Genomic DNA, 55,887 nt, shown 5'->3' with positions numbered 1-55,887 from the left:
GGGCGGGACCTGGGACAAGGGCAAGAACTGCGAGACGTTCAACCCCCTGGGGCCGTGGCTGGTGACGGCCGACGAGGTACCGGACCCGCAGGGTCTCTCCCTGAAGCTGTGGGTCAACGGGGAGCTGAAGCAGGACGGGGCGACCGCCCAGCAGATCTTCCCCGTGGGGGAAGTGGTGCGGTACGTCAGCCACTTCATGACGCTGTATCCCGGGGACGTCATCAACACCGGTACCCCGGCGGGGGTGGCGATGGGGCAGCCCGAGCCGAAGCCGTATCTACGGGCCGGGGATGTGGTCGAGCTGGAGATTCCGGGGCTCGGCCGGCAGCGGCAGGAGCTGAAGGACGCCTGAGGGGCGGGGGCGCGGGGTGGGGCGCGCGTGCCGGTCCGTCGTGGCCGGTCGCGCACTTGCCCAGCGCCCCTGTTCGTCGGCTACGCCTCCAGGAATTGCTCCAGGGCCTCGACCACGAACCTGTGGTCCTGCAGCTGGGGCAGGCCGGAGACCGTGACCGAGCCGATGACGCCCACGTTCTCGACGTTGATCGGGAACGAGCCGCCGTGGGCCGCGTAGGCGTCGGGGTCGAGGCGGGAGGAGTCCTCGAACGTCGTGCCCCTGGCCCGGAAGCGGGCGCCGACCAGGTAGGAGGAGACGCCGTAGCGCTCCACCACCCGGCGCTTGCGGACGATCCAGGCGTCGTTGTCCGGGGTGGAGCCCGGCAGGGCCGCGTGGAAGAGCTGCTGGCCGGCGCGGTGGATGTCGACGGCGACCGGCGCCTGGCGCTCCCGGGCCAGCTCCACCAGCAGGGAACCGAGGGCCCACGCGTCGTCGTAGGTGAACTGCCGGAAGACCAGGCGGCGTTCCTGCGCCTCCAGCTCCTCCACGCTCGGGGTGATCTCCGGGGCGAACTTCGGGGTGATCTGCCGGTGGGACATCAGAGGGTCACCGTCACCTTGTCCCGGGCCGACGTGCGGGCCGCTTCCAGTACGTCGAGGGCGGCGGCCGCCTCCAGCGCGGTCACCGGGTTGGGGCCGGTGCCGGCCAGGGCGTCGGCGACGGCCGCGTAGTAGGCGGGGTAGGCGCCCGGCAGGGTCGGCACGGGGGTGCCGCCGCCGGTCAGCGGGGACTCGCCGGAGCCGATACGGCCCCACAGGGACTGGTCCTCCACGCCCCAGTCGGGGGTGGTGCCGGGGCGGCTGCCCTCGCGCAGGGCCGCCTCCTGCGGGTCGAGACCGTGCTTCACATAGCCCGCGCGCGAGCCCAGCACCCGGAACCGCGGACCGAGCTGGGCGGTCGTCGCGGAGACGTAGAGGTGGGAGCGGACGCCGTTCGCGTGGGTGAGCGCGATGAAGGTGTCGTCGTCGGTCTCGGCGCCGGGGCGGCGGATGTCCGTCTCGGCGTACACCTCGGTGACCGGGCCGAAGAGGACCAGGGCCTGGTCGACGACGTGGCTGCCGAGGTCGTAGAGCAGACCTCCGATCTCTGCCGGGTCACCGGACTCGCGCCAGCCGCCCTTGGGCTCCGGGCGCCAGCGCTCGAAGCGGGACTCGAAGCGCCAGGTCTCGCCGAGCGTGCCGTCCGCGAGGAGCCCGCGGAGGGTCAGGAAGTCGTTGTCCCAACGGCGGTTCTGGAAGACCGACAGCAGCAGGCCGCGCTCGTCGGCGAGGGCGGCGAGGCCGCGTGCCTCGGCCGCGGTGCCGGCGACCGGCTTGTCCACGACCACCGGCAGGCCCGCCTTGAGGGCGGCCGTGGCCAGCGGCACATGCGTCTTGTTCGGGGAGGCGATCACCACCAGGTCCAGCTCGTCCGCGCGGCCGAACAGCTCCTCGGGGGTGGCGGCGAGCGTCACGTCCGGGAACTCGGCGCGGGCCTGCTGCTGCCGGTCCGGGTTGGAGGTGACCACGGTGTCCAGGACGAGGCCCTCGGTGGCGGCGATCAGCGGGGCGTGGAAGACGGAGCCCGCGAGACCGTAGCCGATCAGGCCGACGCGGAGGGGAGTAGCAGTCATGCGTCCTACTTTCGCAACGCTGTTGCCAAAGTGCAAGCGGTGGGGAGAATGGGTGGCGTGAACAGGACGAGGAGCGGCGGGTCGACGGGTGCGAATCTGGGCGTGGTGCGCAGCCACAACACCGCCCTGGTGCTGGGGCTGCTGCGCGGCGCCGGGGGCGAGGGCATCAGCCGCCTGGAGCTGGCCGAGCGCACCGGGCTGACCCCGCAGGCCGTCAGCAAGATCACCGCGCGGCTGCGGGAGGAGGGTCTCGCGGCCGAGGCCGGGCGGCGGGCGTCCACCGGGGGCAAGCCCCGGACCGTGCTGCGGCTGGTGCCGGAGGCGGGGCACGCGGTGGGGGTGCACCTCGACCGGGACGAACTGCGGGCGGTCCTCGTCGACCTGGACGGCGCCGTGGTGGGGGAGCGGCGCGCTGAACTGGACCTGGGCGCGGGGGCGGAGGCCGTGCTCGCGGTGGTGGGAGAGGTCGTCGAGGGCCTGGCACGGGACACCCTGGGACCGGCCGCCGGCCGGGGGGCCGCGGGCACGGGTGGGCTCGGCGGTGCTGGGAGGCCGGCGGGTGCTGGTGCCACTGCTGGGCCGGTTGGTGCTGGTGGGGTCGATGGCCGAGTAACCCCTGGTGGTGTCAGGGGGCCGGTCGGCGGGCCTGTCAGTGCTGGTGGGCTCGGTGATGGCCGAGGGACCTCTGATGGCCATGGGCCCGCCGGTGCTGACGAGGGGCTCGGCGCTGGCCGGGGGCTCGGCGGTGGCCGCGAGGTCGGCGGCGGTGGCGGGGGTCTTGCCGGTGTCCGCTCGCTGCTGGGTGTGGGGGTGGCGCTTCCGGGGCCGCTGGATCACGAACGGGGGGTGCTGCACCGGGTCACCGGGTTTCCCGAGTGGGACGGCTTCCCCCTGCGGGACGCGCTCGCGGAGCGGTTGGGGGTGCCGGTCGTGGTGGACAAGGACACGAACGCCGCCGCTCTCGGGCTGTCGGTCGCGGGTGAGGAGGGCGAGGGCGGGTCCTTCGCGTATCTCCATCTCGGTACGGGCCTCGGGGCCGGGCTGGTGATCGGCGGGAGCGTGCACCGGGGGACGCGGACCGGGGCCGGGGAGTTCGGGCACCAGGTTCTCCAGCTGGACGGGCCGGCCTGTGAGTGCGGCGACCGGGGATGCGTGGAGGTGTTGTGCCTGGGAGCCGTGGAGCGGGGCGAAGTGGGCGAGGCCGCGCGGGTGCTGGGGGTGGCGGCCGGGAACCTGGTGGGGCTGCTGGACATCGATCTGGTGCTGCTCGGGGGGCGGACGGTCGCAGCGGCACCGGAGATCTACGTGAACGGGGTGGCCGGGATCCTTGCCGCCAGAGCGCTGCGGGAGGGGGCGCCCGGCGGGAGCGTGCCGGTCCGGGTGGCTCCCGGTGGTGAGCGGGTGGTGGCGGAGGGGGCGGCGCAGTTGCTGCTGGCACCGCTCTTCGGACGCGCGGAGGCTGAGGTCGCCTGACGCCGGGCGGCCGAACCCCCGACCGGCCGTGACCGCACCCGGGCACGACCCGGAAGGCCTCCAGGACCCGGAGGTGGAGTGAGCATGTCGAGCACGGGGAAGGCTGGGTACCCGGCATCCCCGGCTTCCCTCCTCGCCGGGGTTCGAACGTCACCGTCCGTCGTCGCCGCAAAGGAAGGCATGCGATGCATTCGAGCAAGCGGGGAATGGCCGTCGGCCTGCTCGGGGCCGCCGCGCTGTGCCTCTGGTCCCCGGCCCACGCGTTCGCCGGCACCGGGGCTGCCCCGGATCCGGGCAGGTACTGCGGAACGGACCGGGCGACGGGGCTCGCGGTATGGGCCGGCCGGACCGAGTCCTGCGCCACCGCCCTGCGGGTGGCGAGCGCCTATACCAAGGCCGCGTCCGGCGCCGGAAAGGCGCCCGTCACGGTGCGCGCCGGCGGAGCCGCCTGGACGTGCCGGGAGCGGCAGGGCGACCCGAACCCCTACCAGGAATGCGTCGACTCGAGCGACGGCAGCCGCCGGGTCACCCTCTCGTCCTGACCCGGCCCCTTCTCCCACCGGAGGCCGAACATGGTGTTCACACGTCCGCCGGCGATCGCGGTCGGTGCCGCGCTGTTCCTCGCTCTCCCCGCGACGGCCCACGCCGCGCCCGTCACCACCGACGACGCGTGCGGCAGGGCCGTGGCGGCCGCCGAGCAGGCGGAGCAGGACTACGAGGTCTGCAAGAAGGAGCTGCGGGACAGGATCGCGGACGGCGGGCACCCGGACCGTTCCGAGACGCAAGCGCTCGCGGAGGCCGAGGCGAAGCGCGACACAACGGCCTCCCAGACCCAGCGCGTCTGCGGACCCTGACCAGCCGGCTGACCGAGTGGACCTGACCGGCCGGCTGACCGAGCGGACTTGACCGTCGGCTGATCGAGCGGACTTCCCGCCGCCTGCGGAGTGGCGCCCCCGCCCCCGTGTCCGGCCCGGCATGATCATGTGTTCATGCGACTGTGCCCGTCCCTGTCCCTCTGCCTAGCCGCAGCCGCCGCTCTCGTGCCCGTGTCCTCGCCCGCCGCCCACGCGGACGCGGCCTCCTTCTGCGCGGGAGGATCCGGCGACCGCGGGTTCCCGCTGACCACCCGCATTCACGGCGGTCCCGGCTCCTACGAGGCGGGCGGCGGCTACGGCACCTGGTACATCGACCTGACCAACACCACGGGCCGCACCTGCACCGACATCCACCCGGTCGTCGTCCTCACCGACGAGAAGCGCACCCTGAAGCCGGACCAGCCGAAGCTGGAGTTCTACGACGGACCCCGCACCCGCCCCGTGGCGTTCGAGAGCACCGACGAGCAGGAACTGGTCGGTGTGCTCGACGGGGCCGGGTTCGGCGGGTTCACCGTGCCGCCCGGCAGGACCGTCAGCGTCAAGGTCAGGCTCGCGGTCACCTCCGACGCCGTACCCGACCAGGTCACCGCCAACACCGCCGTCGTCCAGCGCAGGGGCCGGGACGGGGACTGGGTGGGCGAGTCCAACGCCTACCGGTTCGGGATCGACGAGGACGCACCGGACGCGTACGCGACACCCGGCGCGGAGGAGACACCGGGCGCGGACAGGACCCCCGGCGCGCAGGAGACACCCGGTTCGGACGGAACGCAGGACGCCGACGGGACGCAGACCACCCCGTCCGGCAGCCCGGGGGCCACGCCCGGCACCGCCACTCCGGCCACCTCCCCGCCCTTCGCGCAGGAGGTGCAGGAGGCGCAAGATGCGCAGGACGCCGGGGAACGGGCCGGCGAGGCGGGGCGTACCGGCCCCGGACCGGCCCACGAGCTGGCGCGTACCGGCCCACGGCCGGCCCACGGCCTGCTCGCGGCCGTCGCCGCCCTGCTCGCCGTGGGCGGTGTCGCGTTCCTGCTGACCCGCAGACGCCACTGAGGCGCGGACCGCGGTACCACAGGCGTCACCCGCCTGCGACGATCCGTGCGTGGACCAACGGGTCCAGCCCGAACGTCGCCCCGGCCGGAACCGGAGCCCCAAGGCCGACAAGGGCGAGATACGGCGGCGGGTCGCCGAGGCGCTGGAGATCACCTACTACCGCCAGGAGTCCCGTACTACCGCCAGGAGTCCCGCAGCGGGGCGAGGTCCTCGTCTCCTACGACGGCGGCAACCCGGTGAGTGTGCGGACGTACACCGCCGGCGTGCCCTCCCGCACCGAGACCGTCACCGTCCAGGTCCCGGCCGGGGCGACCAGCGTCCGCGTCCGCGTCCGCTGCACCGGCGGCAACTACTGGTACTGGGTGATCGACGGGGTACGGATCACACAGTCCTGACTACGCTGGGGGCGTCGGTACGCCGTGGTTCCGGCGCCCCCGCTTGTCGACCGTACATACGCCAGGAGACGCACAACATGGCAGACCGCAAGCCCATCGAGTCATGGCTCACCGACATGGACGGCGTCCTGATCCACGAGGGCGTGCCGATCCCGGGCGCCGACGCCTTCCTGAAGAAACTGCGCGAGTCCGGACGGCCCTTCCTGGTGCTCACCAACAATTCCATCTACACCGCCCGTGATCTGCACGCCCGGCTGCGCCGGATGGGCCTGGACGTGCCGGTGGACAACATCTGGACCTCAGCCCTGGCCACCGCCCAGTTCCTGGACGACCAGCGGCCCGGCGGCAGTGCCTACGTCATCGGCGAGGCGGGCCTGACCACCGCGCTGCACGACATCGGCTACGTCCTCACCGACCACGAGCCCGACTTCGTGATCCTCGGCGAGACCCGCACCTACTCCTTCGAGGCCCTGACCAAGGCCGTCCGCCTGATCAACAACGGGGCCCGGTTCATCGCCACCAACCCCGACAACGTCGGCCCGTCCATCGAGGGCGACCTGCCCGCCACCGGCTCGGTCGCCGCCCTGATCACGGCCGCGACCGGCAAGAAGCCGTACTTCGTCGGCAAGCCGAACCCGCTGATGATGCGGGCCGGCCTGAACGCGATCGGGGCCCACTCCGAGACCTCCGCGATGATCGGCGACCGCATGGACACCGACGTGCTCGCGGGCCTGGAGGCCGGGATGCGCACCTTCCTGGTGCTCAGCGGCGTCACACAGCCGGACGACGTCGACCGGTACCCCTTCCGCCCCTCGGAGGTCGTCGACTCCATCGCGGACCTGGTCGACCTGGTCTGAGCCACCGGGCCGGGCCGCGCCCGCGCACCCGACCGAAACCCGGTCACCCGTTCGGAGCAGCGGAGCGGCCCCCGAGGATGCGGGGGCGCTCCGGCGGGGGGAACCTCCTGGTACTGGAGGTTCACGATGGGCTCTGTACGCCTCACTCTCTGTACCGGAATCCTGGCCGTGGCCGCGCTCGCCCCGCCGGCCCACGCGGCGGACGGCGGTTCGGTCACCGTGACCCCCGCGTCCCCGGCGCCGGGCGCGGATGTCACCCTGCGGGTCAGCGGCTGCACCGGCGTGCGGGGCACCGCCGCCTCGGCCGCCTTCGTCGCCGACGCCCCCCTGACCGGCGGCCAGGGCACGCTGGCCGGTGAGACCCGGGTCCGCTCCTCCCTCCAGCCGGGCACCTACGAGGTGAAGATCACCTGCTCCGAGTATGTGATCACCGGCCGGATCACGGTCGTGGACCAGGGAGCCGGGCAGTCCGACCAGTTCATCCGGCCGCCCTCCGGCTCCGCGTCGCCCGTCGCCCCGGTCGCCGCGGGCGGCGGTGGCACCGCGCACTTCGCCACGGTGGCCACCACCGGCTCCGGTCCGGGCAGCCTCCAGGCGGTGACCGGTCTCGCGCTCGCCGGGATCGCCGCGGTCGCCGTCGGCTTCCGCACCCGCCGGAGCCGTGGTACGCGCTGACACCCGCCATGACCGACGACCGCGAGCGCGCCACCGGCACCGGGCGGCTCATCACCGGCCTGGCCTGGGCTGTCCTGCTGCTCGGGCTGTGGCTGTGGGGGCGCGGCGTGACCGGCGTACCGCCGAGCCCGGAGGGACCCACCACGGGTGACGTGCTCGCCATCGGCCGCCCCGCCGGCCCCGAGGGGCTGCCGCGCCCGGCGCGGCCGCTGGGCGCCGCGCGGCCCCAGCGCATCGACATCCCCCAGCTCGGCGTCACGGCTCCGGTGGTGGCCCGCGGACTGGACGTCCAGGGCGCCGTCGACCCGCCGCCCTTCGACCAGCCGGGCGTGGTCGGCTGGTACGGCTCCGGCACCGCGCCCGGCGCCGCGGGGGCGGCCCTGATGGTCGGACACGTCGACACCGAGACCCGGCCCGCCGTCTTCTACAAGCTCAGCACCCTCGAACCCGGCGAGACGGTCCGGGTGATCCGCTCGGACGGGCGGATCGCCGTGTTCACCATCGACGACGTCCGTGTCCTGCCCCGCGACGACTTCGACGCCCGGCAGGCCTACGGCCCCCACGAGCCGGGCCGCGCCGAACTGCGCCTGATCACCTGCGGCGGCACCTTCGACCGCGCCAGCCGCACCTACACGGCGAACGTGGTGGTCTCCGCCTACCTCACCGGCACCGGCCGCTGACCCTCGTCCCCCCTCCCGCGCGGCCTCGTGACGGCCGCGGTGGATATGCCAGGATTGGCACCCGGACCAGTGCGCGCCCAGGGGGGAATCGCATGTACGACAGCAGGTGGGCCCGGTCTTCGGCAGGGGCACGGACACGGGCGACCGCGGCGGTGCTGGGGGCGGCACTCCTGGTCGCCGGATGCTCCTCTCCGGGCGGGGACGGGGACCCGGAACCGGCGGCCCGGATCACCCAGCAGCCCAAGTCCGCCGACCCGTTCTGGGTCAACCCGGACGGCAACGCGGCCCGCCAGGTCGCCGCCTCGGTGAAGGCAGGCAGGGAGGCGGAGGCCGAGCAGATCCGGAAGATCGCCGAACAGCCGGTGGGGGAGTGGATCGGCCCGGAGAACCCGGAGCAGGAGGCCCGCGGCTTCACCGAGGCCGCCCAGAAGTCCGACCGCACGGCCCTGCTCGTCCTCTACAACATCCCGCACCGCGACTGCGGCCAGTACTCGCGGGGCGGCGCCGCGGACGGCAACGCCTACCGTGCCTGGCTCGACGGGGTCGCCCGGGGCATCGGCGACCGCTCCGCCACGGTCGTCCTCGAGCCCGACGCCGTCCTGCACCTCGTGGACGGCTGCACCCCGGACGAGTTCCACGAGGAGCGCTACGACCTCCTCAACGGCGCGATCGCCAAGCTCAAGTCGCTGAAGAACACCAAGGTCTACCTGGACGCCGGAAACGCCGGCTGGGGCCACCCCGACCAGATCTTCCAGCCCCTTCAGCGGGCCGGCGTCGCCCAGGCCGACGGCTTCTCCGTCAACGTCTCCAACTTCTATTCCACCGAGGACTCCATCGCCTACGGCAAGCAGCTGTCGGCGAAGGTGGGTGGCAAGCACTTCGTCATCGACACGAGCCGCAACGGCAACGGGCCCTACACGGGCGGCGACGCGGCCCGGCGCTGGTGCAATCCGCCCGGCCGGGCCCTGGGGGACACGCCGACGACGAAGACCGCGGACCCGCGGGCGGACGCCTACCTGTGGGTGAAGCGGCCGGGAGAGTCCGACGGGCAGTGCAAGGGCGGGCCGAAGGCCGGTCAGTGGTGGGCGAGTTACGCGCTCGCGCTGGCCAGGGCGAGCAAGTGATCCGGCGAGTCCTCGTCCCACCCGTCGTGCTCGGGTCGTGAGCCGTCTACGGGGGGTCGCTCGGGACGGCCGCCGGCGCTGCCGGGCGCGGTCCGGACCCGTGGTGCGAGGCCAGGACGTCGAGTGCGGCGCGCAGCAGCGTGCTCGACGTGTGCAGGGTGCAGGGGAAGTAGACGACTTCCACACCGATCTCCGCGAACCGGCGCTCGAGGGCTGCCCCTTCTCCGTGCCGCGCCAGTCGAAGGTCCGGCTGGCGCGCCGGTGGCTGCCGGTGCAGCAACGCGCCCTGCGAGACGCACACATCGCTGCCGATCGTGATCGGCTCCAGGTTCAGCAGCCAGGCACCCTCGCCGATCCACACGTCGTCGCCGATCTCCAGCCGCCACGGCCAGTGCACCCGCACACCGTGCCGGACCAGCACCCGTCGCCCGACCCGCGCGCCGAAGGCCCGCAGCACGGCCGGCCGCCGGCGGGCCGGGAACCACCACTTGACGAGGACCGAGATGGAGAACGGCGAACCAGGCCAGCCGCACCAGCAGGGGGCGTCCCTTGTCGTATCCGGCTCCGGTGACTTCATGGCTGATGGTCATACTTTGACTAGGGGACCTTCACCCACTGCGCCTTCGACGGCGTCCCCCGAGCGTCATCGGCGAACAGCATGTACCACCCGGACTGCACCAGGTTCCGGCTCTTCGGCACGGTCACCGTGAGCTTGTCACCGGACGTCGTGAAGTCCAGGGCGACGGACCGCTGATCCACATCCGTCACATGGGTCGAGGCACTCGGCCGGATCAACCGCACCTTCCTGATACCGGCCGCGTGCTTCGAGGTGAACGTCCCCGAGGCGCCACGGGCGATCGTCTGCGGACCGCCACTGAGCGTCGGCCGGGAGGCGCGGTACAGATACGGCGGCGTATACATCTCGATCCGCTGCTCGAACTTCCCCGGCTTCGTGTCCGCCTTGTCCGCGTACAGCGAGTCGGACCCGAAGAACATCACCCGCCCGTCCGGCAGCAGGATCGACCCGGAGTGGTAGTTCCGCCCCACCAGCGGATCGGCGACCTGGGTGAAGCGGTTGCTGTCCGGGTGGTACAGCCGCGCCTGCAGGATGTCGGAGGCGCCCCGCCCCCGGTAGTCCTCCGAGCCCCCGGACACCAGCACGGTGTCATCGGGAAGGATCGAGGTCTGCGGATACCGCGTCCCCTTCTCCAGTTCGGGGCCGTCCACGAACGAGGGATTCCCGGCCTTCAGATCGATCAGCCGCGTCTTCCTGCTCGACAGCTTCGACTCACCGACCCCGCCGCCACCGATCACCATGAACTTCTCGTCCTGGGCGGGAGGCAGCAGCACCGTCCCGGACGTCTCCATCAGGTCGGGGTCACCGAGCCCCGGCAGCCTGGTGAACTTGTTGCTGCCGACGTCCCAGATCCCCGGCTCCCGGCCCACGTCGTCCGGCCCGTACCCCGCGTTCGAACCCGAGTAGAACACCTTCCCGTTCTGCATCAGGAACAGCGCCGGATACGTCGGGAACTGCCGGGTCTTCCTGGTGTACGTCCACTTCCTGGTCTCGGGGTCGAAGATCTCGTTCTTGCCCGGCACCAGCTGACCGATGTCGTCCAGCCCGGAGACGCTGAGGACCTTGCCGTCCGACAGGGTCGTGAGCGTCGGGTACCAGCGGGCCTCGTTCATCGGGTCGACCTTGATGTACCGCTCGGCGACCGGATCGAACTCATAGGCGTCCCGGATGCCCTGGAAATCCTTCTTGTCGAGGGCGAGCTTCTGCGCGATGCCGTAGGTGTTGCGGGCGTCCACGCCGGTCAGGCCCTGGATCCGGTAGTTGTCCTGGGTACCGGTCTCGTACTTGGTGCCGCTCCGCTGCGCCTCGACGTAGATCCGGCCCAGGCCCGGGTCGTTGCGCAGGAACGCGCCGGTCCCCGGGTCGAAGACCTTCTTCGCGCGCGGGACGAGTACCGGGTCCTTCGACACGAACGTCTTGCCGTTGCTCTTGCCGGTGAACTTCGTGCCCGCCGGCAGCGTGATCGGCTTGTCCGGGTTCTCGTTGTGGACGATCACCAGGCCGCCGGCCTTCGTGACGTCACCCTTGAGCTTCTCGTACCGCCTGGTGCCGCCAGCGATCAGCAGATTGCCGTTGGCCAGCTGGGTGTGCCCGGTGCAGAACAGGTCGGTGGGCGTGGGGATCTTCTTGATCGTGCCCTTGACCGGGTCCCAGATCCGGGTGTCGAATTTCTTCGCGTCGAAGTTGGCCTGGTTGTTGCCCGAGCCCGCGACCAGCAGCACCTTGCCGGTGTGCAGCAGCGCCGCGTGGATGGTGTCCTGGCGGTACTCCTCGGGGAACTCGACGATGTCCCAGTGGCCGTTCCCGGCCTTGTACTCGGGTCTGTTGATCTTGTACTGGTGGTAGTGCTCGGTCCCGAAGCGGTAGAGCCACGGCCCGTTCATCCCGGCCAGCGCGATGACCACCGCCGTGCCTGTCGCGAGTCGACGGGCGCGGCGGCGGCCGGCCTGGTCCTTCATTCCTTACGTCCCCCAAGTCCACCAAGGGCTATCTGCATGGTCTGCTCGCTCTCCTCGCTCGGGCCCCCGCCCGGCCCACCGGGCGGGGCGGCCCAGCTCGGCCGCTGCTGCGGGGCGTGCGGCGCGCGGGCCGCGTACTGCGCGGGCACCGCGTCCTGCGGTTCCGCCACCGCCGGGGCGGGCGCGGGTGCGCCCGGGCCCGCCGTGAGCCGGGGTTTCTTCTTCGCCTGCCGCATCTCGTGGCGCCAGACGAAGATCGGGAACGCCGTGATGAGCATGGCGAACGCGGCCCAGGTCACCATCGCCGGGTGGGAATGCCCGAAGACGAGTCCGGCGGCGACGGACGCGCCGAAGATCGCGATGAAGTACCAGTGGTAGCGGAAGGTGGCGAACCAGGTGTCCGGGCTCGCCGAATCGCCCTTCGGGGTGACCACGAACTTGCTCTTGCGGCGCAGCAGGGCGTCGATCAGCGCCTTCGCGTAGAGGGGTGCGGACAGGGCCGACATCACCATGCCGGCCACGCCGCCGGAGCCCTCCGGCTCGTGCGGGGAGACGTTGTGGCGGCGGTTCCAGACGTACAGGCCGATCTGCAGCGCGGAGGCGTTGCCGTACAGCATCAGCCACACGGTCGGGTCGATGTTCACGCCCGATGCGCCGACGCCCAGGAACAGCGCGCAACTCAGCGCCGCGAGGATCCAGTTGAGGGCGGACATCGGGTAGAAGATGATCATCATCGTGTAGTTGAAGAGCTTGCCCGGCGGCAGCGAGTACCAGCCCCTCCAGTACTGCTTGAGGATCGTCTCGTACGTCCCCCGCGACCACCGCATCTGCTGGGTGAAGAAGTCCGTCCAGGCGGCGGGGCCCTCACCGACCGCGAGCACGTCCGGGGTGTACACCGACTTCCACTTGCGGCCGGTGACCGGGTTCTTCGCCCGGTGCATCTCGAACCCGGTGGCCATGTCCTCGGTGATCGAGTCGTACAGGCCGCCGATCTGCTGGAGCGCCCTGATCCGCACGGCGTTGGAGGTGCCGACGAACATCGGGGCGCCGTAGCGGTTGCCGGCGCGCTGGATCAGGGCGTGGAAGAGGAACTGCTGGGACTCGGCCGCCTTGGTGACGAACGTGTCGTAGTTGCCGTAGACCTGCGGGCCGATGACGAAGCCGACGTCCGGGTCGCGGAAGTAACCGAGCATCCGCTCCAGGTAGTTGGGCAGCGGCACATGGTCGGTGTCCACGGAGGCGAAGACGTCGTACTGGTCGCCGTGCGCCTCGAGCCAGGCGTTGTAGTTGCCGTGCTTGGTCCTGGCGCGGTGCGGGCCCTTGACCTGGTTCCACTTGGCGATGCCCTTGCGGGAGAAGTGGTGAACGCCGAGCCGGGCACAGACCTCCTTGACGGCCGGGTCGTCGCCCTCGTCCAGCAGCCATACGTGCATCAGGCCCCGGTGGCGCAGCTTCACGGCCGCCTCCAGGGTCTTCGTCACCATCTCCAGCGGCTCCTTGCCGGGCACGAAGGAGGTGAGGAAGGCGACGCGGGTGCCGGCCTCGGGCACCACCGGCACCGGGTCACGGGCGACGAGCGTGGCGTGCGCGTTGGACAGGACGTTCATGCAGCGGAAGAACTCGATCAGGCCGATCGAGACGAGCATGACGATGTCCAGCGCCGGCAGGAAGTCGTAGGCCGGGTAGTCCCGTTCGGTCCAGTGCTCCGGCTGCAGCAGCCAGAACAGCAGCACCAGGGAGAGCACCGGGGCCGCGCCCAGCATGAGCGCGGCGCGTATCCGGTGCGGTTCCTGCGAGAGCAGGGACCGGTACTGCACCGTGTACGGCTTGGTCGGGTCCGGCTGGGTGAGCGGGCCCGCGAGCCGGCTGTAGTGCTCGTAGTCGTATCTCGGCAGGCTCTTCCTGATCCGGCGGAACTGGCCCGTCCGGTGGCTGACCGCCCTGGGCTGTGTGGTCGGTGACGGGTTGTCGTGCACGTGGCTCGGTGCGGCGCCCGGCGGCGTCGACGTCATGAGTCATTCCCCCCACACGCAGGTCAACGCGTGTTTCGTCGGTCCTTCCCGCTTGGCCGGCTCCCCTTGGCCCGCACGTGCGGAGTCAGTGGTGGATCGCGGTCACCACGTCTTGCCCACCCTCAGACACGGGACGACGATCTTCCGGTTGCATGATGCCCCCCCTCGGCATCGGTTCATGAGCGGGGCCCCTCTCCCCGCCGGTGAGCAACCGGTTCATTCCCCCCGACCGCCGCCGATCGGCGGCAGCACGGACAACCAGGGTTCTACGGTGTTCAGCATGATCACAAGACGCGAAAGGCGATGTTTACCGGTCAAACCCGTTCATTGTGGCGCGCGTGGGGCTCAGGAGGCTGGCGTGCGCCGGTGATCGGAGAGGCGGGTGCGGATGTTGCCGAAGTGGTCTCTTATGGCCTCCTCCGCCCGCAGGGAATCCCCGGACCGGACCGCGTCCAGGATCTCCCGGTGCTGGCGGCAGGTGACCCGTGGGTCCTGCGGCACGTCCACCAGGTCCCGCTGCACCCGGTGGAAGGCGTCCCAGAACGCCTCCAGCACCTCGCTCAGCAACACGTTGTCCAGTCCCCGGTAGAGGGTGGCGTGAAAGGCGCGGTCGGTCTCGGCGAGGCCGGCTCCTTCCGCGGCCTCCTGTTCCATACGGACCACGAGCGCGTTCAGTTCAACGAGGTCCGCCTCCGGCAGCCGGCCGGCCAGCCGCGACACCAGCCCGGTCTCCACGGCCTCGCGCAACTCCAGCAACTGCAGCAGGGAGTCCTCGCCGCGGTAGTGCCCCACGACGGTGCGGAAGGCGAGACCCTCGATCATCGGTGCGAACGACATCGAGCCGACGTAGGTCCCGAAGCCGTGCCGGATCTCCACGATCCCCATCGCCTGCAACGCCTTCAGCGCCTCCCGGACCGAGTTCCGGCTGGCCCCGAGCAGCTCCATCAGTTCGGGCTCCGTCGGCAGCGGGGCGCCCGAGGGCAGCCGCCGGTCGGCGATCAGCTTCTTGATCCGCTCCTGGAGGTCCCGGGCTGCCATGGCGAGAGCGTATCCGGCCAAACGGGGGGAGGGCCCTGTTCATGCCCGGGGAGATCCCGGGCATGCGGAAGGCCCCCCGCTTCCGCGAGGGGCCTTCCGGTCGGTGCGCCGCCAGGGACTCGAACCCCGGACCCGCTGATTAAGAGTCAGCTGCTCTAACCAACTGAGCTAGCGGCGCCTGCTGACGAGGAAAACTCTACCTGACCTCCACGGGTGCTGATGACCGCCCCCGGGCGGCCCGCGGGTGCCCGGACGGGCCGGGTACATCATTCGGACCGTCAACATGCGCGTGCCGAGGACAGTTGGGAAACTGATCAACGTGCACACACGCGGACAAATTCACCCTGAATGTGAGGCAGATCGCATGACCGCTCCGGTGTTCGAGGAATTCGACCCCGCGAGCGACTGCGGCTGCCCCGGCTGCGTCCACTGGCGTCGGGTGGGCCCCCGCCTGCCACCCGGCCGCCTCGGCGGCCACCCGGCCGCCTGCGGGGTCGCGATCGTGGCCGCCGCCTCCGCCGCCCTCGGCGTGGCCTCCCCGGCCGCGGCCCTCACCGCCGGCCACTCACCGCACCGCGAGGCCGTGCCCGGGGACGGTGAGCCCGCCACCCCCCAGGGCGCCAAGGCCCCGCTGCACGGCCCGGCGGGCAAGCCCGTCGAGCCCGGCACGGCACCGATCCCCGCCACCACCCGGACCGAGATCATCAACCGGGCCAAGATCTGGGTGGCCGCGCGGGTGCCGTACAGCATGACCGACTACTGGTCCGACGGATACCGGCAGGACTGCTCGGGATATGTCTCCATGGCCTGGGGCCTGCCGGGCAACGAGTGGACGGGCAGCCTCGGCCAGTTCGGGGTGAAGATCACCAAGGAGGAGCTGCAGCCCGGCGACATCCTGCTCTACCACAACCCCGACAACCCCGAGAGCGGCTCACACGTGGTGATCTTCGGCGGCTGGACGGACTACACGCACACCTACTACACGGTCTACGAGCAGACGCCCCCGAGCACCCGCCGCCAGACCACCCCCTACCCCTACTGGAGCAACACCGACAAGTACGTTCCGTACCGCTACAAGGGCGTGGCCGCCGGCACGGCGGGCGCGGAAGCGGCCGACAGCAGGGCGCGGGTGCCCTTCCCGGGTGCGGCCTACTTCGGCCCCGGCGCCGACAACAAGTACGTCACCCGGCTCGGCGAGATGCTGATCGCCAGAGGTGCCCGCGCGTACTACGCCCAGGGCGCGGGCCCGGCCTGGGACGAGGCGGACCGGCGCGCGACCCGGGCGTTCCAGCTGGCCCAGGGCTGGACGGGGGCGGACGCCGACGGGCTGCCCGGCCCGCGCACCTGGGAGCTGCTCGTCGCGGGCCGGGGCAAGGACATCACTGCGAGCGCGGCCGGTCCGGGCGGGCCCGCCTCGCACGGGGTGCCCGGCTACCCCGGCCGGAACTTCTTCCGCCCGGGGGCGACCAACGACTACATCACCCAGCTGGGTGTTCAGCTGGCGAAGAAAGGATTCGGCAAGTTCTACCCCACGGGTCCGGGTCCGCACTGGGGCGAAGCGGACCGGCGCGCCGTGGAGGCCTTCCAGCGCACCCAGGGCTGGCGGGGCGGCGCGGCGGACGGCTACCCCGGACCGGAGACCTGGCGGCGGCTGTTCGCCTAACCGGCCCGATCACCCGGGCCGGCCACCTGCATCCCATCCCCCTGTTCATGACGCATCTGGCGCGGAGGCTGGAGGCACGCATGAGAACCACCACGTCACACATCCCACCCGAATCCGAGGGGCAGCCGGAGGGCGCCGCGGCGGCGGGCACCCGTCCGGTCCGGCTGATCCAGAACGAGGCGACCACCGAGATCCCCGTCCATCTGCTCTTCCGTGACGACCTCGACCCGGTGAAGGTGCCGCTCAAGCCCGCCGTGGTGGGCCGCCGGCAGGGCACCGGTGAGCAACCCCGCCTCAGGCGCCCGGTGCCGGTGCGCGGAAGGCCCCTTCCGCAGGCCGACCCGGAGCTGGTGGAGCGCCCGGCACGGGTGCTGCCGGGGGCGGCCGGGCTGCTCGCCGGGGCCTGCGGGCTCACCGGATGCCTGGCCACCACCTGGTGGGCGGGGCTGCTCCCGCCGTTCGCGGTGGAGGCGCTGCGGCTGCCGGCGTACGCGGGCGCCGGCCTCGGTCCGGCGCAGTGGGCGGCGTACGCCGGGGCCGGTGCGTTCGGCGTGCTCGGCCTCGGCGGGCTGACCCGGGGGCGGACCGGTCGGGCCTGGGTGCTCGGCCTGTTCGGCCGCTACCGGGGGACGGTCCGGCGCACCGGGCTGCTGTGGGTGAACCCACTGGTGCTGCGCCGCCGGGTGGACGTACGGCTGCGGCACTGGCGCAGCGGGTCGATGGCCGCGACGGACCCCGACGGTATGGCGCTGCGGGTGGTCGTGCTGGTGGTGTGGCGGGTGCGGGACACCGCACGGGCCGTGCTCGGTGTCGAGGACCACGAGACGTACCTGCGCGCGTGTGTGGAGGCGGCGCTGGCCCGGGTGCCGGTGGAGCCGGCGGGCGGGACGCGGGGCGGGGTGACGGCGGCCGGTGACGCGCTGACCCGGCTGGTGGCGACGGAGGCCGCGGGCATCGGTGTGGAGGTGTTCTCGGTGCAGCCGGTCCGGGTGGAGTACGCCCCCGAGGTCGCCGCCGCGATGCACCGGCGCCGGATCGCCGCGCTGGACGCCCGGCAGCGGGCCAGCATGCTCACTTCGGTGGTGGACTCGGTGGAGGACACGGTGACCCGGCTGACCATGCGCGGGCTGGTCGAACTGGACGACTACGAGCGCAAGGTGCTGGTCCGGGACCTGACGGTGGCGTTCTGCTCGGGGCGGAGCGAGCCGGTGTAGCCGGCCGCGCGATTGGTATGGACATGTTCAACTAGCGGTAATAATCTGAGACTTGGTCTAGACCTACCCTGCACGGCTCACTGAACTCCCCACGTTCTCCAGGAGCGGCAGCATGCGCACCAAGACCAAGTTGTCCGCAGTCGTGCTCGGAGTGGTGACCGCCGGAGCCTTCGCGCTCTCCACCGGCGGCGCCAGCGGGCACGGCTACACCGACCTCCCCATCAGCAGGCAGAAGCTCTGCCAGAACGGCACCGTGACGAACTGCGGCCAGATCCAGTGGGAGCCGCAGAGCGTCGAGGGCCCCAAGGGCTTCCCGGCCGCCGGGCCCGCCGACGGCCAGCTCTGCAACGGCGGGCTGAGCCAGTTCGCCCAGCTCAGCTCGCCGCAGACCCCGTCCGGCGGGGCCTGGCCGACCACCAAGGTGACGGGCGGTCAGTCGTACACCTTCCGGTGGCAGTTCACGGCCATGCACGCCACGACGGACTTCAAGTACTACGTCACCAAGCCGGGCTGGAACCAGAATCACGCCCTCGCCCGCTCGGACCTCAACCTCACCCCGTTCCTGACGGTGCCGTACAACGGCCAGCGCCCGCCGGCCACGCTCAGCCACAGCGGCACCCTGCCGTCCGGCCTGAGCGGGCACCACGTCATCCTCGCGGTGTGGACGATCGCCGACACGGGCAACGCGTTCTACGCCTGCTCCGACGTCACCTTCTGAGCGGCGTCAGGTCAGGGTCCGCGTGCGCCGGCGCCGGGGGTCCCGGTCCCCGGCGCACGTGTCCCGGTTCTGATACTGAGCTTTCCTTGAGGCAGGCCACCCCGCTGACCGGGTACGTTCCTCGCACGCCGGCCGAGCGAGACCGGCGTACCGACCTCGGGGGACCTCATGGAGCTGTTCTTCTACGCCATACCCACTCTGATGATCGCGGGCTGCGGGTTCGCCGCGTATCTGCTGGTCCGCCGCGCCCGGCGGCTCACCAGGACATGGGCGAACGGCCTGACGGCCGAGGCGCGCTGCCTGCGGATGTACACCACGACCAGCGGGGGCGGCGGGGACACGTCCGTGCGGACCACCCTGCACCACGTCTACGAGTTCACCACCCATGAGGGACGCGCCATCCGGTTCGAGGAGGAGGACGGTCCGGCGACCATCATCGAGGGCGACTTCGTCACCGTGCGATACCTCCCGGGGCAGCCCGAGCGGGCCACCGCGCTCCCGCCGTCCCGCGGCAAGCTCGCCTTCACCACCGGCTTCGGGCTGACCTTCCTCGGGGTGGTCATCACGTTCTGCGCCGGCTTCATCACCGTCGCCCACATGATGTTCTCGGAGTCGGCCGGCCTGGTCCCGTAAACCCTCAGGGGCGCGGCGGGGGCTTACGAGGGAGGACGCCGAGAACGCCGAAGGGCCCCTCGCTTCCGCGAAAGGCCCTTCAACCGGTGCGCCGCCAGGGACTCGAACCCCGGACCCGCTGATTAAGAGTCAGCTGCTCTAACCAACTGAGCTAGCGGCGCATGACTCTCGCCTTCCGCTCTCCGCGGCCGGCGACGAAGAAAATACTACCCGGTCCCGGGCGATGCTGGTGACCACCGCGGGCGCTCCTGGGGCCTCTCGTTTGGATCATGCCGGGCTCGCGGGGCTGATCCGGCATGATCCAAACGAAAGGGCCTAGATCGTCAGCGAGAGCAGGACCGGTGCCGCGCTGCGGTTGAGGGTCTCGGCCGCCCGCTTCAGCCGATGCGCGTGCTCCACCGGAAGGGACACGGCGAGACATCCGACGGCCGAGCCGGCGGTGATCGGGACGGCCGCGCAGACCGTGCCGACCGCGTACTCCTGAAGGTCGAGGACCGGCACCGTCGGCGGCTGGGACGCCAGGCGGGACAGCAGCAGTTTGTCGCTGGTGATGGTGCGCGAGGTGAGGCGGGCCATCTTGTACCGGGAGAGGTGGTCGCGGCGGGCGTTGTGGTCCAGCTGGGTCAGCAGGCTCTTGCCGACAGCGGTGGCGTGGGCGGAGCAGCGGAAGTCCACCCATTCGTTGACCGCCGGGGTGCCGGGCCCGGCGGCGTACTGGGTGACCTTCACCTCGCCGTCGATGTACCGGCTGATGTAGACGGCCGCGCCGACCGAGTCCCGCAGCCGGTCCAGGGTGTGCTGGAGCTTGTCACGCAGGGCTCGCTCGCGGTCGTGCGCCGAGGTGAGGCGGCGCAGGGTGTCGCCGGTGACGTACGCCCCGTCGCTGATCTGCTCGACGTAGCCCTCGCGGCGCAGCATGCGCAGCAGGGTGGTGAGCCGCTCGGAGCCGAGGCCGGTGCGGCGGGCCAGCTCGGTGTCGGTGACGCCGGCGGAGTGGCGCGCCACGGTCTCCAGCACGCGCAGGGCGTCCTGGGCGGAGTGGTACGGGGCGGTCGGCTCGTGCATCAGCGCCACGGTGTTTCCCCCTGCGCTCGCTCTCTGGGCCGCGAAGCCGCGAAATCCGGTCGGCGGATCGTCTCCACGATAGCCGCCAAAGGCCCGCCGAGGAGAGGGGGTTGGCGAGATTATGCGGGTGCGCCCTCCCTCCCAACTGCGGCGCAGCCTCTCTGGCACATGCCAGTGGCATCACCCAGTGACCGGACCTCGACTGTTCCCCTCTTCACGCCTCGTAGTCACAGAACCGCGCTGAGGAATTCCCGGGTGCGGTCCCGCTCCGGATCGCTGAAGATCTTCTCCGGTGGACCCGCCTCGATGACCCGCCCCGAGTCGAACATCAGTACCTGGTCGGAGATGTCCCTGGCGAAACCCATCTCGTGGGTCACGCACAGCATCGTGATGTCCGTGCTGCCGGCGATGTCCCTGAGCAGATCGAGCACTCCCGCGACCAGTTCCGGGTCGAGCGCCGAGGTCACCTCGTCCAGCAGCAGCACCCGCGGCCGCATCGCCAGCGCCCGGGCGATCGCCACCCGCTGCTGCTGGCCGCCGGAGAGCCGGGTGGGCTTCGCGTCGCACTTGCCGGCGAGCCCCACCAGGTCCAGCAGCTCCCGGGCCCGCGCCTCGGCCTCGTCCTTGGACATGCCGAGCACCCGCACCGGGGCCTCCGTGACGTTCCGCAGCACCGACATGTTCGGGAACAGGTTGAACTGCTGGAACACCATCCCGATCTTCTTGCGGACCTCCCGGATCTGCTTCTCCGGCGCCGGGAACAGCCGTCGGCCGTCGACGGTGATCGTGCCCTCGTCCGGCTGGGTGAGGGTCATCAGCAGTCTGAGGATCGTGGTCTTGCCGGAGCCGGAGGGCCCGATCAGGGTGACGTGCCGGCCCGTGTCCACGGACAGGTCGAGGCCGTCGAGGACGGTGTGGTCCCCGAACCGCTTGGTCACGCCCTCCAGGCGGATCAGCTCGGTCGGCGGGGTGCCGGTCGTGGCCGGCTGCTTGCTGGTCTCAACGGACAAGGCGTCGCTCCAGGGTGCGCAGAAGAAGGGAGGCCAGGTACGAGACGACGATGAAGGCCACCCCGATCACCGTCAGTGGCTCGGTGAACTGGAAGTGCTGCTGGGAGACGAGCCGGGCGCGGCCCAGCATCTCCAGCACGCCGATCGTCATCAGCATCGGCGTGTCCTTCAGCATCGAGATGACGTAGTTGCCGAGCGGCGGCACCACCCGGCGGACCGCCTGCGGCAGGATCACCGCCGTCCAGGTGCGGTGCGCCGGCAGACTCAGCGCCGTCGCGGCCTCCCACTGGCCCGCCGGCACGGCCTCGATACCGGCCCGGTAGACCTGCATCGTGTACGTCGAGTAGTGCAGCCCGATGCCGAGTACTCCAGTGGTCAGCGGGGACAGGGTCAGGCCCGCCTCGGGCAGTACGTAGAAGAGGAAGAACAGCTGCACCAGCAGGGGGGTGTCCCGCACGAACTCGGTGAGGATCCCCACCGGCCAGCGCACCCACCGGGTGGGCGCCCGCATCAGCAGCGTCCACACCAGCCCCAGCGCGAACGAGATCAGCGACCCCAGGGCGAGCGCCTCCAGCGTGACGAGCAGGCCCTGCCAGAACTGCGGCATGAAGTCGGATACGGCTCCCCAGTCCCACCTCATCGGGCCACCCCCGCCTTCAGCCGGCGTTCCAGCACCCGCATGCCACGGGTGAGCAGGAACGCGATCATGAAATAGATCAGCAGCAGATAGGTGTAGATCTCACCGCTCCTCTGCAGCGCGAGGCGCACCAGGTTGCCGCTGAAGGCCAGGTCGCCCATGCCGGTGATGGACACCAGCGCGGTGCCCTTCAGCAGCTCCACCAGCAGGTTGCAGAAGGACGGCATCATCTCCGGCACCGCCTGCGGCAGCAGGATCAGCCGCAGCCGCTGCGCGGGTGAGAAGCCGAGCGCGATGCCGCCCTCCCGCTGCGCGGGGTCGACCGCCTGCAGGGCGCCGCGCACGATCTCCGAGCCGTACGCGCCGTAGGTCAGCCCCAGCGCGAGCGTGCCTGCCCACATCGGCACCAGCTGCCAGCCGAAGGCGACCGGCAGCACGAAGAACACCCAGAAGACCATCACCAGCGCCGAGGTGCCGCGGAACACCTCGGTGTAGAACCCGGCCAGGAGGCGGACGATCCGCAGCCGGTGGATGCGCGCGGTGCCGGCGACGAAGGAGACCGCGGTGGCCAGCAACGCGCTGTAGAGGAGCAGTTGGAGCGTGGTGCCGGTGCCCTTGAGTACGAGGTGCCAGAGTCCCGGGGTCATCCGCGGCACAGCTCCTTCGCGGTGAGGTCGGTCATCTCGGCGCGGGTGAAGCCGAACGGCCGCAGGATCCGGAACAGTTCGCCGCTCTTCTTCAGTCTGCGCAGCTCGACGTCGAAGGCGTCCCGCAGCCGCGTCTCGGTCGGCCGGAACGCGAACGCGCCGCCGTCGACGTGCGGTCTGCCGTCGACCAGCGGGGCGAAGGGCTTGGTGGCCTCCGCCCTGGCGGACTTCTTCACCACCTCGCGGGCGGTCAGGGCCGTCCCCGCGAACACGTCGACGCGGCCGGTCTCCACGGCGTTCAGCCCGGCGACCTGGTCCGGCACGATGACGATGTCGCTCTGCCTCAGCCCGGCGTCCACCGCGTACTGGATCTCCGCGTACCCGGTGCCGGTGGCGAACCTCGCCTTCTTCTCCACCACGTCCCGGTAGGAGTGCAACCCCTTCGGGTTCCCCTTGCGGACGATGAACGCATCCAGCATCTGGTAATCCGGATCAGCGAAGATCACCTGCTCGCAGCGCTCGCGATTGACGTACATCCCGGCGGCCACGACGTCGAACTGCTGCGAGTTCAGTCCCGGGATCAGCGAGCCGAACTCCGTCGGCACCGGCTGCACCCGGCCCACCCCCAGCCGTTGGAAGATCACTTTCGCCAGCTCGGGCGCCTCACCGGTGAGATGGCCGTCCGTGTCGATGTACCCGAACGGGATCTCACCGGCGATCCCGAGCCGTACGACACCCTGCGCGCGCAGCCGGTCGAGCAGGTCACCGCCGTTCTTGCCGGACGCCGACGCCACCCGGGTGCAGCCCGCGGCACCCAGCGCGCCGAGCGCGGTGATGCCCGCGAGCACCGAGCGGCGGCTGTGTCCGTGTCCCGGCCGGAATATGTGTACGTCGTTCCCAAGTGGTGGAGCCATGGCGGCGCGGCTACCCGAGCGGGCCCGCGCCATGCACCCTGACTTTCATGGCCGAACGATTCGTCACGGTCTCGCTGAACAAGCGGGACGTGCACTGCACGGCACGACTGCTGGCCGACCGCGCGCCTGTGACCTGCGCGGCAGTGGGGGAGGCACTGCCGCCGGCGGGTGGACGTCCACCACGCCAAGTACGCGCGCAACGAGATCTACGCCCTCTTCCCGCCGTTCGCCTCCACCGAACCCCCACTGGAGAACCCGACGGTCACCCCGATTCCCGGCGATCTCTGTTACTTCTCCTTCGCCGGCACCGAACTGGGCACGAGTCCTACGGCGACGACCGCGAGGTCCGCCCCGGCACCACCGTGGTCGACCTGGCCCTGTTCTACGAGCGCAACAACCCGCTGCTCAACGGGGACGGCGGCTGGGTGCCCGGGATCGTCTGGGGCCGGGTGGTCGACGGGCTCGACGGCATGGCCGAGGCCTGCAACGACCTGTGGCGGACGGGGGCGGCGGGGGAGACGCTCAGTTTCCGGCGGGCGTGACGTTTCCGGGAAGCGCGAGGCCGGCCTCGTACAGCGCATGCGCGACCCGCAGCACCAGGTCGTCGCGGTGCCGGGCGGCGACGATCTGCATCCCCACCGGCAGCCCGTCCCCGTCCGTCCCGACCGGGACACTCGCGGCGGGCTGCTGCGTCAGATTGAACGGGTAGGTGAACGGCGTCCACCCCGTCCAGCGCCGGTGAGCGGAGCCCTTCGGCACCTCCACTCCCGCCTCGAACGCCGTCACCGGCAGCGTCGGCGTGACCAGCAGGTCGTACGTCTCGTGGAAGCGCCCCATGCGCCGTCCGAGGTCCATGCGGACGTCGACCGCGGCCAGATAGTCCAGCGCGCCGTACCGGGCGCCCGCGGCGCAGATCTCCCGCAGGCCGGAGTCGAGGAGCTGCCGCCGGTGCGGGGAGAACCGCTGGGTGAGCCGGGCCGCGCCGCTGAGCCACAGGGTGTGGAACGCCTCCACCGGGTCGCTGAGGTCGGGGTCGGTCTCCTCGACGTACGCGCCGAGGTCCGCGAGCCCGGCCACCGCCCGCCGCACCGCCGCCGCGACCCCCGGCCGGACCGCCACCTGCCCGCCCAGGGACGGCGAGTACGCCACCCGCAGCCCCCGCACGCCGCCCTTCAGCCGCTGCGTGAAGGAGCCCGGCGCGGGCGGCAGCGCCGACCAGTCGCGCGGGTCCGGGGCGCCGATGACGTCGAGCAGCAGGGCCGCGTCGGCCGCGTCCCGGGTCATCGGGCCCGTGTGCGACAGCGTGCCGAAGGCGCTCGCCGGATACAGCGGCACCCTGCCGTAGGTCGGCTTCAGCCCGAAGATCCCGCAGAACGCGGCCGGAATGCGGATGCTGCCGCCGCCGTCCGTGCCCAGCGACAGCGCACCCGCGCCGAGCGCGACGGCCGCCGCGCTGCCGCCGCTGGAGCCGCCCGCGGTGCGCGCCGGGTCGTACGGATTGCGGGTCACCCCGGACAACGGGGAGTCCGTGACCCCCTTCCAGCCGTACTCGGGGGTCGTCGTCTTGCCGAGGAACACCGCACCGTGCTCGCGCAGCCTGGCCACCGGGGGTGCGTCCTCGTCCCAGCGGCCCCGCTCGGCAATGGTCGTGGAGCCGCGCAGGGTCGGGTGGCCGCGCAGCAGCAGGATGTCCTTCACCGTCACCGGCACCCCGTCCAGCAGCCCGGCCGGTTCACCGCGCCGCCAGCGCTCCTGCGACTCCCGGGCCCGGGCCAGCGCGTCCTCCTCGGTGAGCCGGACGAACGCGTTCACCTCCGGCTGGATCCGCCGTGCCCGCTCCAGGGCCTGAACGGTCGCCTCCACGGGACTGAACTCGCCCGTGCGGTAACCGTCGAGAAGCTGGACGGCGGTCAGGTCGGTGAGCTGCATGCACCCTCCATCGGGTCAGTGGCCGGGCACGTAACCACGCTTCTTGTCGACCACGTTCACCAGTGGTCTGCCCGCGGCCCACCGCTCGTACAACTCCACGAACTGCTCGCCCAGTCGGTCCCGCCAGCCGACCGTGTCCCCACTCATGTGCGGGGAGAGGATCAGCTCCGGCAGCCCCCACAACGGGCTGTCCCCGGGCACCGGTTCGGTGGCGAACACGTCCAGCGCGGCGCCCGCGATCCAGCGCCGGGTCAGCGCCTCGGCGAGGGCGTCCTCGTCGACCAGCTGTCCGCGGCCGACGTTGACGAAGAACGCCGAGGGCTGCATGACGCCGAAGCGGTGGGCGTCGAACATGCGGTACGTCTGCTCGGTCAGCGGAGCCGCCGCGACCACCCAGTCCGCGCGGGCGATCAGCCGGTCCAGGTCGGCCGGACCGTGGATGCCGGTCCGCGGCACCCGTCCGACCAGCGCCGTGGTCACGTCCAGGGCCTTCAGCGTGCGGACGATCGCCCGGCCGATCGGGCCCGAGCCGACCACGCACGCGCGCGTGCCCGCCACCCGCCGGCTCTCCCGGTGCCGCCAGGTGCGCTCCCGCTGGTACTCCAGCGTGCGCGGCAGATCCTTGGCGACCGCCAGGACGAGGGCCGCCACATACTCGGCGATCGGCTGGTCGAAGATCCCGCGCGCGTTGGTGACCACCGTGTCGGACGCGGCCAGTTCCGGGCACATCAGATGGTCCACGCCCGCGCTCGCGGTGTGCACCCAGCGCGGCCGGGGCCCGTCCCCCGGCCAGGCATCGCGCACGGCCCGCGAGGTGAAGTCCCACACCAGCAGGGCGTCCGCCTCGGGCAGCCGCTCGGCCAGGTGCGCTGCATCCGTGTGCACGATCCGGGCGCGGCCGGTGAGGCGGCCGAGCCGGGGCGGCGGATCGGCGTCGAGGACGACAAGGGTGGGCGGCGTCGGCGTCATGCGGGGCGGCTCCCGGCGTCTGACATGCACGGATTGACCACGCTCGCACCCGAACACACCGTCGTCAACACGGGCGTACCCGCGATCCGTTGCCCACTCGTCTCCCAGCGTGAGGCCGGTGCCGGCCATGGACGTCTCCTTTCTCGGCGGCCCCAGCCCCCAGCGCGGTGTGGCAGTCGTCGCCCCGTTCGACTTCGCCCTCGACCGCGAGCTGTGGCGCTGGGTGCCCGACGAGGTGTCACTGCGTCTGACCCGGACCCCGTTCGTGCCGGTCGAGGTGAGCCTTGACCTGGCCCGGCTGGTCAGCGAGCACGAGACCCTCGGCGAAGCGGTCCGCGCGCTGACCGCGGTCGTCCCCGAGGTCGTCGCCTACGCCTGTACCTCCGGCAGCTTCGTCGGCGGGATCGCCGGGGAACGGGCGATGTGCGCGGCGATGACCGGGCGGGCGCCCTGCCCTCGGTGACCACCTCCGGGGCGCTGCTGGAGGCGCTCGCGGAGCTGGGGACACGAGGGGTCGCGCTCGTCACGCCGTACACGGTGTCCGTGACCCGGGCGCTCGAGGAGTACGTCGCCGAGGCCGGCGTACGGGTCACCGGCTGCGCCTTCATGGGGCTGACCCGGCACTTCTGGCGGGTGCCCTACCGGGACGTCGTCGCCATGGCCCGGCGCGCGATCCGGCCCGGCGCCTCGGACGCGCTCTTCATCTCCTGCACCAACCTCCCGACGTACGGCGTCATCCCACAATTGGAGGCCGAACTGCGCATGCCGGTCCTGTCGGCCAACCAGGTCACGATGTGGGCTGCGCTGCGCCGAATGGGTACCCGAGCCGTGGGGCCGTATCAGGCGCTGCTGAACGTGGCCGCGCGCGACAGGCCCGTACTGCCCGAAGAGACGCAGGAAGGCTGGACATGACCGCACTCGGTTTCCTCTACCCGGGCCACTCCGCCGAGGACGACTATCCACGCGTCGAACAGCTCCTCGGCAGCGACATCCGGCTGGACCTCGCCCACACGGACATCGGCGAGGACGCGCACCGGGTGGACGCCCTGCGGGAGATGGGCTCCGCCGAGCGGCTCGCCGCGGGTACGGAGGGGCTGCGGCTGGCCGGGGCCGAGACGGTGGTGTGGGCGTGCACCAGCGGCAGCTTCGTGCACGGCTGGCAGGGCGCCCAGGACCAGGTACGCACGCTGGCCCGGCTGGCCGGGATGCCGGCCTCCTCGACGTCCTTCGCCTTCGTGCACGCGGCCCGGGAGATCGGCGTACGACGGGTCGCCGTCGGGGCGACCTACCCGGAGGACGTGGCGGCCCTGTTCGCGGAGTTCCTGCGGGCCGGGGGGCTGGAGGTGACCGGGGTGCGGTCCTCCGGGATCGTCACGGCGGCGGAGGTCGGCACGTGGGAGGAGGAGGACGTGCTCACGCTGGCGCGGGCGGCGGACGCCGCCGACGCGGAGGCCGTGCTGCTCCCGGACACGGCGTTGCACACGGCCGCGCACATCGGTGTGCTGGAGAAGTCCCTGTCCAAGCCGGTGCTCACGGCGAATCTGGTGACGGTGTGGGAGGGGCTGCGGCTCGCCGACCGGCGGGTGAACGCTCCGGTCCTCGGGACCCTGTTCACCCGGGAGCCACTGGTGCAGGCGTAGCACCGGGGACCCGCCCCGGACCCCACGGAATAACCGGAGACCGCCTCCTGTTAAGGCAGCGCAGGACTGCACACGCCACAAACAGGAGGCCCACACCGTGTCGGCAGACGAGATCCGGGGCACGACGCACGGGACCGCCCCCGTCCCCCTCTCCGTACTGGACCTGGTGACCGTCGGCGCGGGCAGTACCGCCACCGACGCCCTGCGCACCAGCGTCGAGCTGTCCCGGCTGACGGAGTCCCGCGGCTTCCACCGGTACTGGGTCGCCGAGCACCACTCCATGCCCGGCGTCGCCTCCTCCTCGCCCGCCGTGATCCTCGCCCACCTCGCCGCCCACACCGACCGCATCCGGCTCGGCTCGGGCGGTGTCATGCTGCCCAACCACGCCCCGCTGGTGATCGCCGAGCAGTTCGGCACGCTGGAGGCCATGGCACCGGGCCGCGTCGACCTCGGCCTCGGGCGGGCCCCCGGCACCGACGGCGCCACGGCCGCGGCCCTGCGCCGCACCGACACCCTCAACGAGGGCGCCGACGACTTCCCGCAGCAGCTCGCGGAGCTGATCCGGTTCCTGGACGACGACTTCCCCGACGGCCACCCCTACGGCCGTATCCACGCGATCCCGGGCCCGGTCCAGGCCACCGCCCCCGGTGGCGTGCAGTCACCGCACCGCCCGCCGGTCTGGCTGCTCGGCTCCTCCGGCTTCAGCGCTCGCCTGGCCGGGACGCTCGGCCTGCCGTTCGCCTTCGCGCACCACTTCTCCGCGCAGAACACCATCCCGGCCCTCGACCTGTACCGGCAGACCTTCCGCCCCTCCGCGGTCCTCGACGAGCCGTACGCCCTCATCGGCGTCTCCACCCTCGCCACGGACGACGAACGGGAGGCCCGCCGCCAGACCCGGGCGATGGCGCTGAACATGCTCCGGCTGCGCACCGGCCGTCCCGGCCTGTTCCCGGACCCGGAGGAGGCCGAGCGGCACGAGTTCAGCCCGATGGAGGAGGAGTTCATCGGCTCCTGGACGGCCAACATCGTGCACGGCACGGCCGACGAGGTCCGCGCCGGCCTGGACGACCTGCACAAGCGCACCGGCGCCGACGAGCTGATGCTCACCTCCCACGCCCACCGGGGGGAACTCCGCCTGCGCTCCTATGAGTTGATCGCGGACGCCTACGGGTTGCCGACCGCGTAGGTCTGCGCTCCCAGCAGCTCGGAAATACGATCCGGCGACACCGGGCGGGAGTACAGCCAGCCCTGTCCGGTGTCACAGCCGATCCGGCGCAGCCGGGTGGCCTGGGCCGAGGTCTCCACGCACTCCGCGGTGACGGTCAGGCCGAGGCGGTGTGCCAGCTGGATCATCGCCTCCACGATCACCTCGTCGGCCGGGTTGGGGGCGATCTCCTTCTTGTCGCCCTCGTACTGGAACCCGCGCACGAAGGAGCCGTCCAGTTTCAGGACCGACACCGGCAGACGGCTGAGGTAGGCGAGGTTGGAGTAGCCGGTGCCGAAGTCGTCGATGGCGATGCGCACGCCCATGTCGCTGAGGGCCTGCAGTGCCTGCAGCGGGCGGCCCGCCGAGCCCATCACGGCGGACTCGGTCAGCTCCAGCTGGAGCAGATGCGGGGCGAGCCCGGTCTCGGCGAGGGTCTGCGCCACGTCGGCCACCAGGTCGGAGTCCCACACCTGGCGCACGGCCACGTTCACGCTGACGAAGATGGGCGGCTCACCGGGGTGGTCCACCTGCCAGCGCCGGGCCTGCCGGCAGGCGGTGTTCAGCGCCCAGCGGCCGAGCTGCACGATCGAACCGTCCTCCTCGGCCAGTCCGATGAACCGATTCGGCGTCAGTGTGCCGAACTGAGGATGATTCCAGCGGATCAACGCCTCGACCCCGCTGAGCCGTCCGTCCCCCATGCCCACCAACGGCTGGTACTCCAGGGCGAACTCACCGCGCTCGATGGCGGGGCGCAGGGTGGAGGACAGGGCCTGGCGGGTCATCCGGTGCGCGTTGCGCTCGGGGTCGAACAGCGTCCAGCGGCCCTTGCCGTCCGCCTTCGCCCAGTACAGGGTCGTATCGGCCGCCTGCATCAGGCCCGTGGCCGTCGTGCCGGCCGCGTGGCGTTCGACCACACCGATGGACGCGGTCAACGACAGCCGCTGTCCGGCCAGGTCGAAGGGTTCCCCCAGGGCCTTCAGCGCCGACTCGGCGAGGTCGGCGAGCTGTTCGGTGCCGGTGGAGTCCTCGACGAGCAGCGCGAACTCGTCGCCGCCGAGCCGCGCCACGAGGGGAGTCGCGGCGCGCGCGTATCCGGCCTCGTCGGCGACCCGGGTGAGGCGTTCGGCGACGGCCGCGAGCAGCCGGTCGCCGACGCGATGGCCGAGGGTGTCGTTGACCGCCTTGAACCCGTCGAGGTCCAGGTAGCACAGACCGATCCGGCCGGTGCCGCTCTGCTCGTAGGACTCCGCCTCCAGCGCGGCCGAAAGCCGTTCGAAGAACAGGGTGCGGTTGGGCAGCCGGGTCACCGGGTCGTGCATCTGCAAGTGCCGCAGCCGGGCCTGGAGTTCGCGGCGGGCGCTGATGTCGGCGACCGAGAGGAGGACGCCGGGACCGCCGTCGGCCAGCGGGGCGACGGTGACCTGCACCCACACCGAGTGCCCGTCGGGGTGTTTCAGCCGGCGGCTGCAGCGCAGCCTCGCCTGCCGGCCGCGCAGGACCTCGCGGTAGGCGTGCCAGGTGCGGGCGTCCGACGCCAGGCCCACCAGATCGGCGGCGACCCGCCCGGTGAGCGCCTCCGGTCCGGTGCCGAGCAGCTCACCGAAGGCGGGGTTGGCGCTGACGACGACGCCCTCGGCGTCCACGACCGCCATGGAGAGCGGGGCGGCCGCGAAGGCACGGTGGTAGGTGGTGTGGTCACTGTCTGTGACGGCTGACCGGTCGAGGTCTGCCGCGGGCGTCGGCCCTTCGGACGTTCCGCTCACCGCTCGCTCCCGCAGTGCACTCGATCTCTGTCCGTGCCGGAAAGTGTGCCGATCATAGAGGCTGGCCCCGGGCCCTTCCAGCCACTGTCCAGTCTTCCGGATGGTGCACGGCTTCCGACAGATCGTTTCTGCCCGCACCTGGACGGGTTCTTCAGGCCTCCGACCAGTTGTGACGTTCCGTGAATGGTTCGGGGTGTCGGGCGCCGGAGCGTACCGGCGTACGGGCGGGGCGCACTCACCCTTCTGGTGCAGGCAAACAGGGCATATCCGAAGAAAGCGCAGCAATCTGGGTGCTGGTCCCGTGAACCGCATCCGGAGGTCATGTCCGTGCCCAAGCTGCGCAGCACCGCCGCCGTGTGCACCACGCTGTCGGCGCTCGCCGCGACCTCGATCCTCACCGGCCCGTCGGTCGCCGAGCCCTTCTCGACGGCACCCTGTGCCCTGCACCGGACCGAGGCCCACCACTCGGAGGGCGTGGACACCTGGAACGCCGCCTACACCCACCCGGCCGGCGCGCTCGACGCGGTGCTGATCTACCTCTCCTTCCCGGACGCCGTCCCGCACACCACCCCCGCCGAGCTGACCGCCGACCACTTCCCGGCCACCAGCCGCTTCTTCGAACAGGCCTCCTACGGCAGGTTCACGCTGCGCCCACACCCCCTGAAGCACTGGCTGCGCATGCCGCGCCCGTCCACGTCGTACGCCATAAGGCGGGACTGGAGCGCCGAGGACCGGGCCGCCTATCTGCGGGACGCGTTCGCCGTGGCCGACAGGGAGGTCGACTTCTCGCACTACCCGGTCGTGTACTTCGTCGCCGACCCGGACGCGCCCGGCGTGGACTCGGACGCCACGAAGGTCGTGAACCTCGACACGCCCCTGCGCGTGGACGGCACGGACGTCCGCCGGGTCGTCACCGTCTTCGAGAAGCACCCGCCGGACCGGCTGGTCCTCGCCCATGAGACCGGCCATGTGTTCGACCTGCCCGACCTCTACCACCGGCCGGTCGACGGCAAGGGCGACTGGGACACCTACGTCGGCGACTGGGACCTGATGGGCAGCCAGTTCGGGCTCTCGCCGGACCTGTTCGCCTGGCACAAGTGGAAACTCGGCTGGCTGGATCCCCGCCAGGTGGCGTGCGTCCGCGGCGCCGAGCCGACCCGCCTCACCCTGGAACCCCTCCCCGCCGGTCCGGGCGTCCAGGTGCGGGGCACGGGCGGCGCGCCCGCCTTCGGCCTCGGCAACGGAGTGAAGCTGGCCATCGTGCGCACCGGTGCGGACAGTGCCCTCGCCTTCGAGGCGCGCGGCACCGCCGGGAACGACCGCGCCTCCTGCCGGCAGGGCGTGCTGGTCTACCGGGTCCGCGGCGGCGCCGAGTCCGGCGGGGGCCCGGTCGAGGTGGTGGACGCCCACCCGCACACCGAGGCCTGCTGGGAGAACTCGGTCTATCCGCCCCTCGCCGACGCCCCGGTCGCCCTGGGGGAGAGCTTCACCGTTCCCAGCGAGGGCGTGAAGGTGGAGGTGGAGGACCGGACGGCGTCAGGGGCCTGGACGGTGAAGATCACGCCGGGGATGAGCGACTGACGGAAACAACGATGGCGAGTCCCGACCGCGCTTTCCACGGTCATGACTCGCCATCGCCAACGTGCGCCGCCAGGGACTCGAACCCCGGACCCGCTGATTAAGAGTCAGCTGCTCTAACCAACTGAGCTAGCGGCGCCTGCTGACGTCGTAGACCTTAGCATCCTGATCGGCGGGAGGAAAAATCGATATCCGTACGGCAGCCCGGGCGGCTCGTACGGCCGCCCAGAGCATGATCTCGGGGCCGGGCAGCCAGGGATGCCGGGCGTCGGGGGCGACCAGCCAGCGGGAGGTGCCCGGGGCATCGCCGCCGGTCAGCGCCGGGACGGTCACCGCGTCTCCGGTGCCGTGGCACAGCAGGGGCGGCACCGATTCCGCCCGGTGGGAACCCCACTCCTCCCAGGCCAGCAGCGAGGGCAGCCGCTGGGCCGTGCCCGGGGCGGCGAACAGCAGCACGCGGCCCCGGAACACCGCGACGGGGCCCGCGCCCGGACCCTCGTCCCCCAGGCGGTCCAGCATCCGGCGCCCGAAGATCGCCGGGGCGCTCACCACGTCGAAGGCCGTGCCGCAGGGCAGGACGACCGGGGCGTCCGGGCGCTCCTCCCAGAAGGCCAGCGTGCTCCGTGGATACGTTCCTGCCGACGCGAGCCAGGCGAGGCCGTCGGAGGTGGCGCAGGTGACGTTCGGTGCACTGCTCATGACGACTACATGTACCGGCTGTGAGCGCACGATTTCCGTGGGTTGCCGAAAACCGGGACGGGGGCGTACGGGGAGGAGTATCTTGCCCGCCCGGCATATGCCAGGAGGGATGGCGCCGGCCGAGACCGGGACGCGGGCCGGGGACTACACGGGATCCGCGGACGTCCGTCCCTCGCTGTTCCCCCGCATCAGGTCCCGCCCGAACTCGACCATCTTCTTCGCGTAGTCCTCGGTCCACTCCGCCCGGTCGGCGATGTCCGCCGGGGTCAGCCGGTCGAACCGGCGCGGGTCGGCGAGCTGGGCCGCCGCGACCGCCTGGAACTCCACGGCCCGGTCGGCGGCCGCGCGGAACGCCTGGGCCAGCTCCGTCGCGCGCGTCAGCAGCGCCCGCGGGTCCTCGATCGACTCCAGGTCGAAGAAGTGCTCGGGGTCGGAGGCCGCCTCCGCGGGCTCGAAGAGCAGGGGCGCGGGGCGTAGCCGCGGTTCGTTACGACGCGGCGTGGGCTCCGCCATGTCTTGTCTCCTCCTCGTACGGTCGGCTGGGCGCCGCCTTCAGGTGGGCCACCGTCCATTGTCCCGCGCCCGCGCAAGGGGCTGTCATGGCCGCCAGCTCACCCTGTGCTCCCCCAGGTGGGCCAGGACGGCGTGATTCGCCTCCCAGCCGTCGGGAAACTTCACCAAGGTGCCCAGCTGGACCGGTTCCGTGGACGGATAGTCGTCCAGCAGATCGCCCACCCCTGCCCGGCAGACCACGATGCAGGCGTGGCGGTGGCGGGAGGCCAGGACGCACAGCCGGCCGGTCTCCAGGTGGAAGGCGGTGGCGTCGGGGCGGCCGGAGAGCGGGTGCAGGACGACCGTGACGTCGTACTCGCGGCCCTGGAGACGGTTCGCGGTGTCGACCGTCACGTCGGACACGCCGAGGCCGGTCAGGGCCGCGCGGACCGCCGCCGCCTGGTCGCGGTGGGCCGTGCCGACGGCGATGCGGTCGGCGGTGAGGGGGGCCGGGTCCGGTGAGCGTTCCGAGACGGCCGCCCCACCCCGGTCCAGCAGGCGTCGTACGACGGCGGCCACCGCCCGTACCGCCTCCGGGTCCGTGCGCGGGGTGTGCCGGGCGGGCAGTTCCAGCAGACCCCAACCGGACTCCGCCGCCTCGTCGATCACCCGGTCCGGGCCGGAGCCGTCGGAGGCGACGGCGAAGGCGAGGCGGCGGTCGCCGTGGCCGGTGCCGCTGCGGAACGGGGTGTACGGGTAGAAGGCCGCCGAGACCAGGGGCGCCGCCGAGGCCGGCAGGCGCCAGGAGACCGGGAGGCGGTGCTGGGGGAGGCCCGGGTTGTGGGCCAGAAGGGTGGTGACCGCGGAGGCCGACGGGTCGTACGACAGACCCGCCCACTGCTCGCTGCCGACGATCGCGAACGGGTCGAGCTGCCCGGGGTCGCCCACGAACAGCGCCCGCTCGAACAGACCGGCCACGGCGAGCAGGGAGTCCGAGCGCATCTGGTACGCCTCGTCGACGATCGCGTGCCGCCAGGGTTCGTCCACCTTCACGTGCGCCCACTTCGCGGCCGTGGAGAGCACGACCGGCAGGCCGTTCAGATCGGCCGCCTTCGCCGACGTCCGCACCTGCGGCAGATCGTCCAGCGCCTTGTCGTACGCGTCGGCGTCGCTGCTGTGCAGGCGGCCCACCGGCAGGTCCGGATCCTTCTCCGCCAGCCGCAGGACCAGGTCGTCCACCTGGGCGTTCGTCTGTGCCACCACCATCAGCGGGCGGCCCGCGCCGGCCAGCTCCAGGGCCGCGCGGACCACCAGGGTGGACTTGCCGGCGCCCGGCGGGGAGTCGACCACCACGCCCCGCTCGGTGCCGTGCAGGGTGTCGTGCAGGATCGCGTCGGTGGCGCGGGCGGCCGCGGCTCCGGGGTCGAAGTCGACGGTCGTCACAGCGTGTCCTCCTCGGTGACGGTGTCGGGAGCTTCCGCCGCGGGCTCGCCCGGCGGGCCGCCGTGCGTCCACGGGGTCTCCTCCGGGTCGGGCAGCTTCGCCCCGCCGCGCTGCTCGTGCTCGAAGAGGGTGAAACAGATCCGGTCGCCCTTCTCCGGCACCGAACCGGGCTCCGGCTCCCTGCCCCGGCCCATCTTGTCCACGATCCGCAGCACCAGCACGCCCCCGTCCGCCGCGGCCTCGTGACCGACGAACTCCGCCGACTGGGGCTTGCCGCCCAGCGAGCGGTACACCTTCGCACGCTCCGCTAGCTGCGGCCGGTCGTCCGTGCGGACCGTCACCAGAGGGCGCGGGCTCGGCCGCCTGCCCTCGCTGTACGCCATCACGACGTCGGTCACCTCGCCCACGAAGGCCTCACCGGCCAGCCGCCGCCCCGCCATCACCAGCGGGTCGTCCTGCGCCTCCTGCGCCTCCAGGCGGGCCTGCTCACGCTCACGCGTGGCCAGTTTGTTCGCCGCCGTCACCGCGTCGTCCCGGCGTGGCTGCGGCGGCTCGCCGGCCAGCACCCGGTCGCGGTGACCGGTGAACGACCAGCGGTCCCGGGTCCAGCGCTCTTCGACGCGCGCGCCCTCCGGCAGCGCCCGCAGCAGGTCCAGGCCCCGCCACACCGCATCCCAGGTCGGCCGCGTGTGGCCGGCCACCAGGTCGCGGATCTCCCGCTCGGCCCTGGTGAGAGCGGCCAGCCGGTCGTCGGCGTCCAGCGGGTCCTCGGCGGCGGCGAGGGCGGTACGCGCGCGGTCGTAGCGCTCGATGGCCGGGGCCAGCAGCTTGTTGTCGAACGCCGGGTCGGTGGCCGGACCGGCAGGCGGGAACAGCAACTGCCCGGCCGCGTCCCGCTCCAGCTCGGCCCGGCGCGCGGCCTCCGCGCCGGTGACGTCCTGCGGCGGGTCGATCCAGGCGAGCAGAGCGCCCAGGTGCTGGTCCTCCAGGCTGGACTGGCCGGTCGCCCAGTGACGGGACAGCAGGTCGGTGAGGGCGAGGAGCAGCGAGGATCCGGGGACCCGGGCCCGCTCGCCGTAATGGGTCAGCCACCGGCCCAGCAGCGGCACCCGGGGCGGCGCCGGAAAAGGCGCCTCCGGGTCCTGCTCGGCGGTGCGGCGGAACCGCATCGAACGGCCGAGCAGCCGTACGAAGTCCAGGCCCGCGCGGCTCGGCACGATCAGCTGGGGCGCGTCCGCGCACAGCTCCACCTCGACCTTGACCCGCTTGCCGGTCTCCGGGTCGGTCTCCGTGCGTTCGGCCGCCTCCACGGACTCCGCGTGGGAGTCGATGTACGGCAGGACGACGTCGGCCAGTTCGGCGAGGAAAGCGAAGCGCAGGTCGCGGTCGCGGGGCTGCGGTACGACCAGCAGGCGGGGCGCGTCCCGGTCGGTGCCGACCAGCGCGCCGAGCGGGGCGCCCGCCTCGCCGGCGGTGGTGAGCGGCACGAACACCAGCGGGCGGTCGGACAGATGCCGGTGGCGGACGGTCGCGACCGGCTGGGCCCGGCCGCTGCTGACGGCCTCGAGGCGGGCGAGGGTGGTGATCAGGGACACGGGGCCACCTCCGGGCAGGGCGCGTCCGCCAGGGCCTCGGCGTGCGCGGCCGCCGCCTGGTCCGCCGTCCGGAGCGCCTCCGCGCGCAGTTCCGCCGCCCGGCGCAGTGCCGCCACCGCCGGGTCGTCGGGGTCACCGCTCTCACCGCGCGCCGCGGCGAGGACGTCCTCGACCGTGGCCAGGCCGCCCAGTTCGGCACGCAGGGGCCGGCCGAGGCGGGTGACCGCGCCGGCCGCGCGGGAGCGTTCCCGGCAGTGGAAGGCCAGTTCGCAGGCGGACAGGCACTCGGGCGCGTACGTCGCCGGTACCGCCGCCACGGCGGCCGTCAGCTCCTCCGCGGGCCGGTCGGGTGCGAAGCACGTGCCCTCGGGCAGCGAGTCGGCGATCTCCTCGATCCGGGTGAGCCGGGCGAGCTGGCGCGCGGTGACCGCGCGCTGCTTGCGGATGTCGACGGCGGAGCCCGCGGGCAGGTTGGTGAAGTCCTTGGGGCACACCAGCAGCACCCGGTGATGCACGCGCGGACCGGGAGCGCTGTCGTCCGCGAGGCGCGCGGCGACCTCCTCCAGCGCGAGCACGTACACCGCCGCCTGCCGGGCGGCCGCGCCCACCTTCCCCGGATCCGCCGAACCGTCCACCATCGGGAAGGACTTGATCTCCACCACCGACCAGCTGCCGTCCGGGTGGACCACCACCGCGTCGGGCTCCAGGAAGGCGAGCGAACCCGCCACGTCCAGGGCCAGCATCGGGTGATCCAGCAGCGTCCAGCCGCCCGCGCGCGTGGCCTCGCGCAGCGCCAGCGCCGTACGGGCCGTGCGTCCCTCGGGGCCTTGCGCGGCCAGGTCGGGTACTGCGGCCGCCTCCGGCGGTACGGCGCCCGGGTCGAGGCGGGCGTGCACCAGCCGCAGCAGCTCCGCGCCGCCGTCCGCCTTCACCTTCGCCTCGAACGCGTTGCCCCGGGTCAGCGCGAACTGCGACTGCCCGAAGCCGGACGGCGCGCCCAGCGCGCTCGCCAGCCGGGCCTTGTCCACCCCGGCGCCGTCCAGGATCGCCCGCCTGCGGCACCCGGGGTTCGCGGCGAGCGCCGCGAGGGCGCGCGCGTCCAGGGCCTTGGCCGGTACGTCCGGACCGCGCAGCTCAGCGAGCCGGTGCCGGAGCCTCTTCTCCGGCGTCCGTGGGGGAGGCGTCCGGTTCGCCTCCGGCGTTGAGCCGCGACTCGCGCTGCCGTGGAATTCGCTCACCCGCGGAAGTCTGGCATCCGGCACTGACAATCGGGGAACCCATGTCGCCCGTGACCGGTGCGGTGCGCCGGAACAGGCGGGTCCGGAGCAGATCCGCGGCACTCATCACGCGCGGCGCCAGCAGCAGGCCGACGCCCATCACGGCGACGCCCGCGGCGGCGTCCAGGAAGTAGTGGTTGGCGGTGCCCATGACGACGAGCGCGGTCAGCAGCGGGTAGGCGACGCCGAAGATCCTCGCCGGGCGCGTGCCGCCGTAGCGCCACAGCAGCACGCCGCACCACAGCGCCCAGCCGACGTGCAGGCTGGGCATGGCCGCGTACTGGTTGGTCATGCCGCCCATGCCGCGTGGCGCGCTGGCCTCCCCGCCCCACCAGCCGTACGAGCTGTACTGGGCCATCGTGTCCACGAAGCCGTGGCCGGCCGTGAGCAGGCGGGGCGGGCAGGTCGGCAGCAGTGTGAAGCCGATCAGCCCGAGGAATGTGGACGTCATCAGCCAGGTGCGGGCCGCCCGGTAGTACGGGGCGCGGGCCCGGAAGAGCCAGACCAGGACGGCGGGCGTGACCAGGTAGTGCAGCGAGGCGTACCAGAAGTCGGCCGGCACGCCGAGCCACGGCTCGCGCGTGAACAGCCGGTTCAGCGGGTGCTCGGCGTTCAGGTGCAGCAGCTTCTCGATGCGCAGGATCGCCAGGCCGTGATCGACGGCGTTGGTGACGTCACCGCGCGCGAGGAGGCGGCCGGCCGAGTAGCAGCCGTAGACCAGGAGGATCAGCGGCAGCTCGGTCCACCAGCGCAACCGGGGATGGGCGGCCACCTCGGTGCCCGGTGTCTCGGTCTGCGGCATCCGATCGCCCTCCCCCTTCTGCTGTGCGGCGCGCCCAGGCGGGCGGCCGTGCCACTTTACGGTGTCCTTAGGTCGCCCATGAGGGCGCTCCCGCCTTTCCCGCGCGCGGGCATTCAGTCCTCGAAGACGTCGAGATCGCCCGCCGGGTTGCCCCGTCCGGGGGTGAGCGATGATGGAGAGACCCCGTCCCCTTGTCTTCGTGGCGTCCGTGTGGCGTCCCTCTTCCGGAAAGGTCTCCCATGGCACCGCGCATCCTGCTGGCCCGGCACGGACAGACGGCATGGTCGCTGTCCGGCAAGCACACCGGCAGAACGGACGTGCCGCTGCTGGAGGAGGGCCGGCGCGGGGCCAAGCTGCTCGGCGAGCGGCTGCACCGTGCTCCGCTGGACGGGCTGGCGGGGGCGGAGGTGCGCACGAGTCCGCTGTCCCGCGCGCGTGAGACGTGCGAACTCGCCGGCTTCGGTGACCGCGCCACCGCATGGGACACGCTCATGGAGTGGGACTACGGCGCCTACGAGGGCATGACCCCGGCCGAGATCCAGGCCGTCCGGCCCGGGTGGCTGATCTGGCGGGACGGTGTCCCAGAGGGGGAGAGCATCGCCGAGGTCACCGCGCGCGCGGACGAGGTGGTCGGCTGGGCGCGCTCGGCCGACCGTGACGTGCTGGTCTTCGCCCACGGGCACGTCCTGCGGTCGATCGGCGCGCGCTGGCTGGGACTGCCGCTGGACTTCGCGGCCCGGATACGCCTGAATCCGACCTCACTGTCCGTGCTGGGCTGGGCGTACGGCGAACCGGCGATCGAGAGCTGGAACGACCTGGGGCACTTGGCGGGCTGATCGGCTGCCCTGTGTCGCGGCTGGGCGGGGACGGGTCTGCCCGCCCACGCCGGCGGGGCGCCGCCTTCCTCGTGGACGGGTCCCGCCCCAGCGGCACGACCGCCCGCGGCGGGCGACGCTCCGGGGGCCGCGGCTCCTCAAAGGCGTGGGGAATCGAGTGACCCGCCACGGTGTGCCCGCACTCGACGACGAACCGCTACACCCGCCCGGTCCTCGGCAACGACGCGTGCCGGTCCAGGAAGTCCGACACCCCCGTAGCCCGGCGGTGCGGCAGCAGTACGCGCGCCGTGCCCGCCAGCATCGTCTGGATGCGGGAGGACTGGACCTCGTCCAGCAGCGTCAGCACGCGCAGCCCCGCCTCGGCCGCCTCGTCGGGACGGCCCGCACGGGCCAGGTCGTCGGCCAACTCCGCGGTGTAGAGCGCGATGTTGCGGGTGAAGTGGGGATCCTGCAGATGGGCCGCACGGCGTGCGTGCCGCGACGCGCGCCGCCAGTCGCCCAGCGTGGACCAGCACTGCGCCTCCAGCCCCTCCAGCTCGGCCTCTCCGTAGAAGCTCATCCACTCGGGATCGGCGTCCGAGTGGCCGCGCGCGAAGAGGGTCTGCGCCCGAACCAGCGCCTGTTCGCAGCCGGTGCGGTCGGCGAGCCCCGCCCAGCCGCCCGCCTCGCGCAGCGCGAGCAGGGACATCAGGCGCGCGGAGCCCAGGGGGCGGGCGGCGCGTTGGGCGGCCTGCGCGGCCCGGACCGCTTCCCGGGGGCGGCCGGTGTCCCGGGCCAGGAACGCGGTGTTGCAGAAGGCGTGCGCCTCCAGCGCCGGATCGCCGGTCATCCGGGCCGTGGCCAGCGCCTCCGCGTAATGCGAGCGGGCGTCGTCGAAGCGGCCGGAGTCATGGGCCAGCCAGCCGACGGAGATGGCGAGTTCACCGGCGCCCGCGTGCAGCCGGTCGACGGTGGTCTGCCGGGTCGCACCGGCGTCCAGCAAGGCGTAGGCCGCCCGCAGCGGGGCTGCCGCGCGCCGGTAGAGGCCGTCCGCGCCGTGCCGGTCGTCGAGCAGCCGGATACGGCGGACGGCCTCCTCCAGGGCGGCCGCCTCGGGGGTTCCGGGCCGGCGCGGGGGCCGGACCGCGGCCACCGCGTCCGTGGTGAGCCCCAGCGGGCCCAGCGTGACGGCGGCCACCGTGGCGCCTCCGCCGGTCATGAATGCGCGACGCAGCACGTCGCTCTCCTCGTGGTTCAGGTGGTCTTTCGCGTACAGCTCGTGCGGGTCGTACCGCCCGTGCGGGTCGTGCGGGTCATCCGGGCGGTACTGGTCGTACTGGTGGTGCCGGTCGTGCGGGTCCTGCGTGTCATACGGTTCGAAGCCCTCCCTGGTCTCATCGGTCCCGGCGGTCTCGGCAGCCCCCGGCGTCCCACCAGCGGGGAGCACACCCGGGGCCTCGGGCGGGTCCGCCGCGGTGCGCGCCGCGCGTCCGCGAACGGACGAGCGGGGCGAGAAGCCGAGGTCGGTGAGCGTGCGGCCGGGGAACATATGCAGGAACACCCGTTCGTACGCGTAGTTGGGGCAGCGGATCTCGCCCGCCTCGACCCGGCCGACGTAGCGCGCGTCACAGCTCACCCGCTCACCGATCTCACGCGCGGCACGCCGTACGAGCGCCGCGAACTCGGCCGGTGAACGCCTGCCGCGCAGTTGCCGGAAGGCGAGGTTCGGCCGGAGTGGCCGTTCGGGCTGTGACGAGGTCACGGTTGACGACGCCATGGCCGGGTCCTCTCATGCGAACCGTCGAACCATGCCGGAGCCGGGGCGGAAACGGGACGAGTTGTCCGAGTCACGCCCTGGTCCCGGCGGGCATGAACGTACCTGCTGTGAAGGACCCGCCACGCAGGGTTTGGCTACAAAACGGATATCTCCTGCACGATCTGCCATGAAGTGCCATCCTTTGCGGCGCACTTGTGCCGTAGCCGTTGACGCGCTCACACGTTGAACCCCATGGACCGCAACAGGGCTGTGTGGTGGAGGCCGGCATGGAGACCAGCCAGAGCAACGAACCTCGTACGTCGTCGTTGTCGGCACCCTCGTCGTCGGCGGGCGACACCGGCTGCGACCTTGTGACGGTGCCTGCCCGGCAGGGGCTCGAGGCGGTCGACATCCTCCGGCGCGGAGCCGCGGACGCGGTGGGCTCCGTCCTGCACGACGACGGCTGCGACACCCTCGGTTTCCTGGTGCCGGCCGGCACGGCCGCCTGCTGGGACGTACCGGGCAGCACCTGCACCGAGACGAACGGCCGCGGGCTGCGGCTGACCCCCGAGCCGCCGGTGAAGGGCTCCGACTGGCTGCTGCCGCCCGGCGAGGCCGACCTCGCCACCGACCCGGTGGTGCTGCGCCGGGCCCTGGGGGAGGCCGCCCGGCTGATCGAGGCCGCCGACAGCCGCCGGTGAAACACCCGCCCGGCTCACCTGCGAGACTGGACCGATGGGCAGGTCCAGGAACACGCGGCGCAGGCCGGCCGCCGTCGAAGCCGTCGAGGAGGCGGTCGACGGCGGGCTCGCGCAGCTCGTGCCCGACCCCGACCGTGGCCGGGCCTGGACGCTGCTGATCGACGGGGCGCCGCAGTCGCACGTCGACCTGGACGACCCCACGTACCTCTCCTTCGAGTACCAGCGCCGCATCGGCCATGTCATCGACCTCCTCGCCCCGCCCGGCAAGCCCGTGCACGCCGTGCACCTCGGCGGCGGCGCCTTCACCCTCGCCCGGTACGTCGCCGCGACCCGGCCCCGGTCCACCCAGCAGGTGGTCGAACGGGACGCCGGTCTGGTCCACCTGGTGCGCAGGGAGCTGCCGTTGGACCCGAACGCGCGGATCCGGGTACGGTCGGCGGACGCCCGCGCGGGGCTGGCCAAGGTGCCGGACGGCTGGGCCGACCTGGTCGTCGCCGACGTCTTCAGCGGCGCCCGCACCCCGGCCCACCTCACGTCCGTCGAGTTCCTGGACGAGGTCCGCCGCGCCCTGAAGCCGTCCGGCGTCTACGCCGCCAATCTCGCCGACGGCCCGCCGCTCGCCCACCTCCGCGGCCAGATCGCCACCGCCGCCGCCCGGTTCGGAGAACTCGCGCTCATCGCCGACGCGGCCGTACTGCGCGGCAAGCGCTTCGGCAACGCCGTCCTGGTCGCGTCCGACCTGCCGCTGCCCCTCGCCGAACTCACCCGCCGAGCCGCCTCCGACCCGCACTCCGGCCGGGTCGAACACGGCCGGCAGCTCGCCGACTTCACCGGCGGCGCGCTCCCTGTGACGGACGCGGTGGCGGTGGCCTCCCCGGCTCCGCCGCCCTCGGTGTTCCGCTGAGCCCCTGTCAGAAGAGCAGTCCGCGTGCCAGCAGCGGAAGGTGGCGTTCGTACAGGGCCGCCAGGTCCTCCCGACAGGGCGACCTTGCTGACGGTGCCGTCCAGGCCGACGATCAGCACGCTGTAGTCAGTACGTGCCCACCTCCACCCGCGGTGGCCCGTCGTGCCAGGTGCAGAACACCGACACCCGGTCCGCCCCCCGGCCGAACTCCACCCGGATCCATGTCTCCGTCTTCCACAGCTGCATCGACCAGCCGGCCCCCGGGGTCGCCGAGACGAGCGTCGCGCTGGAGGTGCCCAGCTCGAACACCGCCCGGCCGCCGTCGGTGTCGTAGGCCTTGACCTGGCCGGACGCAGGGGCGGAGGCGCTGGGGGAGGAAGCATGGGCGTGCGCCGGGGTCCGCGACGGTGTGGGTGCCGGCGGCGCGGGGCGCTCCCGCGACGGGGCCGGGGAGGAAGACGGCGTCCCCGAGGCCGACTTCGCCTCCGGTGCCGTCGCGTCGGCCGCCGTGACCGGCAGGGCGCGCGGCGGGTCGTACGCCGTCCCCGCCATCACCGTGTGCACACCCCACCACGACAGCGTGGCCGCTGCTCCCGTCGCGAGCAGCCACGCCAGTACGTGTACGAGTCCTCTGCGCATCGCGGGCCATACTGCCTCAGGGGTACCGCCGTGCGCACCCGGGCCGAGTTGTCCACAGGCCCCGGACGGGGTCCGGCGCATGGCGTACGGTGCGGCGCATGGCAAGTGTGCTCGTGGTCGAGGACGACCAGTTCGTCCGCTCGGCGCTCATCCGGCATCTGGCCGACGCCTCGCACACCGTGCGCAGCGTCGGTACGGCACTGGAGGCGCTGCGCGAGGTCGCCCATTTCCGTTTCGACGTGGTCATCCTGGACCTCGGACTGCCCGACCTGGACGGCTCCGAGGCCCTGAAGATGCTGCGCGGCATCACCGACGTGCCCGTCATCATCGCCACCGCCCGGGACGACGAGACGGAGGTCGTCCGGCTGCTGAACGCCGGCGCGGACGACTACCTCACCAAGCCCTTCTCCGTCGAGCATCTCTCCGCCCGTATCGCTGCCGTGCTGCGCCGGGCCCGCTCCGGCGCGGCGGAGTCCGCGCCCTCGTCCGTGCTCCGCGTCGGCGGGCTGACCGTCGATCCGCTGCGCCGCCAGGCCGAACTGAACGGTTCCCGACTGGACCTGACCCGCCGCGAGTTCGACCTGCTGGCCTTCCTGGCGGGCCGCCCCGGCGTCGTCGTCCCGCGCAAGGAACTCCTCGCCGAGGTCTGGCAGCAGTCCTACGGCGACGACCAGACCATCGACGTCCATCTGTCCTGGCTGCGCCGCAAGCTGGGGGAGACCGCGGCCCGGCCGCGCTATCTGCACACCCTGCGCGGCGTCGGCGTGAAGCTGGAGCCGCCCGCGCTCCCGGAGGAGGAAGGGGCGCCACCGCGATGAGATGGGCCCTGGTCAAGGTCTGCCTGGCCGTCACCACGATGGTCGTGGTCGCCTTCGCCGTCCCGCTCGGCCTGGTCGTCGAGGAGATGGCCCGCGACCGCGCGTTCGCGGGCGCCGAGCGGGAGGCCGCCGCGGTCGCGCCCGCGCTGTCCATCACCACCGACCGGGACAAGCTCGAACGGGTGGTGGCCTCCGCCGGTGCCGACTCCGGGATGGCGGTGCACCTGCCCGCCGACAGCGTCCGGTCCGCGCTCGACCTCGGCCGGCAGCGCGCCGCCGACCGCGACATCCAGGCCGTGCGCAAGCTGGGCCGCGCCTCCACGACCACCGTCGCCGGCGGCTCCACGCTGCTGCAGCCGGTCGCGCTCGGCTCCGGTTCCATCGCGGTCGTCGAGGTGTACGTCCCGGAGTCCGCGATGACCAACGGCGTCGGCACGGCCTGGGCGGTCCTCGCGGCCGTCGGCCTCGCGCTGATCGTCGGCTCGGTCGCCGTCGCCGACCGGCTCGGGGTGCGCATGGTGCGGCCGGCCCAGCGGCTGGTCGAGGGAGCGCACGAGCTGGGCGAGGGCAAGCTGGGCGCCCGGGTGCCGGAAGACGGCCCGACCGAACTGCGGCTCGCGGCGGTCGCGTTCAACTCCATGGCCGACCAGGTGGTCCAGCTCCTCGCCAACGAACGGGAGCTGGCGGCCGACCTCTCCCACCGGCTGCGCACCCCGCTCACCGTGCTGCGGCTGAACGCGGCCTCACTCGGCGCCGGACCCGCCGCCGAGCAGACCCGGGCCGCCGTCGCCCAGCTGGAGGGCGAGGTGGACACCATCATCCGTACCGCGCGGGAGGCCAAACCGCAGACGGCCGCGGCCGGACCCGGGACCGGATGCGACGCCGCCGCGGTGGTCCGCGAGCGGATGGAGTTCTGGTCCGCGCTCGCCGAGGACGAGGGGCGCAAGTGGCGGGTGGCCGGAGCCGACCGCCCGGTGCGCATACCCGTGGCCCGCGCCGACCTGGCCGCCGCGCTCGACGCCCTGCTCGGCAACGTCTTCCGGCACACCGCCGAGGGCACCGCCTTCGCGGTCGACCTGCACAACGGCGAGGACGCGGTGATCGTGCTGGTCTCCGACGCGGGCCCCGGCATACCCGACCCGGACGCGGCGATGGCCCGCGGCCGCGGCTCCGGGAACGCCGGCTCGACCGGCCTCGGCCTCGACATCGTGCGCCGGCTCGCCGAGTCCACCGGCGGTGACGTCCGCATCGGCGCCTCGGTCCTGGGTGGCACCGAGGTGCGGATCTGGTTCCAGCTGGACGGGCGGAAGCCGGTGGGCCGGGGGCACCGGGGCACCGTACGGAGGCGACGACCGGGCAAATTGGTCTCTACCTTTAACCGCCCCCGATCCCTTCCTTAAGCGCAGCCTAAGAACCTCGACGACCGTCCACATCAAGCCGTTTGTCCGTTTCCGCCTCGCTAGCGTGCTGCCGCACCACACCCCGTGAACAGCGAAGGCAGGCACGCGCATGAGCACGCACCGGCGCAGGATCAGTGGCAGGAACAAGGCGATAGGCGGTCTGGTGGCCGCGGCGGTGGCCGGTGGCGGCGCGGTCCTGCTCACCGGCACCGCCAACGCGGCCGGCGTGAACGCCGCGTACACCAAGACCAGCGACTGGTCCACGGGCTACACCGCGCAGTACGTCGTCACCAACAACAGCGGCCAGGCCGAGAAGACCTGGACGCTGGAGTTCGACCTCCCCGCGGGCGCCAAGCTGTCCTCCCTCTGGAACGGCGAGTCGAGCGTCAGCGGTCAGCACGTCACCGTGAAGCCCCCGCAGTGGGACACGGACGGACTGGCGCAGGGCAAGTCGGTCACGGTCGGCTTCGTGGTCAACGGCAAGGGCGACCCGGCGGGCTGTCGGATCGACAACGCGCGGTGTTCCGCCGACGACGGAGCGACCCCCGAGCCGAGCGGCCGCCCCACCGAGACCCAGTCCCAGACGCCGACCCCCACCAAGTCGGCCACCCCCACCAAGTCGGCCACCCCCACCCAGAGCGCCACCCCCACCCCCACGGGCGGCACCGGCAGCGGCACCACCGCCTCGGCCGGGTTCGCCCCCTACGTCGACACCTCCCTCTACCCGGCCTTCGACCTCGTGGGCGCCGCCGACGCGACCGGCGTGAAGAACTACAACCTCGCCTTCGTCACCGACGGCGGCGGCTGCACCCCCAAGTGGGGCGGGGTCACGGACCTGAACAGCGACGGTGTGGCCGCCCAGATCGGCTCGTTGCGCGCCAAGGGCGGTGACGTCCGGGTCTCCTTCGGCGGCGCCTCCGGTTCGGAGCTGGCCACCACCTGCTCCTCCGCGGACGCGCTGGCGGCGGCGTACGGCAAGGCCGTCGACGCCTTCAAGCTGACCAAGGTCGACTTCGACGTGGAGGGCGGCGCGCTGCCCAACACGGCCGCCAACACCCGCCGCGCCCAGGCCATCGCCAAGCTCCAGTCCCAGCACCCGGGCCTGGACGTCTCCTTCACCCTCCCGGTGATGCCGGAAGGCCTCACCCAGGACGGCGTGAACCTCCTGTCCGACGCCAAGTCCAACGGCGTGAAGATCAACACCGTGAACATCATGGCGATGGACTACGGCCCTTCCTACAGCGGTGACATGGGCACCTACGCCGAGCAGGCCGCCACCGCCACCCAGGCACAGGTCAAGGGCGTGCTGGGGCTGTCCGACTCCGCGGCCTGGAAGGCGGTCGCGGTCACCCCGATGATCGGCGTCAACGACGTCTCCTCCGAGGTCTTCAAGGTCGACGACGCCACCCAGCTGGTGAACTTCGCCAAGTCCAAGGGCCTCGGCTCGCTCTCCATGTGGTCCGCGGCCCGTGACAAGCAGTGCGACGGCGGCACCAGGCCCACCGCCGACGCCACCTGCAGCTCCGTCATCCAGGACAAGTTCGCCTTCTCGAAGGCGTTCGGGGCCTTCAACTGACGGCGCACCCACTGACGGGGCGCGGCACCACGGTGGGGTGCCGCGCCCCCTTCCGGCTGGGTCAGGCAGCCGGCTCCACCGGCGGCAGCACTCCCGTCCGCGCCGCCTCCGCATACCACCGCGCGCTCGACTTCGGGGTCCGCTCCAGCGTCGCCCGGTCCACGTACACCGCGCCGAACCGCTTGCCGTAGCCGTACGCCCACTCGAAGTTGTCCATCAGGGACCACAGGTAGTAGCCGCGCACATCGGCGCCGTCGGCGATCGCGCGGCGCGCCTCCGACAGATGGCCGTGCAGGTAGGCGATGCGCTCGGGGTCGTGCACGCGGCCGTCGGGGTCGGGTTTGTCGTCGCAGGCCGCGCCGTTCTCGGTGATGTACAGGGGCAGTCCGGGGGCCTCGCGCGTGTAGCGCATGAGCAGGTCGTACAGGCCCGTCGGATCGATCGTCCAGCCCATCGCCGTGCGCGCGCCCGGCGTCTGGTGGAACAGCACGTCGTCGGCGGCCGGCCAGGGGGAGTGGTCGCCGCCGCCGTGACCGTCCGCGCGCGGGCCCGCGGACTTGCCGGAGGCCGCCGAGACCAGAGCCGGGGTGTAGTAGTTCAGGCCCAGGGCGTCCAGTGGTGCGTTGATCGCGCCCTCGTCGCCGTCGAGGACGTAGGACCAGTCGGTGACCGGGGCCGTCGCCGAGAAGAGCGACTCGGGGTAGCACCCGTGCAGCATCGGGCCGTGGAAGATCCCGTTGGCCAGGTCGTCGATCCGGCGGGCCGCCGCAAGGTCGGCCGGATCCTGGGAAAGGGGCCGGACGACGGAGGAGTTGAGGCTGACCGCGATCCGGTGGCGGGCCGGCAGCACCGAGCGGAGGGCCGCCGCGCCCAGGCCGTGCCCCAGGTTGAGGTGGTGGGCCGCGCGCAGGGCGGCCGCCGGGTCGGTGCGGCCGGGGGCGTGCACCCCGGAGCCGTAGCCCAGGAAGGCGCTGCACCAGGGTTCGTTGAGAGTGGTCCACTGCTCCACCCGGTCGCCGAGCGCCTCGCCGACGAGCCGCGCGTACTCGGCGAACCGGAGCGCGGTGTCCCGCTCCGGCCAGCCGCCCGCGTCCTCCAGTTCCTGCGGCAGGTCCCAGTGGTAGAGGGTGACGGCCGGCTTGATGCCGTGCGCCAGCAGCTCGTCCACCAGACGGCGGTAGAAGTCCAGGCCACGCTGGGCCGCCGGGCCCCGGCCCGTCGGCTGCACCCGCGACCAGGAGACGGAGAAGCGGTACGCGGTCAGGCCCAGCTCCGCCATCAGCGCCACGTCGTCGCGGTACCGGTGGTAGTGGTCGACCGCGACATCACCGGTCTCGCCGCCCGCCGTCCGGCCCGGTGCATGGCTGAAGGTGTCCCAGATCGAGGGGGTGCGGCCGTCCTCCCGCACCGCGCCCTCGATCTGGTAGGCGGAGGTCGCCGCACCCCAGAGGAACGCGGGAGGGAAGGACACGGTCATCGGTTCGGACATGGAATCGCTCCCACGAGTCGAGGGGCCCCCATTATGCATGGGAGCGCTCCCACGTCAACAGGGGTCCCGGACCCTGGACGGTGGGTGAGATCCCTACGCCGACTCGCGCACCACCAGCTCCGTCGGCAGGACCACCTCCCGGTGGCCGGTGCCGCGCTGGGCGATCTCGTCCAGCAGGAGGCTCGCCATGGTGCGGCCCATCTCCTCCAGCGGCTGGCGGACGCTGGTCAGCGGGGGATCGACGTGCCGGGCCACGATCGAGTCGTCGAAGCCGACGAGGGCGACGTCGTGCGGCACCCGCCGCCCCGCCGTGCGCAGTTCCAGCATCGCGCCGGACGCCATCACGTCGGAGGCGGCGAAGACGGCGTCCAGCCCCGGGTTCCGGTCCAGGAGTTCCCGCATGGCCGCCCGGCCGCCCTCCTCCGTGAAGTCGCCGCGCGCGATCAGGGCCTCGCCGGCGGTGGCCCCCGCGTCCCGCAGCGCCTCTTGGTAGCCGTCCAGCCGGCCCTGCGCCGCGTCCATGTCCAGCGGCCCCGTGATGGTGCCGATGGTCCGGCGGCCGCCCGCCAGCAGGTGCTCGACCGCGATCCGGGCGCCGCCCCGGTTGTCCGCGCGGACGTGCCCCAGCCGCTCCCGGTCGCTGCGCCTCCCGGCCACCACGGTCGGCACGGCCAGTTCGTCCAGCCGGTCGGGCAGTGTGTCGTCGCCGTGGACCGCCATCATCAGCACCCCGTCCACCCGCTGAGCGGACAGATAGGTGGCGAGCCGGCCGTACTCCGTCTCGTCGCGCGCCAGGACCAGCAGCAACTGCATCCCGGCGTTCGCGAGTCCGGCGGACGCCCCGAGGATGATCTCCGAGAAGTACGGCTCGGAGAACAGCCGGGTCTCGGCATCGGGCACGACCAGCGCGACGGAGTCCGTGCGGCGGGTGGCCAGGGAGCGGGCCGCGCGGTTGGGTACGTAGCCGAGTTCGGCGATCGCCCGCTCGACGGCCGCCCGGGAGCGGTCGCTGACCTTGGGGGAGCCGTTGATCACCCGGGAGGCCGTGCCCCGGCCGACACCGGCGCGGGCGGCCACGGCGTTCAGGGTCGGGTGCCGGACGTCCGCGGTCCTGTGTGGCTGCGGCAGTTCGGCAGGGCTCATCGTTCACCTTCCGGCGTTCCGTGGGGGGCCGCCTCATTCTGGCCCAGGAAATCCCGCAACCCCCGTGCCGAGCCGCGCAGTTCGCGCACCGCGTCCGGCCGCCCCGGCCATGACCTGCCGGAATCCGGCACGAGACGCGCGCGTGACCGGCTGGTGACGCCACGTCGCGCGACACATTCGCGTGACGCGCGGAACACGCTTGCGCAACAACGCCGTTTTCAAGTCTTGACACCCGGCCCGGCAACAACGAGTCTTCCGGCATGCCGCGTGGGAGCGGTCCCACGGGGGGACCGGGGCCCTCTCCCCCGTGGAGCCGAAACACCGACGGCCCTCCCCTCTACCTTGCCTGACACACCGTTGACCAGCACCTCTTCACCGCACGTCGCGTGCTGTGGGCCGGCCGCTGCTCGAACCAAGAGGGCAGGTCCGGACTGTCGGACCCGGCGGTCTGATTCCTGAGGTCCCGTTCCCCACTGGAACAAGGAGTAGTGGAATGCGCATCACCCGTACCGGCGGCGGCCACGGCCGCAGAGCAGCGGCCCTGACCACATCGGTTCTCACGGCCTCGGCCCTGCTGCTGACCGGCTGCAGCAGTGACGACGACGACTCGAGCTCGGATGCCAACGGGAACATCACCCTCGAGGTGGCCGACTTCGGGCAGTTCGGCTACAAGGAAGCCGATCTGTTCGCCAAGTACCACCAGCTGCACCCGAACATCATGGTGAAGGAAGAGACCACCGCCAACGAGCAGGACTACTACCCGAAGCTCCTTCAGCAGCTGAACACGGGCAGTGGCCTCGGGGACGTCACCGGTATCGAGGTCGGGCGCATCAAGGAGGTCGTCGACACCCAGGCGGGCAAGTTCACCGACCTCAGCAAGACGATCGACGTGAACAACTGGGTGTCCTGGAAGGAGAAGCAGGCCACCGCCAAGGACGGAACGGTCATCGGCGCCGGCACCGACATCGGCCCGATGTCCCTGTGCTACCGCAAGGACCTGTTCGAGAAGGCGGGCCTGCCCACCGACCGCGAGGCCGTTGCCAAGGCCGTCGCGGGCGGCTGGGAGGACTACCTCAAGCTCGGTGAGCAGTACGAGAAGAAGGCGCCCGCCGGCACCTACTTCATGGACTCCGCGTCCGCCATGTACAACGCGGTCGTCAGCTCCTCCTCCGAGCAGTACTACGACGCCGACGGCAAGCCGGTCTACAAGGACAGCCAGGCCGTGAAGCAGGGCTGGGACCTGGCCGCCGAGGCCGCCGGCAAGAAGCTGAGCCACGGCCTGCCCCAGTTCACCGACGCCTGGACGGCGGCGCTGCGCAAGGGCACCGTGGCCACCGTGGCCTGCCCCGCCTGGATGGCCGGCCAGATCTCCACGAACTCCGGTGACGCCTACAAGGGCAAGTGGGACATCTCCCGCGCGCCCGGTTCCACCGCGGCCAACTGGGGCGGCTCCTTCCTGGCCGTCCCCAAGGGCGGCAAGCACGTCAAGGAGGCCACCGAGCTGGTCAAGTGGCTGACCGCCCCGGAGCAGCAGGCCGAGGTGTTCAAGGCGATCGGCGTCTTCCCGTCCAACAAGGGCGCCTACGAGCTGGCCAGCGTGAAGAACGCCAAGCTCCCGTACTTCAGCGACGCTCCGATCGGCCAGATCTACGCCGCGGAGGCCAAGTCCATCCCCGAGGCGGTGCTCGGCCCGAAGGACGGTGTCATCAAGGACACCATCTCCACCCAGATCAACAACATGGAGCAGCACGGCACCAAGTCCGCCGACGCGTGGAAGGCCGCGACCGACTCGATCGACAAGGCGCTCGGCTAGGGCCTCTCGGCCCTGGACGCCCCCGGTGCGGGCGGCCCGCCGGCCGTCCGCACCGATCAGGTGCCTTCGTTTCGCTGGTCTGGCGCGTTTCGATCATCCCGGGGCGCTCGGGGATCCAGAGCGGCCACCGACCGCCGCGGCGCGGGGCGAACGGGCCGGAGCCGTCCCGGTCCCCTTCGAGCGCGGCCAGGAGCCGGACCTTGCCGGCCCCTCGGGCCCGGTGGCTGCCCGGCCGGCACCCCTGCCTGTCCGCGAGGGCCGTCCGCACCGCGGCGCCCGGCGGGCAGCGCGTCCACGGCACGGGCCGCGCGGGAGACGGAAGACGCCGCGCCGCCCGCGCGCGGCACCGTCCGGCGGGCCCGGCGGACGGGCTCCGCCTCACACGCACGTCAGGCCGCGCGGGCCGCCCGGCGCCGCACCGATCCGCGCAGGGGGCGGCGGGACCGACCCGGCCCCTGAACCCGCCTCCGCCCCCAACCGGCCGAAACCTCCAGGGAAGGACTCCCTCCGTGGCAACGACAACCCCCGCACGGGGTGCCTACACCCCGCCACCCGGCGGCACCGGCGCCGCGTCCGACGGACGCGGCAAGTGGCGCACCCGGCTGTGGCGTCTCGACGACAAGGCGTCACCGTACGCCTACATCGCCCCCTTCTTCCTCATCTTCGGCGCCTTCGGGCTCTACCCGCTCCTCTACACCGGCTGGATCGCCCTGCACCGGGTGGAGATGACGGGCCTCGACCAGTCCCAGTGGGTCGGCTGGGACAACTTCGCCAGGATCCTCCAGGACTCCGAGTTCTGGACGGCCGTCGTCAACACCTTCGTCATCGGCGTCATCTCCACCGTTCCACAGCTCCTCGTGGCTCTGGGCCTGGCCCACCTGCTCAACTACAAGCTGCGCGCCAGCACCTTCTGGCGGACGGTGATCCTCACCCCGTACGCCACCTCGGTGGCCACCGCGGCCCTCGTCTTCGCCCTGGTCTTCCGTGCCGACGGCGGCATCCTCAACTGGGTGCTGCACTTCTTCGGCGCCGGCAACACCGACTGGGGCAACGGGCAGTGGACCTCCAAGATCGCCATTTCGGTCATCGTGATCTGGCGCTGGACCGGCTACAACGCCCTGATCTACCTGGCGGCCATGCAGGCGGTGCCCACCGACCTGTACGAGGCGGCCTCCATCGACGGAGCCACCCGCTGGCAGCAGTTCCGCAAGGTGACCATTCCCTCGCTGCGGCCGACGATCCTGTTCACCATCGTCATCTCGACCATCGGTTCCATGCAGCTGTTCGGTGAGCCGCTGCTGCTGCAGGGCGGCACGCTCGGCTCCATCGGCGGCAGCGAGCACCAGTACGAGACGCTCAGCATCTACCTCTTCAACTACGGCTGGCAGCTGGGGCACCTGGGTCCGGCGGCGGCCGTGGCCTGGGCCATGCTCGTCCTGCTGCTGCTCATCGCCCTGATCAACTGGATCGTCGGCCGGTTCGTGCGCAAGAGCGCGGCCTGACGGGAGCGATATCGATGACCACGACCAGCCCCACCAAGACCGCGCCGGACTTCCGCCCGGCACCGCTCCCCGCCTCCCCCGACAAGGGCCGCGGCCGTTTCAAGCTCGGCGCCGGACAGCAGCTCAAGGGCGGCCCGTTCACCTACGCCGCCCTGATCGTCGTCGGCCTGGGCTCGATCTTCCCGCTGTACTGGACGCTGGTGGCCGCCTCCCACGACCAGCAGCGGGTCCTGGACAGCCCGCCGCCGCTCGTGCCGGGCGGCCGGCTGTGGAGCAACCTCCAGGCGGCCTGGGACCAGGCCCACCTGGGGAAGGCCATCGTCAACAGCGTCATCGTGGCCGGCTGCATCACCGCCGCCACCCTCTTCTTCTGCACGCTCGCCGGCTACGCCTTCGCCAAGATGCGCTTCCGCGGCCGTGGGGCGCTGATGACCGCGGTCATCGCCACCCTGACCATTCCGCCGCAGCTCAGCGTCGTCCCGCTGTTCATGATGATGTCGGACATCGGATGGGGCGGAAAGCTGGAGTCGGTGATCTTCCCGACGCTGGTCGGCGCCTTCGGTGTCTTCTTCATGCGCCAGTACCTGCTGGAGGCCCTGCCGTACGAGCTGATCGAGGCGGCCAAGGTCGACGGGGCGAGCAACATCCGCATCGTGTGGAACGTGGTCCTGCCCGTGGCCCGGCCCGCGATGATGGTGCTCGGCATGCTCACCTTCGTCCAGGCGTGGAACGACTTCTTCTGGCCCTTCCTCGCGCTGAACCAGGAGGACCCGACCATCCAGGTGGCCCTCGGCCAGCTCAGCGCCTCCTACACCCCCGACCAGAGCATCGTCATGGCCGGAGCGCTGATCAGCACCCTGCCGCTGCTGCTCGTCTTCGTCGTCTTCGGCAAGCAGATCGTCGGCGGCATCATGGCCGGCGCGGTCAAGGGCTGACCCGCGGGCACCCGGTACGGCCCGTCCGGTACGACCCGCCTCCCAAGGCCGCCCCGCACGCGGGCCGTACCGGACCGGGCGTCATCCCCGCCCGACCGATCTCCACGCCATCCCGCCCGCACGCCGTGCCTCGCGCCACCCCTCTGCACTCCGCCGCCGGACCACCGTCCGCCGTCGCCCCTTCCTACGCCACTTTGGGAGCGTTCTCACCATGACCGCCGTACGACCCGAGACCACCACCCGGCCGGCATCGGACACCTCCTTCCCGACCGGCTTCGTCTGGGGTGCCGCCACCGCCGCCTACCAGGTGGAGGGCGCCGCCGCGGAGGACGGCCGCACCCCCTCCATCTGGGACGCCTTCAGCCACACCCCCGGTAAGGTCCGCAACGGCGACACCGGCGACATCGCCGCCGACCACTACCACCGGTACCGCGACGACGTGGCGCTGATGAAGGACCTCGGCCTGAAGGCGTACCGCTTCTCCGTCTCCTGGTCCCGCGTCCAGCCCACCGGCCGCGGTCCCGCCGTGGAGCGCGGCCTGGACTTCTACCGCAGGCTCACCGACGAACTCCTCGAGGCGGGCATCACCCCGGTCGCCACCCTCTACCACTGGGACCTGCCCCAGGAACTGGAGGACGCGGGCGGCTGGCCGCACCGCGACACCGCGCACCGCTTCACCGAGTACGCCGGCATCATGGCCCGCGCCCTCGGTGACCGCATCGACGTGTGGACCACCCTCAACGAACCCTGGTGCTCGGCGTTCCTCGGCTACGGCTCCGGTGTGCACGCGCCGGGGCGCACCGACGCGACCGCCACCCTGCGCGCCGCGCACCACCTGAACCTGGCCCACGGACAGGCGATCGGAGCGCTGCGCGCGGCACTGCCGGCGTCCGCACAGACCTCCATCACCCTGAACCTGCACCAGGTGCGCCCGCTCACCGACAGCGCCGGCGACGCCGAGGCCGCGCGCCGCATCGACGCGGTCGGCAACCGGGTCTTCACCGGCCCCATCCTGGACGGCGCCTATCCCGAGGACCTGCTCGCCGACACCGCGCACCTCGTCGACTGGGGGCGGCTGGTGCGGGACGGCGACCTGGCGGAGATCTCCCGCCCCATCGACGTGCTCGGCGTCAACTACTACTCGCCGACCGTGGTCTCCCTGCCCGCCGACGGCGCCGACGGCGCCCGGAACGACGGCCACGGTGCGAGCGACCACTCCCCGTGGACCGGCTCCGAACACGTCGCCTTCCATCTCGCCAACGACGAGCTGACCGCGATGAACTGGGCCGTCGACGCCGACGGCCTGCACACGCTGCTGACCGGCCTGGCCGCGTCGCACCCGCACCTGCCGCTGATGGTCACGGAGAACGGCGCCGCCTTCGACGACTACATCTCCCCCGAGGGCCGGGTCAACGACCCGCAGCGGATCGCCTACCTCCACTCGCACCTGGACGCCGTCCGCCGGGCCCTCGCCGACGGAGCGGACGTGCGCGGCTACTTCCTGTGGTCCCTGCTGGACAACTTCGAGTGGTCCTACGGCTACTCCAAGCGCTTCGGCGCCGTCTACGTGGACTACTCCACCCAGCGCCGCATCCCCAAGGCGAGCGCCCACTGGTACACCGACGTGATCCGGAGGAACGCCCTGCCGGCCTGAGCGGCACGGGGCGGCGGGGGGGGGGGGGGGGGCCCCCCGCCCCCCCCCCCCCGGGGGGCCCCGGGGGGGCCGGGGGGGGGGGCCCCCCCCCCGGGGGGGGGGGGGGGGGGGGGGCGGCCGCCCCCCC

Annotated in this window: 50 protein-coding genes, 3 tRNA genes and 3 pseudogenes (1 of these 56 only partly in view); 29 read left to right on the top strand and 27 right to left on the bottom strand. The window is 72.2% G+C overall.

The annotated features are described in order from the left end of the window. On the top strand, positions 1–352 hold the 3' portion of the coding sequence (locus AC07C1_RS19085; RefSeq protein WP_478940378.1) for a fumarylacetoacetate hydrolase family protein. The gene continues 506 nt to the left of window position 1, outside the view; 352 of the gene's 858 nt are visible here — the last part of the coding sequence; the start codon falls outside the window, past its left edge; the stop codon is at positions 350–352. A gap of 80 nt (positions 353–432) precedes the next feature. Here the strand turns inward: AC07C1_RS19085 and AC07C1_RS19080 are convergent, their stop codons facing one another. Continuing rightward, on the bottom strand, positions 433–933 hold the full coding sequence (locus tag AC07C1_RS19080; protein ID WP_478940377.1) for a heme-degrading domain-containing protein: 501 nt from the start codon (positions 931–933) through the stop codon (positions 433–435). Further along, a complete protein-coding gene (locus AC07C1_RS19075; RefSeq protein ID WP_478940375.1) occupies positions 933–2,006 on the bottom strand; it encodes a Gfo/Idh/MocA family protein in 1,074 nt (357 codons plus the stop codon). Before AC07C1_RS19075 ends, AC07C1_RS19080 begins: the two co-directional genes overlap by 1 nt. 48 nt (positions 2,007–2,054) lie before the next feature. Here AC07C1_RS19075 and AC07C1_RS19070 point away from each other — a divergent pair, with 48 nt between their 5' ends. The 9 genes from AC07C1_RS19070 (at position 2,055) to AC07C1_RS19030 (ending at position 9,135) form a co-directional block, all read left to right on the top strand. Continuing rightward, positions 2,055–3,479, top strand: coding sequence for an ROK family transcriptional regulator (locus tag AC07C1_RS19070; RefSeq protein ID WP_478940373.1), 1,425 nt, complete (start codon positions 2,055–2,057; stop codon positions 3,477–3,479). A gap of 185 nt (positions 3,480–3,664) precedes the next feature. Then, positions 3,665–4,021 (top strand): hypothetical protein, encoded by a 357-nt coding sequence (locus AC07C1_RS19065; protein ID WP_478940372.1) that lies wholly within the window; start codon positions 3,665–3,667, stop codon positions 4,019–4,021. Positions 4,022–4,051: 30 nt separating this feature from the next. Then, positions 4,052–4,333, top strand: coding sequence for a hypothetical protein (locus AC07C1_RS19060; RefSeq protein ID WP_478940371.1), 282 nt, complete (start codon positions 4,052–4,054; stop codon positions 4,331–4,333). Between the two features lie 129 nt (positions 4,334–4,462). Continuing rightward, positions 4,463–5,404, top strand: a complete 942-nt coding sequence (locus AC07C1_RS19055) for a hypothetical protein (RefSeq protein WP_478940369.1) — start codon at positions 4,463–4,465, stop codon at positions 5,402–5,404. Positions 5,405–5,667: 263 nt separating this feature from the next. Beyond that, positions 5,668–5,799 (top strand): hypothetical protein, encoded by a 132-nt coding sequence (locus tag AC07C1_RS19050; protein WP_478940368.1) that lies wholly within the window; start codon positions 5,668–5,670, stop codon positions 5,797–5,799. A gap of 77 nt (positions 5,800–5,876) precedes the next feature. Next, positions 5,877–6,656: an HAD-IIA family hydrolase gene (locus AC07C1_RS19045; protein ID WP_478940366.1), complete on the top strand. Its 780-nt coding sequence runs from the start codon at positions 5,877–5,879 to the stop codon at positions 6,654–6,656. Positions 6,657–6,782: 126 nt separating this feature from the next. Next, positions 6,783–7,331, top strand: coding sequence for a hypothetical protein (locus tag AC07C1_RS19040; protein WP_478940364.1), 549 nt, complete (start codon positions 6,783–6,785; stop codon positions 7,329–7,331). A gap of 8 nt (positions 7,332–7,339) precedes the next feature. Then, entirely contained in the window at positions 7,340–8,011 is a 672-nt protein-coding gene (locus AC07C1_RS19035) for a class F sortase (protein WP_478940363.1), read from the top strand. A 92-nt stretch (positions 8,012–8,103) separates the two neighbouring features. Beyond that, a complete protein-coding gene (locus tag AC07C1_RS19030; RefSeq protein WP_478940361.1) occupies positions 8,104–9,135 on the top strand; it encodes a glycoside hydrolase family 6 protein in 1,032 nt (343 codons plus the stop codon). Positions 9,136–9,181: 46 nt separating this feature from the next. Here the strand turns inward: AC07C1_RS19030 and AC07C1_RS19025 are convergent. The 5 genes and pseudogenes from AC07C1_RS19025 to AC07C1_RS19005 form a co-directional block, all read right to left on the bottom strand. Continuing rightward, a pseudogene (locus AC07C1_RS19025) lies at positions 9,182–9,725 on the bottom strand (LbetaH domain-containing protein). 7 nt (positions 9,726–9,732) lie between these two features. Next, positions 9,733–11,670 (bottom strand): radical copper oxidase GlxA, encoded by a 1,938-nt coding sequence (gene glxA, locus AC07C1_RS19020; RefSeq protein WP_478940360.1) that lies wholly within the window; start codon positions 11,668–11,670, stop codon positions 9,733–9,735. Next, positions 11,667–13,682 carry a glycosyltransferase family 2 protein gene (locus AC07C1_RS19015; protein WP_478940358.1) on the bottom strand — a complete coding sequence of 672 codons (2,016 nt, stop codon included), beginning with the start codon at positions 13,680–13,682 and terminating at the stop codon, positions 11,667–11,669. The genes glxA and AC07C1_RS19015 overlap by 4 nt, the downstream gene beginning before the upstream one ends. Before the next feature lie 345 nt (positions 13,683–14,027). Then, on the bottom strand, positions 14,028–14,720 hold the full coding sequence (locus AC07C1_RS19010) for a FadR/GntR family transcriptional regulator (protein ID WP_478940356.1): 693 nt from the start codon (positions 14,718–14,720) through the stop codon (positions 14,028–14,030). A gap of 104 nt (positions 14,721–14,824) precedes the next feature. Further along, positions 14,825–14,898: transfer RNA gene (locus tag AC07C1_RS19005), tRNA-Lys, on the bottom strand. Positions 14,899–15,084: 186 nt separating this feature from the next. Here AC07C1_RS19005 and AC07C1_RS19000 point away from each other — a divergent pair. From AC07C1_RS19000 to AC07C1_RS18985, 4 genes are all read left to right on the top strand, one after another. Beyond that, complete coding sequence (locus AC07C1_RS19000; RefSeq protein ID WP_478940354.1) at positions 15,085–16,383, top strand: peptidoglycan-binding protein; 1,299 nt, start codon at positions 15,085–15,087, stop codon at positions 16,381–16,383. 80 nt (positions 16,384–16,463) lie between these two features. After that, entirely contained in the window at positions 16,464–17,597 is a 1,134-nt protein-coding gene (locus AC07C1_RS18995; protein WP_478940353.1) for an SPFH domain-containing protein, read from the top strand. 112 nt (positions 17,598–17,709) lie between these two features. Then, on the top strand, positions 17,710–18,315 hold the full coding sequence (locus AC07C1_RS18990) for a lytic polysaccharide monooxygenase auxiliary activity family 9 protein (protein WP_478940352.1): 606 nt from the start codon (positions 17,710–17,712) through the stop codon (positions 18,313–18,315). Between the two features lie 168 nt (positions 18,316–18,483). Next, positions 18,484–18,948 (top strand): DUF3592 domain-containing protein, encoded by a 465-nt coding sequence (locus tag AC07C1_RS18985; RefSeq protein ID WP_478940350.1) that lies wholly within the window; start codon positions 18,484–18,486, stop codon positions 18,946–18,948. An 87-nt stretch (positions 18,949–19,035) separates the two neighbouring features. Here the strand turns inward: AC07C1_RS18985 and AC07C1_RS18980 are convergent. The 6 genes from AC07C1_RS18980 to ehuB all read right to left on the bottom strand — a co-directional run bounded on the left by AC07C1_RS18980 (position 19,036) and on the right by ehuB (position 23,221). Beyond that, positions 19,036–19,109, bottom strand: a tRNA-Lys gene (locus AC07C1_RS18980). A gap of 154 nt (positions 19,110–19,263) precedes the next feature. After that, positions 19,264–20,022 (bottom strand): IclR family transcriptional regulator, encoded by a 759-nt coding sequence (locus AC07C1_RS18975; protein ID WP_478940349.1) that lies wholly within the window; start codon positions 20,020–20,022, stop codon positions 19,264–19,266. Between the two features lie 218 nt (positions 20,023–20,240). Then, on the bottom strand, positions 20,241–21,023 hold the full coding sequence (gene ehuA, locus AC07C1_RS18970; protein ID WP_478940347.1) for an ectoine/hydroxyectoine ABC transporter ATP-binding protein EhuA: 783 nt from the start codon (positions 21,021–21,023) through the stop codon (positions 20,241–20,243). Further along, positions 21,013–21,663, bottom strand: coding sequence for an ectoine/hydroxyectoine ABC transporter permease subunit EhuD (gene ehuD / locus AC07C1_RS18965; RefSeq protein ID WP_478940345.1), 651 nt, complete (start codon positions 21,661–21,663; stop codon positions 21,013–21,015). Before ehuD ends, ehuA begins: the two co-directional genes overlap by 11 nt. Then, on the bottom strand, positions 21,660–22,307 hold the full coding sequence (gene ehuC / locus AC07C1_RS18960) for an ectoine/hydroxyectoine ABC transporter permease subunit EhuC (RefSeq protein WP_478940343.1): 648 nt from the start codon (positions 22,305–22,307) through the stop codon (positions 21,660–21,662). The genes ehuD and ehuC overlap by 4 nt, the downstream gene beginning before the upstream one ends. Beyond that, positions 22,304–23,221: an ectoine/hydroxyectoine ABC transporter substrate-binding protein EhuB gene (gene ehuB / locus AC07C1_RS18955; RefSeq protein WP_478940341.1), complete on the bottom strand. Its 918-nt coding sequence runs from the start codon at positions 23,219–23,221 to the stop codon at positions 22,304–22,306. The genes ehuC and ehuB overlap by 4 nt, the downstream gene beginning before the upstream one ends. A 47-nt stretch (positions 23,222–23,268) precedes the next feature. Here ehuB and AC07C1_RS18950 point away from each other — a divergent pair. Continuing rightward, positions 23,269–23,763, top strand: a pseudogene (locus tag AC07C1_RS18950) (DUF3830 family protein). Here AC07C1_RS18950 and AC07C1_RS18945 read toward each other — a convergent pair. Then, a complete protein-coding gene (locus AC07C1_RS18945; RefSeq protein ID WP_478940340.1) occupies positions 23,744–25,150 on the bottom strand; it encodes an amidase in 1,407 nt (468 codons plus the stop codon). The pseudogene AC07C1_RS18950 and the gene AC07C1_RS18945 overlap by 20 nt on opposite strands. Positions 25,151–25,165: 15 nt before the next feature. Next, complete coding sequence (locus AC07C1_RS18940; protein ID WP_478940338.1) at positions 25,166–26,119, bottom strand: D-2-hydroxyacid dehydrogenase; 954 nt, start codon at positions 26,117–26,119, stop codon at positions 25,166–25,168. A 127-nt stretch (positions 26,120–26,246) separates the two neighbouring features. Here AC07C1_RS18940 and AC07C1_RS18935 point away from each other — a divergent pair. The 3 genes and pseudogenes from AC07C1_RS18935 to AC07C1_RS18925 all read left to right on the top strand — a co-directional run bounded on the left by AC07C1_RS18935 (position 26,247) and on the right by AC07C1_RS18925 (position 28,945). Beyond that, positions 26,247–27,031 (top strand): annotated as a pseudogene (locus AC07C1_RS18935) (maleate cis-trans isomerase family protein). Further along, positions 27,028–27,759, top strand: a complete 732-nt coding sequence (locus tag AC07C1_RS18930; RefSeq protein ID WP_478940336.1) for a maleate cis-trans isomerase family protein — start codon at positions 27,028–27,030, stop codon at positions 27,757–27,759. The pseudogene AC07C1_RS18935 and the gene AC07C1_RS18930 overlap by 4 nt, the downstream one beginning before the upstream one ends. A 97-nt stretch (positions 27,760–27,856) precedes the next feature. After that, positions 27,857–28,945, top strand: coding sequence for an LLM class flavin-dependent oxidoreductase (locus AC07C1_RS18925; protein ID WP_478940334.1), 1,089 nt, complete (start codon positions 27,857–27,859; stop codon positions 28,943–28,945). Here AC07C1_RS18925 and AC07C1_RS18920 read toward each other — a convergent pair. Further along, positions 28,924–30,729 (bottom strand): putative bifunctional diguanylate cyclase/phosphodiesterase, encoded by a 1,806-nt coding sequence (locus tag AC07C1_RS18920; protein ID WP_478940332.1) that lies wholly within the window; start codon positions 30,727–30,729, stop codon positions 28,924–28,926. The genes AC07C1_RS18925 and AC07C1_RS18920 overlap by 22 nt on opposite strands. A gap of 321 nt (positions 30,730–31,050) precedes the next feature. Here AC07C1_RS18920 and AC07C1_RS18915 point away from each other — a divergent pair, with 321 nt between their 5' ends. Next, positions 31,051–32,310: a M6 family metalloprotease domain-containing protein gene (locus AC07C1_RS18915; RefSeq protein WP_478940330.1), complete on the top strand. Its 1,260-nt coding sequence runs from the start codon at positions 31,051–31,053 to the stop codon at positions 32,308–32,310. Positions 32,311–32,372: 62 nt separating this feature from the next. Here the strand turns inward: AC07C1_RS18915 and AC07C1_RS18910 are convergent. From AC07C1_RS18910 to AC07C1_RS18880, 7 genes are all read right to left on the bottom strand, one after another. Continuing rightward, a tRNA-Lys gene (locus AC07C1_RS18910) sits at positions 32,373–32,446 on the bottom strand. Then, positions 32,437–33,006, bottom strand: coding sequence for a bifunctional DNA primase/polymerase (locus AC07C1_RS18905; RefSeq protein ID WP_478940328.1), 570 nt, complete (start codon positions 33,004–33,006; stop codon positions 32,437–32,439). Before AC07C1_RS18905 ends, AC07C1_RS18910 begins: the two co-directional genes overlap by 10 nt. Before the next feature lie 144 nt (positions 33,007–33,150). Beyond that, positions 33,151–33,519, bottom strand: coding sequence for a hypothetical protein (locus AC07C1_RS18900; protein WP_478940326.1), 369 nt, complete (start codon positions 33,517–33,519; stop codon positions 33,151–33,153). Positions 33,520–33,603: 84 nt separating this feature from the next. Then, the gene (locus AC07C1_RS18895) at positions 33,604–34,941 is read right to left on the bottom strand and encodes an AAA domain-containing protein (RefSeq protein WP_478940324.1); all 1,338 of its coding nucleotides are present in this window, start codon (positions 34,939–34,941) and stop codon (positions 33,604–33,606) included. Next, a complete protein-coding gene (locus tag AC07C1_RS18890; protein ID WP_478940322.1) occupies positions 34,938–36,536 on the bottom strand; it encodes a hypothetical protein in 1,599 nt (532 codons plus the stop codon). Before AC07C1_RS18890 ends, AC07C1_RS18895 begins: the two co-directional genes overlap by 4 nt. Then, entirely contained in the window at positions 36,527–37,774 is a 1,248-nt protein-coding gene (locus AC07C1_RS18885) for a hypothetical protein (protein ID WP_478940321.1), read from the bottom strand. Before AC07C1_RS18885 ends, AC07C1_RS18890 begins: the two co-directional genes overlap by 10 nt. Beyond that, entirely contained in the window at positions 37,671–38,615 is a 945-nt protein-coding gene (locus AC07C1_RS18880) for a phosphatase PAP2 family protein (RefSeq protein WP_478940319.1), read from the bottom strand. Before AC07C1_RS18880 ends, AC07C1_RS18885 begins: the two co-directional genes overlap by 104 nt. Positions 38,616–38,854: 239 nt before the next feature. On the opposite strand from AC07C1_RS18880, the gene AC07C1_RS18875 reads away from it, so the two are divergent. After that, on the top strand, positions 38,855–39,451 hold the full coding sequence (locus tag AC07C1_RS18875; RefSeq protein ID WP_478940317.1) for a histidine phosphatase family protein: 597 nt from the start codon (positions 38,855–38,857) through the stop codon (positions 39,449–39,451). Positions 39,452–39,647: 196 nt separating this feature from the next. Here the strand turns inward: AC07C1_RS18875 and AC07C1_RS18870 are convergent, their stop codons facing one another. Beyond that, positions 39,648–41,207: a hypothetical protein gene (locus tag AC07C1_RS18870; RefSeq protein ID WP_478940315.1), complete on the bottom strand. Its 1,560-nt coding sequence runs from the start codon at positions 41,205–41,207 to the stop codon at positions 39,648–39,650. 266 nt (positions 41,208–41,473) lie between these two features. On the opposite strand from AC07C1_RS18870, the gene AC07C1_RS18865 reads away from it, so the two are divergent. Both AC07C1_RS18865 and AC07C1_RS18860 read left to right on the top strand, forming a co-directional pair. Next, positions 41,474–41,887, top strand: a complete 414-nt coding sequence (locus tag AC07C1_RS18865; RefSeq protein ID WP_478940314.1) for a hypothetical protein — start codon at positions 41,474–41,476, stop codon at positions 41,885–41,887. A 34-nt stretch (positions 41,888–41,921) separates the two neighbouring features. Further along, positions 41,922–42,791, top strand: a complete 870-nt coding sequence (locus AC07C1_RS18860; RefSeq protein ID WP_478940312.1) for a spermidine synthase — start codon at positions 41,922–41,924, stop codon at positions 42,789–42,791. A 126-nt stretch (positions 42,792–42,917) separates the two neighbouring features. Here AC07C1_RS18860 and AC07C1_RS18855 read toward each other — a convergent pair whose 3' ends face one another. Further along, positions 42,918–43,430: a hypothetical protein gene (locus tag AC07C1_RS18855; protein ID WP_478940310.1), complete on the bottom strand. Its 513-nt coding sequence runs from the start codon at positions 43,428–43,430 to the stop codon at positions 42,918–42,920. Positions 43,431–43,528: 98 nt separating this feature from the next. On the opposite strand from AC07C1_RS18855, the gene AC07C1_RS18850 reads away from it, so the two are divergent. From AC07C1_RS18850 to AC07C1_RS18840, 3 genes are all read left to right on the top strand, one after another. After that, positions 43,529–44,248: a response regulator transcription factor gene (locus AC07C1_RS18850; RefSeq protein ID WP_478940308.1), complete on the top strand. Its 720-nt coding sequence runs from the start codon at positions 43,529–43,531 to the stop codon at positions 44,246–44,248. Then, positions 44,245–45,648 carry a sensor histidine kinase gene (locus AC07C1_RS18845; RefSeq protein WP_478940307.1) on the top strand — a complete coding sequence of 468 codons (1,404 nt, stop codon included), beginning with the start codon at positions 44,245–44,247 and terminating at the stop codon, positions 45,646–45,648. Before AC07C1_RS18850 ends, AC07C1_RS18845 begins: the two co-directional genes overlap by 4 nt. Before the next feature lie 109 nt (positions 45,649–45,757). Continuing rightward, a complete protein-coding gene (locus tag AC07C1_RS18840) occupies positions 45,758–47,224 on the top strand; it encodes a glycoside hydrolase family 18 protein (protein WP_478940305.1) in 1,467 nt (488 codons plus the stop codon). 61 nt (positions 47,225–47,285) lie between these two features. Here AC07C1_RS18840 and AC07C1_RS18835 read toward each other — a convergent pair whose 3' ends face one another. Both AC07C1_RS18835 and AC07C1_RS18830 read right to left on the bottom strand, forming a co-directional pair. Further along, the gene (locus tag AC07C1_RS18835) at positions 47,286–48,713 is read right to left on the bottom strand and encodes a GH1 family beta-glucosidase (RefSeq protein ID WP_478940304.1); all 1,428 of its coding nucleotides are present in this window, start codon (positions 48,711–48,713) and stop codon (positions 47,286–47,288) included. Between the two features lie 93 nt (positions 48,714–48,806). After that, the gene (locus tag AC07C1_RS18830) at positions 48,807–49,856 is read right to left on the bottom strand and encodes a LacI family DNA-binding transcriptional regulator (protein ID WP_478940302.1); all 1,050 of its coding nucleotides are present in this window, start codon (positions 49,854–49,856) and stop codon (positions 48,807–48,809) included. A gap of 493 nt (positions 49,857–50,349) precedes the next feature. Here AC07C1_RS18830 and AC07C1_RS18825 point away from each other — a divergent pair, with 493 nt between their 5' ends. The 4 genes from AC07C1_RS18825 to AC07C1_RS18810 all read left to right on the top strand — a co-directional run bounded on the left by AC07C1_RS18825 (position 50,350) and on the right by AC07C1_RS18810 (position 55,760). Beyond that, positions 50,350–51,669 (top strand): ABC transporter substrate-binding protein, encoded by a 1,320-nt coding sequence (locus AC07C1_RS18825; RefSeq protein ID WP_478940300.1) that lies wholly within the window; start codon positions 50,350–50,352, stop codon positions 51,667–51,669. A gap of 509 nt (positions 51,670–52,178) precedes the next feature. After that, positions 52,179–53,171, top strand: coding sequence for a carbohydrate ABC transporter permease (locus AC07C1_RS18820; RefSeq protein ID WP_478940298.1), 993 nt, complete (start codon positions 52,179–52,181; stop codon positions 53,169–53,171). 14 nt (positions 53,172–53,185) lie between these two features. Next, entirely contained in the window at positions 53,186–54,106 is a 921-nt protein-coding gene (locus AC07C1_RS18815) for a carbohydrate ABC transporter permease (protein WP_478940296.1), read from the top strand. 211 nt (positions 54,107–54,317) lie between these two features. Beyond that, positions 54,318–55,760 (top strand): GH1 family beta-glucosidase, encoded by a 1,443-nt coding sequence (locus tag AC07C1_RS18810; RefSeq protein ID WP_478940294.1) that lies wholly within the window; start codon positions 54,318–54,320, stop codon positions 55,758–55,760. Positions 55,761–55,887 lie beyond the last annotated feature (127 nt).

Source organism: Streptomyces sp. NPDC045022 (genome assembly GCF_056432605.1).
Note: the sequence above shows the minus strand (reverse complement) of the source record. Positions and strands in the feature narration are given on the sequence as shown.

Bases quoted from the DNA above. Each gene is read 5' to 3' on its own strand.
- AC07C1_RS18900 (WP_478940326.1), bottom strand. From the start codon at position 33,519: ATGGCGGAGCCCACGCCGCGTCGTAACGAACCGCGGCTACGCCCCGCG.
- AC07C1_RS18845 (WP_478940307.1), top strand. From the start codon at position 44,245: ATGAGATGGGCCCTGGTCAAGGTCTGCCTGGCCGTCACCACGATGGTC.
- AC07C1_RS18870 (WP_478940315.1), bottom strand. From the start codon at position 41,207: ATGGCGTCGTCAACCGTGACCTCGTCACAGCCCGAACGGCCACTCCGG.
- AC07C1_RS18945 (WP_478940340.1), bottom strand. From the start codon at position 25,150: ATGCAGCTCACCGACCTGACCGCCGTCCAGCTTCTCGACGGTTACCGC.
- glxA (WP_478940360.1), bottom strand. From the start codon at position 11,670: ATGAAGGACCAGGCCGGCCGCCGCCGCGCCCGTCGACTCGCGACAGGC.
- AC07C1_RS19065 (WP_478940372.1), top strand. From the start codon at position 3,665: ATGCATTCGAGCAAGCGGGGAATGGCCGTCGGCCTGCTCGGGGCCGCC.
- AC07C1_RS18810 (WP_478940294.1), top strand. From the start codon at position 54,318: ATGACCGCCGTACGACCCGAGACCACCACCCGGCCGGCATCGGACACC.
- AC07C1_RS19080 (WP_478940377.1), bottom strand. From the start codon at position 933: ATGTCCCACCGGCAGATCACCCCGAAGTTCGCCCCGGAGATCACCCCG.
- AC07C1_RS19060 (WP_478940371.1), top strand. From the start codon at position 4,052: ATGGTGTTCACACGTCCGCCGGCGATCGCGGTCGGTGCCGCGCTGTTC.
- AC07C1_RS19075 (WP_478940375.1), bottom strand. From the start codon at position 2,006: ATGACTGCTACTCCCCTCCGCGTCGGCCTGATCGGCTACGGTCTCGCG.
- AC07C1_RS19030 (WP_478940361.1), top strand. From the start codon at position 8,104: ATGTACGACAGCAGGTGGGCCCGGTCTTCGGCAGGGGCACGGACACGG.
- AC07C1_RS19000 (WP_478940354.1), top strand. From the start codon at position 15,085: ATGACCGCTCCGGTGTTCGAGGAATTCGACCCCGCGAGCGACTGCGGC.
- ehuC (WP_478940343.1), bottom strand. From the start codon at position 22,307: ATGACCCCGGGACTCTGGCACCTCGTACTCAAGGGCACCGGCACCACG.
- AC07C1_RS18865 (WP_478940314.1), top strand. From the start codon at position 41,474: ATGGAGACCAGCCAGAGCAACGAACCTCGTACGTCGTCGTTGTCGGCA.
- ehuD (WP_478940345.1), bottom strand. From the start codon at position 21,663: ATGAGGTGGGACTGGGGAGCCGTATCCGACTTCATGCCGCAGTTCTGG.
- AC07C1_RS18940 (WP_478940338.1), bottom strand. From the start codon at position 26,119: ATGACGCCGACGCCGCCCACCCTTGTCGTCCTCGACGCCGATCCGCCG.
- AC07C1_RS18995 (WP_478940353.1), top strand. From the start codon at position 16,464: ATGAGAACCACCACGTCACACATCCCACCCGAATCCGAGGGGCAGCCG.
- AC07C1_RS19010 (WP_478940356.1), bottom strand. From the start codon at position 14,720: ATGGCAGCCCGGGACCTCCAGGAGCGGATCAAGAAGCTGATCGCCGAC.
- AC07C1_RS19035 (WP_478940363.1), top strand. From the start codon at position 7,340: ATGACCGACGACCGCGAGCGCGCCACCGGCACCGGGCGGCTCATCACC.
- AC07C1_RS19070 (WP_478940373.1), top strand. From the start codon at position 2,055: ATGGGTGGCGTGAACAGGACGAGGAGCGGCGGGTCGACGGGTGCGAAT.
- AC07C1_RS18930 (WP_478940336.1), top strand. From the start codon at position 27,028: ATGACCGCACTCGGTTTCCTCTACCCGGGCCACTCCGCCGAGGACGAC.
- ehuB (WP_478940341.1), bottom strand. From the start codon at position 23,221: ATGGCTCCACCACTTGGGAACGACGTACACATATTCCGGCCGGGACAC.
- AC07C1_RS18855 (WP_478940310.1), bottom strand. From the start codon at position 43,430: ATGCGCAGAGGACTCGTACACGTACTGGCGTGGCTGCTCGCGACGGGA.
- AC07C1_RS19040 (WP_478940364.1), top strand. From the start codon at position 6,783: ATGGGCTCTGTACGCCTCACTCTCTGTACCGGAATCCTGGCCGTGGCC.
- AC07C1_RS18815 (WP_478940296.1), top strand. From the start codon at position 53,186: ATGACCACGACCAGCCCCACCAAGACCGCGCCGGACTTCCGCCCGGCA.
- AC07C1_RS18850 (WP_478940308.1), top strand. From the start codon at position 43,529: ATGGCAAGTGTGCTCGTGGTCGAGGACGACCAGTTCGTCCGCTCGGCG.
- AC07C1_RS19015 (WP_478940358.1), bottom strand. From the start codon at position 13,682: ATGACGTCGACGCCGCCGGGCGCCGCACCGAGCCACGTGCACGACAAC.
- AC07C1_RS18825 (WP_478940300.1), top strand. From the start codon at position 50,350: ATGCGCATCACCCGTACCGGCGGCGGCCACGGCCGCAGAGCAGCGGCC.
- AC07C1_RS18915 (WP_478940330.1), top strand. From the start codon at position 31,051: ATGTCCGTGCCCAAGCTGCGCAGCACCGCCGCCGTGTGCACCACGCTG.
- AC07C1_RS18880 (WP_478940319.1), bottom strand. From the start codon at position 38,615: ATGCCGCAGACCGAGACACCGGGCACCGAGGTGGCCGCCCATCCCCGG.
- AC07C1_RS18840 (WP_478940305.1), top strand. From the start codon at position 45,758: ATGAGCACGCACCGGCGCAGGATCAGTGGCAGGAACAAGGCGATAGGC.
- AC07C1_RS18990 (WP_478940352.1), top strand. From the start codon at position 17,710: ATGCGCACCAAGACCAAGTTGTCCGCAGTCGTGCTCGGAGTGGTGACC.
- AC07C1_RS18830 (WP_478940302.1), bottom strand. From the start codon at position 49,856: ATGAGCCCTGCCGAACTGCCGCAGCCACACAGGACCGCGGACGTCCGG.
- AC07C1_RS18835 (WP_478940304.1), bottom strand. From the start codon at position 48,713: ATGTCCGAACCGATGACCGTGTCCTTCCCTCCCGCGTTCCTCTGGGGT.
- AC07C1_RS18875 (WP_478940317.1), top strand. From the start codon at position 38,855: ATGGCACCGCGCATCCTGCTGGCCCGGCACGGACAGACGGCATGGTCG.
- AC07C1_RS18860 (WP_478940312.1), top strand. From the start codon at position 41,922: ATGGGCAGGTCCAGGAACACGCGGCGCAGGCCGGCCGCCGTCGAAGCC.
- AC07C1_RS18905 (WP_478940328.1), bottom strand. From the start codon at position 33,006: ATGAGCAGTGCACCGAACGTCACCTGCGCCACCTCCGACGGCCTCGCC.
- AC07C1_RS18985 (WP_478940350.1), top strand. From the start codon at position 18,484: ATGGAGCTGTTCTTCTACGCCATACCCACTCTGATGATCGCGGGCTGC.
- AC07C1_RS19045 (WP_478940366.1), top strand. From the start codon at position 5,877: ATGGCAGACCGCAAGCCCATCGAGTCATGGCTCACCGACATGGACGGC.